Origin of the sequence: Neobacillus driksii (assembly GCF_013409995.1) — a bacterium.
In the GTDB taxonomy this organism is placed as follows: Bacteria; Bacillota; Bacilli; order Bacillales; family Cytobacillaceae; genus Neobacillus; species Neobacillus driksii.
This window is the reverse complement of record NZ_JACCBX010000001.1, coordinates 641151-698821: the sequence shown is the minus strand read 5'-3', so window position 1 is coordinate 698821 and position 57671 is coordinate 641151. Positions and strand designations below refer to the sequence as shown.

Annotated in this window: 52 protein-coding genes, 3 pseudogenes, 1 riboswitch and 1 other annotated feature (2 of these 57 cut by a window edge); of the genes and pseudogenes, 9 read left to right on the top strand and 46 right to left on the bottom strand. The window is 37.9% G+C overall.

Annotated elements, in window-relative coordinates; translation table 11 throughout:
- Nucleotides 1-868, bottom strand: partial view of a DEAD/DEAH box helicase gene (locus tag F4694_RS03190; protein WP_179595438.1) — the 5' portion only. The gene continues 488 nt to the left of window position 1, outside the view; 868 of the gene's 1356 nt are visible here — the first part of the coding sequence; the start codon lies at nt 866-868; its stop codon lies beyond the left edge, outside the window.
- 274 nt (nt 869-1142) lie between these two features.
- Nucleotides 1143-1382: a sulfurtransferase TusA family protein gene (locus F4694_RS03185; protein ID WP_179595437.1), complete on the bottom strand. Its 240-nt coding sequence runs from the start codon at nt 1380-1382 to the stop codon at nt 1143-1145.
- Between the two features lie 124 nt (nt 1383-1506).
- Between F4694_RS03185 and F4694_RS03180 the strand changes: the two genes are divergently transcribed.
- Complete coding sequence (locus tag F4694_RS03180; RefSeq protein WP_179595436.1) at nt 1507-2394, top strand: selenium metabolism-associated LysR family transcriptional regulator; 888 nt, start codon at nt 1507-1509, stop codon at nt 2392-2394.
- A 28-nt stretch (nt 2395-2422) separates the two neighbouring features.
- Here F4694_RS03180 and F4694_RS31695 read toward each other — a convergent pair.
- Nucleotides 2423-2542 (bottom strand): annotated as a pseudogene (locus F4694_RS31695) (glutathione-dependent formaldehyde dehydrogenase); the annotation flags it as partial.
- 50 nt (nt 2543-2592) lie between these two features.
- Between F4694_RS31695 and F4694_RS32895 the strand changes: the two are divergent.
- Nucleotides 2593-2676, top strand: a complete 84-nt coding sequence (locus F4694_RS32895; RefSeq protein ID WP_374757402.1) for a hypothetical protein — start codon at nt 2593-2595, stop codon at nt 2674-2676.
- 126 nt (nt 2677-2802) lie between these two features.
- On the opposite strand, the gene F4694_RS03170 is transcribed toward F4694_RS32895, so the two are convergent.
- The 15 genes from F4694_RS03170 to F4694_RS03100 all read right to left on the bottom strand — a co-directional run bounded on the left by F4694_RS03170 (nt 2803) and on the right by F4694_RS03100 (nt 19924).
- Nucleotides 2803-4302 carry an acyl-CoA synthetase gene (locus tag F4694_RS03170; protein WP_179595435.1) on the bottom strand — a complete coding sequence of 500 codons (1500 nt, stop codon included), beginning with the start codon at nt 4300-4302 and terminating at the stop codon, nt 2803-2805.
- 260 nt (nt 4303-4562) lie between these two features.
- Nucleotides 4563-5303: a 3-oxoacyl-ACP reductase FabG gene (gene fabG / locus F4694_RS03165; RefSeq protein WP_179595434.1), complete on the bottom strand. Its 741-nt coding sequence runs from the start codon at nt 5301-5303 to the stop codon at nt 4563-4565.
- The gene (gene phaZ / locus F4694_RS03160; protein WP_179595433.1) at nt 5300-6202 is read right to left on the bottom strand and encodes an intracellular short-chain-length polyhydroxyalkanoate depolymerase; all 903 of its coding nucleotides are present in this window, start codon (nt 6200-6202) and stop codon (nt 5300-5302) included. The genes fabG and phaZ overlap by 4 nt, the downstream gene beginning before the upstream one ends.
- Nucleotides 6203-7216, bottom strand: coding sequence for a 3-oxoacyl-ACP synthase (locus F4694_RS03155; RefSeq protein ID WP_179595432.1), 1014 nt, complete (start codon nt 7214-7216; stop codon nt 6203-6205).
- A 17-nt stretch (nt 7217-7233) separates the two neighbouring features.
- Nucleotides 7234-7413 (bottom strand): hypothetical protein, encoded by a 180-nt coding sequence (locus F4694_RS03150; protein WP_179595431.1) that lies wholly within the window; start codon nt 7411-7413, stop codon nt 7234-7236.
- Nucleotides 7414-7423: 10 nt separating this feature from the next.
- Nucleotides 7424-8422: a branched-chain amino acid ABC transporter permease gene (locus F4694_RS03145; protein WP_179595430.1), complete on the bottom strand. Its 999-nt coding sequence runs from the start codon at nt 8420-8422 to the stop codon at nt 7424-7426.
- Nucleotides 8423-8426: 4 nt separating this feature from the next.
- Nucleotides 8427-9287 (bottom strand): branched-chain amino acid ABC transporter permease, encoded by an 861-nt coding sequence (locus tag F4694_RS03140; RefSeq protein WP_179595429.1) that lies wholly within the window; start codon nt 9285-9287, stop codon nt 8427-8429.
- A 19-nt stretch (nt 9288-9306) separates the two neighbouring features.
- Complete coding sequence (locus F4694_RS03135; RefSeq protein WP_179595428.1) at nt 9307-10014, bottom strand: ABC transporter ATP-binding protein; 708 nt, start codon at nt 10012-10014, stop codon at nt 9307-9309.
- A complete protein-coding gene (locus F4694_RS03130; protein ID WP_179595427.1) occupies nt 10011-10766 on the bottom strand; it encodes an ABC transporter ATP-binding protein in 756 nt (251 codons plus the stop codon). The genes F4694_RS03135 and F4694_RS03130 overlap by 4 nt, the downstream gene beginning before the upstream one ends.
- Nucleotides 10767-10856: 90 nt before the next feature.
- Nucleotides 10857-12038, bottom strand: a complete 1182-nt coding sequence (locus tag F4694_RS03125; protein ID WP_179595475.1) for a substrate-binding domain-containing protein — start codon at nt 12036-12038, stop codon at nt 10857-10859.
- A 189-nt stretch (nt 12039-12227) separates the two neighbouring features.
- Nucleotides 12228-15476, bottom strand: coding sequence for a BTAD domain-containing putative transcriptional regulator (locus F4694_RS03120; protein ID WP_179595426.1), 3249 nt, complete (start codon nt 15474-15476; stop codon nt 12228-12230).
- Between the two features lie 95 nt (nt 15477-15571).
- Nucleotides 15572-16321, bottom strand: coding sequence for a glucose 1-dehydrogenase (locus F4694_RS03115; RefSeq protein WP_179595425.1), 750 nt, complete (start codon nt 16319-16321; stop codon nt 15572-15574).
- 329 nt (nt 16322-16650) lie between these two features.
- Entirely contained in the window at nt 16651-17574 is a 924-nt protein-coding gene (thrB, locus tag F4694_RS03110; protein ID WP_179595424.1) for a homoserine kinase, read from the bottom strand.
- Entirely contained in the window at nt 17571-18632 is a 1062-nt protein-coding gene (gene thrC, locus F4694_RS03105; RefSeq protein WP_179595423.1) for a threonine synthase, read from the bottom strand. Before thrC ends, thrB begins: the two co-directional genes overlap by 4 nt.
- A complete protein-coding gene (locus F4694_RS03100) occupies nt 18629-19924 on the bottom strand; it encodes a homoserine dehydrogenase (protein ID WP_179595422.1) in 1296 nt (431 codons plus the stop codon). The genes thrC and F4694_RS03100 overlap by 4 nt, the downstream gene beginning before the upstream one ends.
- Before the next feature lie 259 nt (nt 19925-20183).
- Nucleotides 20184-20389: a binding site (T-box leader), on the top strand.
- 324 nt (nt 20390-20713) lie between these two features.
- On the opposite strand from F4694_RS03100, the gene serA reads away from it, so the two are divergent.
- Nucleotides 20714-22348: a phosphoglycerate dehydrogenase gene (serA, locus tag F4694_RS03095; protein WP_179595421.1), complete on the top strand. Its 1635-nt coding sequence runs from the start codon at nt 20714-20716 to the stop codon at nt 22346-22348.
- A 305-nt stretch (nt 22349-22653) separates the two neighbouring features.
- Here serA and F4694_RS03090 read toward each other — a convergent pair whose 3' ends face one another.
- From F4694_RS03090 to F4694_RS03030, 13 genes and pseudogenes are all read right to left on the bottom strand, one after another.
- Nucleotides 22654-23793 (bottom strand): HAD family hydrolase, encoded by a 1140-nt coding sequence (locus tag F4694_RS03090; RefSeq protein ID WP_179595420.1) that lies wholly within the window; start codon nt 23791-23793, stop codon nt 22654-22656.
- A gap of 136 nt (nt 23794-23929) precedes the next feature.
- Nucleotides 23930-24238, bottom strand: a complete 309-nt coding sequence (locus tag F4694_RS03085; RefSeq protein WP_179595419.1) for a DUF3870 domain-containing protein — start codon at nt 24236-24238, stop codon at nt 23930-23932.
- Nucleotides 24226-25443, bottom strand: a pseudogene (locus tag F4694_RS03080) (acyl-CoA dehydrogenase family protein). Before F4694_RS03080 ends, F4694_RS03085 begins: the two are co-directional and overlap by 13 nt.
- Nucleotides 25444-25455: 12 nt before the next feature.
- Complete coding sequence (locus F4694_RS03075; protein WP_179595418.1) at nt 25456-26640, bottom strand: CaiB/BaiF CoA transferase family protein; 1185 nt, start codon at nt 26638-26640, stop codon at nt 25456-25458.
- A 161-nt stretch (nt 26641-26801) separates the two neighbouring features.
- Entirely contained in the window at nt 26802-28223 is a 1422-nt protein-coding gene (locus F4694_RS03070; RefSeq protein ID WP_179595474.1) for an NAD-dependent succinate-semialdehyde dehydrogenase, read from the bottom strand.
- A 40-nt stretch (nt 28224-28263) separates the two neighbouring features.
- Nucleotides 28264-29631, bottom strand: coding sequence for a 4-aminobutyrate--2-oxoglutarate transaminase (gabT, locus tag F4694_RS03065; protein WP_179595417.1), 1368 nt, complete (start codon nt 29629-29631; stop codon nt 28264-28266).
- 30 nt (nt 29632-29661) lie between these two features.
- Nucleotides 29662-31035, bottom strand: a complete 1374-nt coding sequence (locus tag F4694_RS03060) for a putrescine aminotransferase (RefSeq protein WP_179595416.1) — start codon at nt 31033-31035, stop codon at nt 29662-29664.
- 21 nt (nt 31036-31056) lie between these two features.
- Nucleotides 31057-32529, bottom strand: coding sequence for an aldehyde dehydrogenase family protein (locus F4694_RS03055; RefSeq protein ID WP_179595473.1), 1473 nt, complete (start codon nt 32527-32529; stop codon nt 31057-31059).
- A 205-nt stretch (nt 32530-32734) separates the two neighbouring features.
- Nucleotides 32735-34870 (bottom strand): sigma 54-interacting transcriptional regulator, encoded by a 2136-nt coding sequence (locus tag F4694_RS03050; RefSeq protein WP_179595415.1) that lies wholly within the window; start codon nt 34868-34870, stop codon nt 32735-32737.
- Between the two features lie 94 nt (nt 34871-34964).
- Entirely contained in the window at nt 34965-35213 is a 249-nt protein-coding gene (locus tag F4694_RS03045) for a biotin/lipoyl attachment domain-containing protein (protein WP_179595414.1), read from the bottom strand.
- Nucleotides 35214-35235: 22 nt separating this feature from the next.
- On the bottom strand, nt 35236-35526 hold the full coding sequence (locus tag F4694_RS03040) for an SAV0927 family protein (protein WP_179595413.1): 291 nt from the start codon (nt 35524-35526) through the stop codon (nt 35236-35238).
- A 26-nt stretch (nt 35527-35552) separates the two neighbouring features.
- Nucleotides 35553-36842 (bottom strand): Glu/Leu/Phe/Val family dehydrogenase, encoded by a 1290-nt coding sequence (locus tag F4694_RS03035; RefSeq protein WP_179595412.1) that lies wholly within the window; start codon nt 36840-36842, stop codon nt 35553-35555.
- Between the two features lie 188 nt (nt 36843-37030).
- Nucleotides 37031-38377, bottom strand: a complete 1347-nt coding sequence (locus tag F4694_RS03030; RefSeq protein WP_308806256.1) for an APC family permease — start codon at nt 38375-38377, stop codon at nt 37031-37033.
- Nucleotides 38378-38870: 493 nt separating this feature from the next.
- Here F4694_RS03030 and speB point away from each other — a divergent pair, with 493 nt between their 5' ends.
- Nucleotides 38871-39800: an agmatinase gene (gene speB, locus F4694_RS03025; protein WP_179595411.1), complete on the top strand. Its 930-nt coding sequence runs from the start codon at nt 38871-38873 to the stop codon at nt 39798-39800.
- Nucleotides 39801-39873: 73 nt separating this feature from the next.
- Here speB and F4694_RS03020 read toward each other — a convergent pair whose 3' ends face one another.
- Entirely contained in the window at nt 39874-40731 is an 858-nt protein-coding gene (locus tag F4694_RS03020) for an MBL fold metallo-hydrolase (protein ID WP_179595410.1), read from the bottom strand.
- A gap of 159 nt (nt 40732-40890) precedes the next feature.
- Nucleotides 40891-41484, bottom strand: a complete 594-nt coding sequence (locus F4694_RS03015) for a cell wall hydrolase (RefSeq protein ID WP_179595409.1) — start codon at nt 41482-41484, stop codon at nt 40891-40893.
- A 359-nt stretch (nt 41485-41843) separates the two neighbouring features.
- On the opposite strand from F4694_RS03015, the gene F4694_RS03010 reads away from it, so the two are divergent.
- A complete protein-coding gene (locus F4694_RS03010) occupies nt 41844-42290 on the top strand; it encodes a Dps family protein (RefSeq protein ID WP_179595408.1) in 447 nt (148 codons plus the stop codon).
- 39 nt (nt 42291-42329) lie between these two features.
- On the opposite strand, the gene F4694_RS03005 is transcribed toward F4694_RS03010, so the two are convergent.
- From F4694_RS03005 to F4694_RS02995, 3 genes are all read right to left on the bottom strand, one after another.
- The gene (locus F4694_RS03005) at nt 42330-42737 is read right to left on the bottom strand and encodes a disulfide oxidoreductase (protein WP_179595407.1); all 408 of its coding nucleotides are present in this window, start codon (nt 42735-42737) and stop codon (nt 42330-42332) included.
- A complete protein-coding gene (locus tag F4694_RS03000; protein ID WP_179595406.1) occupies nt 42730-43452 on the bottom strand; it encodes a DsbA family protein in 723 nt (240 codons plus the stop codon). Before F4694_RS03000 ends, F4694_RS03005 begins: the two co-directional genes overlap by 8 nt.
- Nucleotides 43453-43641: 189 nt before the next feature.
- Complete coding sequence (locus tag F4694_RS02995) at nt 43642-43770, bottom strand: anti-repressor SinI family protein (RefSeq protein WP_179595405.1); 129 nt, start codon at nt 43768-43770, stop codon at nt 43642-43644.
- A 29-nt stretch (nt 43771-43799) separates the two neighbouring features.
- Nucleotides 43800-43883, bottom strand: a riboswitch (cyclic di-GMP riboswitch).
- Nucleotides 43884-44369: 486 nt separating this feature from the next.
- Between F4694_RS02995 and F4694_RS02990 the strand changes: the two genes are divergently transcribed.
- Nucleotides 44370-45428: a lactonase family protein gene (locus F4694_RS02990; RefSeq protein ID WP_179595404.1), complete on the top strand. Its 1059-nt coding sequence runs from the start codon at nt 44370-44372 to the stop codon at nt 45426-45428.
- Between the two features lie 26 nt (nt 45429-45454).
- On the top strand, nt 45455-46159 hold the full coding sequence (locus F4694_RS02985; RefSeq protein ID WP_179595403.1) for a DUF421 domain-containing protein: 705 nt from the start codon (nt 45455-45457) through the stop codon (nt 46157-46159).
- 602 nt (nt 46160-46761) lie between these two features.
- Here the strand turns inward: F4694_RS02985 and F4694_RS02980 are convergent.
- The 6 genes from F4694_RS02980 to F4694_RS02955 all read right to left on the bottom strand — a co-directional run bounded on the left by F4694_RS02980 (nt 46762) and on the right by F4694_RS02955 (nt 51654).
- On the bottom strand, nt 46762-47217 hold the full coding sequence (locus F4694_RS02980) for a signal peptidase I (protein WP_179595402.1): 456 nt from the start codon (nt 47215-47217) through the stop codon (nt 46762-46764).
- A 187-nt stretch (nt 47218-47404) separates the two neighbouring features.
- Nucleotides 47405-48448 carry a nucleotidyltransferase family protein gene (locus F4694_RS02975; protein ID WP_179595401.1) on the bottom strand — a complete coding sequence of 348 codons (1044 nt, stop codon included), beginning with the start codon at nt 48446-48448 and terminating at the stop codon, nt 47405-47407.
- A gap of 32 nt (nt 48449-48480) precedes the next feature.
- A complete protein-coding gene (locus F4694_RS02970; protein WP_257029086.1) occupies nt 48481-50268 on the bottom strand; it encodes an ABC transporter ATP-binding protein in 1788 nt (595 codons plus the stop codon).
- 100 nt (nt 50269-50368) lie between these two features.
- A complete protein-coding gene (locus F4694_RS32890; RefSeq protein WP_179595399.1) occupies nt 50369-50635 on the bottom strand; it encodes a PqqD family protein in 267 nt (88 codons plus the stop codon).
- On the bottom strand, nt 50635-51417 hold the full coding sequence (locus tag F4694_RS02960; protein ID WP_179595398.1) for a hypothetical protein: 783 nt from the start codon (nt 51415-51417) through the stop codon (nt 50635-50637). The genes F4694_RS32890 and F4694_RS02960 overlap by 1 nt, the downstream gene beginning before the upstream one ends.
- 51 nt (nt 51418-51468) lie before the next feature.
- Nucleotides 51469-51654 carry a hypothetical protein gene (locus F4694_RS02955; protein ID WP_179595397.1) on the bottom strand — a complete coding sequence of 62 codons (186 nt, stop codon included), beginning with the start codon at nt 51652-51654 and terminating at the stop codon, nt 51469-51471.
- A 411-nt stretch (nt 51655-52065) separates the two neighbouring features.
- On the opposite strand from F4694_RS02955, the gene F4694_RS02950 reads away from it, so the two are divergent.
- On the top strand, nt 52066-52509 hold the full coding sequence (locus F4694_RS02950; protein ID WP_179595396.1) for a VanZ family protein: 444 nt from the start codon (nt 52066-52068) through the stop codon (nt 52507-52509).
- A 142-nt stretch (nt 52510-52651) separates the two neighbouring features.
- Here the strand turns inward: F4694_RS02950 and F4694_RS02945 are convergent, their stop codons facing one another.
- The 3 genes from F4694_RS02945 to F4694_RS02935 form a co-directional block, all read right to left on the bottom strand.
- On the bottom strand, nt 52652-52843 hold the full coding sequence (locus F4694_RS02945) for a hypothetical protein (protein ID WP_179595395.1): 192 nt from the start codon (nt 52841-52843) through the stop codon (nt 52652-52654).
- 1 nt (nt 52844) lies between these two features.
- Nucleotides 52845-53006, bottom strand: coding sequence for a phage holin family protein (locus F4694_RS02940; RefSeq protein WP_308806255.1), 162 nt, complete (start codon nt 53004-53006; stop codon nt 52845-52847).
- Nucleotides 53007-53279: 273 nt separating this feature from the next.
- Complete coding sequence (locus F4694_RS02935) at nt 53280-55274, bottom strand: right-handed parallel beta-helix repeat-containing protein (RefSeq protein ID WP_179595394.1); 1995 nt, start codon at nt 55272-55274, stop codon at nt 53280-53282.
- A gap of 1353 nt (nt 55275-56627) precedes the next feature.
- On the opposite strand from F4694_RS02935, the pseudogene F4694_RS31975 reads away from it, so the two are divergent.
- Nucleotides 56628-56896: pseudogene (locus F4694_RS31975) on the top strand (IS5/IS1182 family transposase); the annotation flags it as partial.
- Between the two features lie 441 nt (nt 56897-57337).
- Here the strand turns inward: F4694_RS31975 and F4694_RS02930 are convergent.
- Nucleotides 57338-57671, bottom strand: partial view of an acyltransferase family protein gene (locus F4694_RS02930; protein WP_179595393.1) — the final stretch only. The gene runs 779 nt beyond the window's last position; the window shows 334 of its 1113 coding nt (coding positions 780-1113); its start codon lies beyond the right edge, outside the window; its stop codon occupies nt 57338-57340.

Below are 57671 nucleotides of genomic sequence, written 5' to 3'. Positions count from 1 at the left end.
CGTCCCTGAAACGTTTCATCACTTGCTCTCTTTTGGCTTGTGATAAATCACCATGTAGTTCATCGCACAAAAATTTATGTGATCTTAACACTTCGTACAACTTTGAGACTCTGCGTTTTGTCCTGCAAAAGATAACAGCTAAATATGGCCGATGTGTTTCCACCAATTGAATAAGTGTCGCTTGTTTCGCTCTATCAACCGTGTGAATGGCTATAAGTTTAACATTTTCTGCCGGTCCCTGCGTTTTTTCTACTTGGATATATTGTGGTTTATGCATGTGCTTGTTAGCTAACGTTCTTATTTCTTCTGGCATAGTTGCAGAAAAAAGCATAGTCTGCCTTGTTTCTGGTGTTTCACTGATAATATCGACCACTTCATTTAAAAAACCAATGTGCAGCATTTGGTCTGCTTCATCAAGAACTAGAAAGGATACTTCCGATAAATCAACCGTTCCTCTGCCAATATGATCTAACAGCCTTCCAGGGGTACCAACTACAATCTGAACATTTTTCTTTAACTTCTTTAGCTGTTTATCAACATCCTGCCCTCCATAGACAGCAAGTACATCGACTCCTGGAATATCATCCGTCAATTTTTGAAATTCATCCGTAATTTGTAAAGCCAATTCTCTAGTCGGTGTAACAATAAGAGCTTGTACATATGATGCGTTCGAATTTATTTTTTCTAAAATTGGCAGTATGAACGCATACGTCTTTCCTGTTCCTGTTTGAGCTTGTGCGATGACATCTTTCCCATCCATCACGGTTGGTATGGTTTTTTCTTGGATTGGTGTGGGTTGAGCTACACCGTAGCTCCTTAATTTATTTACAGTTGATTCAGAAATACCTAATGATTTAAAATCTGGCAACAAAATCCCTACTTTCTCTATCCCTAACAATATTTTGCCTTATTAATATTGAGTGTTTATCAACGAAAAGGCAAATATTCTTTTTTTAAAAAATAAGGCTGTGTTAAACTAGGCTGTTGATTTGCGCTCCAGGCGCTACGCTTTCTGCGGGGTCTCACTCAGCTCGTTCATCCCGCAGGAGTCGAGCGCCTTACGCTCCAATCAACAGGTTCTAAAAGCATCAGTCTCTTTAACACAGCCAATTGAAAAAAGACCTTATCAAAAGAAAGGTCTGTCAGCGCTTTTCTATATAGTAATAACTACTTTCACCAAAATCTTTCCGATCAAGCAATAGATGCGTTTCTAGTCTACACCAGGAAGGCAGTTTATCTTTCAAACCTGGTTCAGTGGATATAATTTCGAGTATATGTCCCTTGTTCAACCTCTTCATAGTGGAGGATAGGTTAATTACGAGCTCTTCATATCCGGTTTTGCCTGCATCATAGATTAGGTCCGGCACATATTGAAGTGACATCTATTCAGCTCCCGATCACAGTATTACTTTCATTATAAAAAAATGATATGATGAGGTAAATTCAATTTATCTATTCTATCAATGATTATAAATCGTTTTTGCCAATAGTAAAGGAGTAGAACCAATGGATTTACATCAATTGTATGTATTTACAAAAGTAGTTGAACATAAGAGCTTTTCAAAAGCAGCTGAAGATATATTTTTAAGTCAATCAACGGTTAGTTCGCATATTCAGGCATTAGAAAGAACACTAAATGTAAATCTCTTTGACCGAGTTGGCAGAGAAATTATTCTTACACCATCAGGTGAACGTTTGTATCAGTGGGCTTTAAAGCTTTTATTAATGAAGGATCAGGCGATGCTGGACTTAAAAGAGGGAGCAACAGAGCTAAGAGGTATGATTCGAATCGGTGCCAGTTCCGTACCTGGGCAATTTATGATTCCAAAAATGGTTAAACAATTTAGACAGCAATATCCAAAAGCAACATTTCATATAAACCAATCATCCTCCAAAAACATAGCTGATAAGGTCCTAAATGGTTCAGTTGATTTCGGTATATTAGGTGAAAAATACGATAACGAAAAGTTATGCTATATTCCTTTATTGAAGGAACACCTAGTACTCATCACATCAAAGCACTCTAACATAGTTGGACCTGTCAATATTCAAGACCTTTTAAGTTACCCATTCATTATGAGAAACTCTGACTCTGGAACCAACTCTCTGATTGAAAAGTTTCTGAAAAAAAATCAGATATCAAAGGAGAAAATGAATATTGTAGCCTATACTGAAAACGGACAAAGTCTAATTGAGTTTGTACTCCAGGATATCGGTATTGCCATTATTTCTAAGATGGCAGCTAACGAATATCTTGAAAGAAATTTATTAACGATTCAAGAAATCAATGAATTTCATGATGAACGATATTTCTATCTTGTTTATAACAAAAACAAAACGCAGTCCATGTTATCCAAGCTATTTATTGAAGGGGCTAGGGAATGGATCAATTAGGAGGGCTGGATATATACCAGCCCATTTTTTACGGTTTCAGAATAACCTTAATACAATCTTCCGTCTTTGTATCAAACACTTCATAACCATGCTTGGCCTGATCAAGCGGCAATCCATGAGTAATGATGTCACTTATATCAATCTTTCGCTGGTTAATCATATCGTAGAGGCGTAAGAAATTATGCTGTCGCGATTACTGTGGCAGGTACACCAGAGTTAAAGGCTACTCTGAGAGAACAATTAAATACCGCCATTGCCACTCACGAAAAAATAACGAATTAAATGATTGCACGAGGTTTTTATCATCCACATGACTTGAGTCAACAGCTTGAAGTTGATTTGAATGTTTCTGATACAGCCCTAAAACTTGCCCAAAAATAACGATAAGGAGAACCACAGGGGTTCTCCTTATGTTTGCTTACTAAATTCTTTTAATTTCTTTTTATCAATTTTACCAACATGGGTTTTTGGAAGTTCTTCTAGTTGAATGAACTTCTTTGGAATTTTGTATCTTCCTAGTTTTTTTTCACAATAAACGATAAGTTCTTCTTTCTCAATCGCGTAAGAATGTTTAGGGACGATAAATGCTGTAACAAGTTCCCCCCATTTTTCATCTGGCAGTCCCATCACCGCCACTTCATCAACCCCAGGATGTGCAGCAATCCAATGTTCAATCTCTAGAGGGTACACGTTTTCACCTCCTGTAATAATCATATCTTTTTTCCTGCCGACAATATAATGGAATCCTTCCTCATCCTTCTTGGCTAAGTCTCCAGTATGAATCCAGCCTTCTTTTTTCGTTTCTAGCGTTGCCAATTCGTTATTCCAATAATGCGAAAAAGAATGTTTTCCTTTAATTAAGAGTTCTCCAACTTCATTACCCTTTGCTTCCTGACCATTGTCCTTAACAAGTCTTACGGCATTAAATAACATTGGCTTTCCTACTGAACCCCGCTTCACTTGTGCGTCAGTATGATCTATAAAGAAGTTATTCGGTCCTGCCTCGGTTAAACCATACCCCTCTTTAAAAGCCAATCCTTTTTTCTGAAAGGCTTCGTATACTTGTAATGGACAAGGTGCCGCTCCTGATAAGAATATTTTCATAGAGGGGAAATCACTTTTCCAAAACTCCTCTGTTTGAATGAGTAGGTGGTACATAGTCGGTACAAGGAGAATGATGGTGCAGTTATATTGTTGGATTGAGTGAACCACTTTTTGTCCCGTATATTGATCTCCCAAAACGACGGTCCCGCCAATCATTAATATTGGCAGCGATAATGCATTTAGTCCGCCTGTATGAAACATGGGCATGTAGTTGATTGTTATTTCCTCTTCAGTAAGGTTCCAGCTGAGAATCGTATTAATCGCATTCCATTGAATGGACTGGTGGCTTAATACAACACCCTTTGGTTTGCCCGTCGTTCCTCCTGTATAAATCATTGCTAATGGATCAAGTTCGGAAATATTATCAAAAAATAGGTGATCATAACTTTGGTTCACTATTCTCTCATACTCAACGCCCCCAATATAAAAAGAATGGGGTATAGCTGTTTCCAACGAAGTAAACATATTCTCAAACTTTTGATGAACTCCAAGCAAAACTGGGGTACAATCCAATAATATTTCATGTAATTCATGAACGGACAGACGCCAATTGAGCGGAACAAAAATGGCCCCAATTTTCCCACAGGCAAAGAGCAAATCAAAATAACTAATATCATTTGGCGACAATAGTGCTACTCGATCGCCTTTTTTCACACCTTGATTTTTCAACCAGCCAGCCACTGAGGTTGACCGATTATTTAATTCTCTATACGTCCATTTCATATTATTATCTTCAAGGATTACTGCATTCTTATTTGGGGATAATCTTGCTCTATTTTCCAGCCAATCGAGTTCCCACCTCACCGCACAATCGCTCCTTCACAACTAGATGACACCATTCTACTTAATTTCAGTTACAGGGTAGTTACAAAGCAACCTATTTTGGTACTTTATGGGCCGGAGAACATATATCTACACACTTTTAACGTATTTCTACACGATTTCAATTTATATCTACATATTCTCGGAATATATCTACACACTTTTGAAATATATCTACACAACTTCCATTGAATATCTACATATTCTTAAAAAGAGAAAAACGGCCCCAAAAGGCCGCTTCGCTACATCATGATTCCCCCATCTACATGAAGGACAGTTCCATTTACATAATTTGATTCATCAGAAGCTAAAAACAGGTAGGCGTTTGCAATATCTTCTGGCTTCCCAAGCCTTGCCAATGGTACCATCTGTTTCATTTGGTCTAATATTTTTTCGGGAACTTTCGCAGTCATTCCCGTTTCGATAAAACCAGGTGCAACGGCATTCACATTAATTCCTTTCCTCCCAAGCTCTTTTGCCCATGTTTTCGTCATACCAACCACGCCGGCTTTCGTTGCTGCATAATTCGTTTGACCGATATTCCCATACACTCCTGAAACAGAAGAAGTATTAATAATTCTTCCTTTTCCAATTTCAAGCATTGAAGGTAAAACCGCTTGCGTACAGTGAAATACTCCTGTTAGATTAACATCTAGAACTGCTTGAAAATCTTCGGCAGGTAATTTGGAAAGCATGCCATCTTTTGTGATCCCCGCATTATTGATAAGGATACTAATATTTCCATAACTCTCGCGGACTTTTGTAACCATTTCATCCACACTTGTACGCTGTGCAACATTTACTTGGAAAAAGGTCACTTCATAGCCTTTTTTTCTTAATTCCTCCGCCCTTTTTTCACCTTGTTCTACATTAAAGTCTGCCATGGCAACCTTTGCACCTTCTTTAGCAAAAGTTTCAGCTGCAGTGAATCCAATGCCGTTAGCTGCTCCCGTAATGATGGCCACTTTATCTTTTAATCTCATTTGAACACCTCAGTTTTTAGGAAATTAGTAACCTCATTTAATAATTGCGGTAAGTCGTCAATAAGTGGTGAATGACCACAATCCTTCAACTCAACGAATTTAGCTTTTGGTCCTAAATCCTCTACCAGTTCTCTTGTCATTTCTGCAGTAATCACAAAATCACGTTCTCCTCTTAATACAAGAACAGGGACATTGATTTTATCTACTAGTCCGTTTCCTTCTACAAGTCCATTATGATGATGACTGATATTAAATGTATTGTTTGAATGATGGACCTCTGCTAAATTTCGCTGTGTTCTCATATCCTGAACATACTCATCATAAAGCGCTGGAGTTGGCTGATTGTGTGTGTAAATGACAGCGTTCCAAATCAGTTTCAACAATTCAACATTATTTGTGTCATAGGCTGCTTGCACAGGTATGGTCCGAATTAAATCCCGTTTAATATCTTCATAGTTTGAAAATCTTCGAGGCGTCTCGTTCTCACTTAGCTTTCCATCAAATGGATAGCCCCTAGTAGATTCTGAGGCAAGTAAAATCAGTTTATTGCAATACCCTGGGTAATCGGCAGCAAATTGCATGGCAACAGCACCGCCAGTGGACCAGCCAATAATCGCAAAATCCTTCAAGCCAATTTCATCCACAAAAAGCTTAACATCATCGGAGAAATCTTTAATCGATGTGATAAGTTTATTGTAGCTAGATAAACCAAACCCGCGTAAATCCAGGGCATATAACTTATATTCCTCAGACATATTATCTAGAACAAGGTCCCAATGTTTGGATGAAGTCATATTTCCATGTATAAGTAATACCTTTTTTTCTCCGCCTTCCCGCTCACGATAGGCAATTGTTTCCCCATTTGGTAAATGAACTTCTCTTATCGTTACATTAGCCATTTAGCTCACCTTCCCCCATTTTATTGCTGCTGCTCCCCATGCATAGCCAATCCCAGCACTAACGAAAACAACTAGGTCACCCTCTTTTATCTTCCCTTCTTTAAGTGCAAGCTCTAATGATAAAATTTGATCAATTTGACCGATATGTCCGTATTCCTCTAAATAGATAGATTGATCATCGGATAAACCTAACTCTCTTAATACATATTCATGTGCAGACTTTTTCATGTGGAGCATGGCAAGATAAGAAATGTCTTCTTCTTTATAACCACTATTTCTAACAGCTTCCCTAATTACCTTAATAAAATTGACCATTGATTTTTGTTCCAATCGTTGTTTCATTCCCTCTGGGTCAAGAACGTCGAGTTTATTTAGACGCTGGTCAATAGCCTCTTTTGTTATTGGATGTTTTGTACCTCCAGAAACAACCACAACATCCTCAGAAAAAGAACCATCCGTGATTAGCTCCGTTTCTAACAAGACGTTCTCGTTATGGTCTTTTTTCAATAGAATTGCTCCACCGCCTGCACCTAAGTTAAACATAAAGCGCGTCCGCGGGTTCTGGTAGTCTATGAAATCGACGTTTCGGTATCCGCCTGCCAGCAGTACAGTATTAATCGTTGGATCTGCGATCATCAAGCTCTTTGCTACCTTAAGAGCCATCACGGTTGTTCCACATCTTAAAGCAACATCAAATGCCCATGCATTTATGGCCCCAACTTCTTCCTGTAATTTGATTCCGGCCGTCCAAAGTGGATATTCTTTATGCTCTTCGCCAATATAAATGACGACATCAATACCAAAAGGATCTATACCTGCTCTTTCAATCGCCTGCTTTGCCGCAAGAATCCCCATTTCACAAGTATGATCATTATTGCCCGGTACATGTTTCTTCTTGATCCCCATTTTTTCTTCAACAATATGTGTGGGGATACCCGCCTTTTCTGCTATCTGTTTACCAGTCATGTATTCATCTGGAAGGTAAACGCCCGTACTAACAATTCCTATACCCAAAACTCTCACCTCCTAAACTAAGAGTCTTCTACCATTGATTTCATAAAAGCAGTTGCTTCCTCAATTGTCTCAAATAATGTCTCTCGCTCTTCTTGTACATGAGTTACTTTAATTCTCCATTGTTTCTTACCTGTTTCTTTTTCAACGGCTGCTAGTTGAAAGCGAACGACGAAGGATGCAATTTGTAATGATTCCATTAGCCTCCCCCTATCCTGCTAGGTTTTCTTTTTTCTTAGCAGATTCCAGTTTTCTTCGTTTCCAGGTAAATTTCCTTAGTGTTCCCACAATACCTAATGGGAAGAAAATGACAACTAGAATATAAATAATGCCAAAGAAAATAATCCAACGCTCAAAAATCCAATGTTCTTTTGCCAGTTCTGTTAACCCATCATGAGCAAATTCAATTAATCCTGCTCCAATAATGGCACCAACTAAGGTACCAACACCACCTATGATTGTCATTAATAAAGCATCTAAGGTAATATCCATCGTAAATACGCTTGTATTCACATATCGAAGGGACATCGCGTAAAAGATACCCGCTATTCCCGCTAACACACCAGAAACGACACTTGCCGCAATTTTATAATGTAACACTTGATAACCTAAAGACTCTGTTCGTTGCTCATTTTCTCGAATCGCCTGTAAAACTCTCCCAAGCGGGGAATTCGTGAAGCGTTTTAGAATCATAAATACAGCGATCATGGTGACTAAACATATGATGTAAAAATTAGTCCGATCAATAAAAATTTCCGGTACCCGAAACGTAAATCCATCATTTCCGAACGTTAATGTCCGCCACTTTTCCGCTAATACTAAAAATAAACCCGCCAATGCCATGGTTAGCATCGCATAAAAATGACTTTTCAACCGAAGGGTAAGCAAACCAACAATAAAACTAACGATTGCAGTAATTAAAATGGTGGCCAGTACGGCATAAATAAAATGAAGCATAGTAGGTTCAAAACGCTTCATGAATATCCCAATCGAGTAGGCTCCGATACCAAAAAACATCGCATGACCAAAGGAAACAATTCCAGTGAAGCCCAATAATAAATCATAGCTCATTGCAAGAATGGCAAATACAAAAATTTGAGTTAAGAGAATTAGCATATTCCTTGATTCGTAGACGAAGGGAAGAAGAAGCAAAAAAGCAGCAATGATCAGATAAATAGCATTCATTCGATTATTTACAATCCACTTCATACCCTCACCCCTTTCCGCCAAAAAGTCCCTGTGGCTTAACGATTAACACAACGGCCATTAAAAGCATATTTACTGCTAAAGATAATTCCGGTACAAAATACGCCATGAACGAACCAGACAAACCCACCAAAATAGCGGCCATAACAGACCCAGTGAAATTTCCCATCCCGCCAATAACAACCACAATAAAAGCTAAAATTGCAAATTCCATCCCCATTCCGGCGTGAATGACTCCGGAATAAGGTCCAAAAAGTACTCCGCCTAATGCAGCCATTCCAGAACCAATCATAAAAACAAACATAAATACTTTCTTAATATTAATGCCCAACGCCTGAACCATTTCCTTATTCATAACTCCAGCCCGGACTACCAGACCAATTTTCGTATTTTTAAGCAAGAATTGTACGCCTGCAAAAACGAGCAGCCCAACAACGATGATAAATACTCGATATTTAATGATAATCATGTCGCCAATTTCCCAGCTGCCTCTCAAATATTCAGGAGGGTTGGCTGTTAATTGATTTGGTCCCCATATGACTTTTAACATTTCTGATAGAACCAGCATTAAGCCAAGTGTGATTAAAATTTGCTGAACGTGATTGCCGTAAACAGGCTTAATAATCCACTTTTCAGTGATAATCCCCAGTAAAAAACCGGTTAGAATGGCACCAATGATACCAAAAAGAAAGCTCCCTGTCGTAGTATAAATCCAGATCCCGCTATAAGCGCCCCAAGCAAACAATCCGCCATGAGCAAAGTTAAGCACATCCATTAGTCCAAAAATCAACGTCAATCCTGCTGCTAACAAGAAAATCAGCATGCCTGTTGCAAGTCCATTTAATGTCAAATTGAACAATAGCTCCATTCAACCCTTTCCTCCTTCCCTAAGCAATCCCCAAGTACTTTCGTTTCATTTCCTCATCTTCTTTTAACTGTTTCATGGGTCCGGTGCTTACCGTTCTTCCATCATCGATAATATAAAAACAATCGCCGATGGTACTGGCCATCATGAAATTTTGTTCCACTAAGACGATCGTGGTTTGGTCCTTCATTTGAAGGATCGATTCCATTACCTTCTCGACAACAATAGGGGCCAACCCCTTACTAGGCTCATCAATTAATAACAATTGGTTATCATTTACATAGGCTCTGGCGATAGAAAGCATTTGTTTTTGACCGCCGCTCAATAAGCCGCCTGGTTTTTTCCAAAACTTTTTTAAGTCAGGAAACAAATTTAAGATATAATCGAGCCGCTTATGTGTTTCTTCATTTTCTTTTTGAATGGCTACTTTCATATTCTCTTCGACTGTTAACCCAGCAAAAATACCTTGGTCTTCCGGAACATATCCTATTCCCTTTTGGGCTATGGTATAGGTCGGTAAGGACTGGATTTCTTCTCCTTTAAAAACAATACTTCCTTTCGAAGCTGGATTTAGACCCATAATGGTCCGTAATGTTGTCGTTTTTCCGGCGCCATTTCTTCCGAGCAGTACTGTTACCTCACCTTTTTTCACTTCAAGAGTAACACCTTGTAAAATATGATACTGTCCAATATACGTTTCGATATTATTAATCTTCAGTAGCTCGCTCACACGCTGACACCTCCTAAATAGGCAGATTGGACCGTTTCATTTTTCATAATTTCTTCAGGTGTTCCGTCCGCCAACAGCCTGCCATTAAATAACACCATGACAGAATCTGATAAGTCTAAAATCATATCCATCTTGTGCTCTATTAAAATAATGGTTCGATTCCCTTGTTCTTTTATTCTTTTGATCACTTCTAATATCGCAGGAACATCCTCTAAAGACATACCTGCCGTCGGTTCATCTAATAAAAGGACCTCGGTTTCAAGTGCAAGCAGCATAGCCATTTCGAGCTTTCTTTTTTCTCCATGTGCCAAATTGATGGCAAATGAGTCGACTTTATCGTCTAAAAGCACCAGCCTTAGCCACTCTAGGGCCTTTTCTTCAAATTCACGATATTTTTTATAGTGGAATAGCATTTGATAGCGAACTCCGGCATTAGATTGAACGGCAAGCCTTACATTTTCAAGGACAGTTAGATTAGGAAATACATTAGTAATTTGAAAAGAACGTCCGATTCCTTCTCTCGTTCGCTTCGTTGAAGAAAGTTTTGTGATATCCTTTCCCCGAAAATATATTTTTCCATTCGTAGGGTTCAATTGACCGCTTAAAAGATTAAAGAATGTTGTTTTTCCGGCGCCATTTGGTCCAATAATAGATTTAAAGTGTTTTTCCGGAACTGAAATGCTGACGGAATCCACTGCAGTATGTCCCCCAAAGGTTATCGATAAATTGTCTGTTTCGATTAAGGTTGTCATGCTTTCACCACCGATCTTGTAGATAGAAATAAGGAAGAGGGTGACCAAAAACAACAGGTCTAACCCTCATATTTTTAAAAACACACCTTTTTAATTACGTACTGGAGGTGCGGTTTCTTCTGGTGTTAGTTCTCGCATTAACACAGGGACTGGGTAAGGTACGCCGTCTTTCTTTTCGAGTTTGATGGCGTATAGTGCTTGAAGGGCCTGGTGATCGTCTGCGCGATAGGTCATTTTTCCTTTTGGTGTTTCGAAGCTCATGCCTTCCATTGTTTCAATAAGTTTATCTGCGTCGGCATCGCCTTCGGTTTTCTTCAATGCTTCAACAATTGAAATCGCTGCACTCATTCCGCCTGGCGTAAATAAGTCAGGGACATCTCCGTTGAATCGTTTCTTATGTTCAGTTACGAGCCAATCATTAATTTTATTTTTAGGAAGATCATGATAATAAACAGTAAAGCCTTCCATGCCAACTAGCGGTTCCATAGTAGCCAAAGCTGCAATATCCGGAGCACCTGTTGAAATTTTGATGCCCTTGTCTTGAACCTTCATATCAGAAATTTGCTTCCAAGGAGAGTTTGCACCCGCCCACACAACAAATAAATAATCAGGCTTTGCGTCAATAATTTTTTGAATGTTGGATGTAAAGTCAGTAGCAGCAGGGTCTGCATACTCTTCTAATACAATATCTGCACCAAGTTTTTCAGCTGCTTCTTTAAAGGCTGCAACTCCGTCACGACCGAACGAATAATCAGGAGCAAGGGTAGCAATTTTTACACCTTTATCAGCAATTGCAGCTGCTCCCGCAACGGCATCCTGTGAAGAATTTCGCGCTGAACGGAAAATGTACTTATTAAATTCTGAGCCTGTAATACTATCGGCAGCAGCAGGTTCAACTATCATTATCTTTTGATATTCTTCAGCAAGCGGCAGGACCGCTAATGTATCTGCAGAGCTGGATGATCCAACTAAGAAGTCCACTTCATCTTCTTCTAAAAGCTTGGTTGCTTTTTGGACAGCCACTTCTGGCTTTGTTTCTGTATCCTCAACCACAAACTCAATTTTTCTTCCGGCAACTTCCATTGTTCCTTCCGTTGCATAATCAAGTCCAAGCTCAAAACCTCTTAACGTTTGTTTACCATAGGATTCTAAGGCACCAGTTGTTGAGGCAAGGACACCAATTTTAATTGGCTCCTTTTTCTCGGCCTTTTCTCCCTTACCACTTGTATCTCCCTCAGTTTTGTCTGAGCTGCATGCTGTAGCAAAGATCATGATAAAAATAAGAAATCCTAACAAAACCCCTTTTCCACGAAAAGCCTTCACTTCTTTTCCCCCTTATAATTTAAAAATAAAAACATGCAAAGCTTTGAGTTAATAATAGAAAAGTAGAGTTACAGAGAAGTTACAAGGCAAGGAATGCACCCTCGGGAGGTCAGACTAAGACAAAAAAACAGCCCTGCATTAAGGCTGCTCGATTGGATCAATATATTTTTCTGATTCAAGTATCATGTCGTGCATTTGTGTTGTGGGCTCTAGAGGAGAAACTCCAAGCTCTTCTTCTAATATCACCTTGCATTTTTGATACCATTTCATTGCCTGTGGACGATTGTTTTTACGATAAAAACAATACATTAACAATCGATAGGCTTCTTCCCACGTGCGGTCTCGCTTTAGTATTTTTTCACACCAATAGATAGCATGATCATATTTCTCTTGACGGACCATAATTTGAGCGATTCTTTCAGCAGCTCGTAAGAAATAGACTAACATACTCTCTCGTTTACTAATACACCAATCATCATATCTTCGTTCTGGCAGGTATTCCCCTTGATAAAGTTTTAAGCCTTTTTCCAAAAGAGATATCACCTTCTCTTGGGATGTTTCATTTAGCCCATTCTGAATCAATATCTGAAATTGAGTTGTATCCAGTTCAATTTTTGCATGAGGATTTAATCCATAAAACAACCCTTCTCTGATAATAAAAAAAGGGGCTGCCCTGGCCTTCCGCATTGGCTCTAGAACATGATGAAGACTATTTAAGGCAACTTTAAAATCACGGTCTGCATTTTTAGTATCTTGATTTGGCCAAAGAATTTGGAATATCTCTTCTTTGGAAATCAGTTCGTTAACGGTAATAAAGAGCTGAAACAGCTCTTTGCCTTTTTCGCGCTGCCAATCTTTTTCAGCTACTTCCTTATCCCCAAGCCAAATTTTAAATTGTCCCAGTGTTTGAACTCTGATCGAATAGCCAGGATGTGAATCCAATCCAGTAATCCCCATATCCTGAAGGATTTTCACCGCATATGACCTTTGAATATTCCCTTTTGCACACTGTATTAAGAACGGAACAACCATTTGTAAATCCCTTGGGCTAAATAATGACACATTATGGAAAAAGAACTCAAATTCATGGGTTTGAATCATATATAAAAACTTATCGATTGACTGCCTAAACATATCTTCTTCTTTTTTTAGAAAGTAACTATAGGCGAGCCAGAAACTGGATAACATTTGTCCAAAAGAATCCTCGCACTGATAAAATAATTCCCTAGTTTTTTCTAAGTAATCTAGTCCATTTTCTAGTCTCTCGTTATAAATACAAGTAATCCCCATACACAGGCTGATAAGAGCGGAAAGCCAGATATCCTGTACCTTTTCCGTCTCTAGCAATGCTTTTTTTCCGGCGTCTAGGGCACGCTCGTATTCTCCCCTAGTTCCATACAGGATACAAAGCCCCATTAAAGGTTCGGCTTTTCCCCTTTCTACATTAAGCGTATCCATAATACCCAAAGCGGTATGGTAGCACTGCTCAGCCAAATCGGAGTCATATTTATTAAGAATTTGGACTGCATGCCCCATCCGAATCCAGCCGCATGCCTCCACAAAGGGTGCTTTTAAACTAATACCTTGTTGAATGCCTGCCTGCGCTAAGTCCTTTGCATTCAATCCTTCGCCCATAAAGGCTTCGATTAAGGACAATAGCAGATCTGTTTCTCTATGTGACTTCGGAAGAGCAGAACCATTTTTACCCGACAATTCTACCTTTTGGTTGTACAAAACCTTTTTTGCTTCCTCAAACCGGCCTGTTCTTAAATACAATCTTGCTTCAATATTTCCATCTAATATAGACGGGCTGGATTCTTTAGCCTTTTGCAGCCATTTTTCCGCGTTGGTTGATTTTCCAGCATTCAGAAGATTTTCAGAGAGCAAATAATATAGCTTCGCTTTTTCCGCTTCTGGACTATTACTTTTTTCTCTTGCTTCAATCGCTTCATACAATAATGTTTCGGCTTGATGAGGCTGGATGGTATCTAAATAAATCTTTGCTTTTCCCTCTAACGCCCTACTCATCCCGAGATAATCATTCCTCTTCCCGGCCTCAAAGTAAGTTTTATCATAACATTTCTCTGCCTCTTGATATTGGGAGCGATATCTCTGGACCTCTGCTTTAAGAAACCAGAGAAGATAGTAGGTATCCATCTCATGAACAGGAACCAACATTAAATGATCAGACAGGCTTTTTAGCTTCCCGCCCTCAAGCATGTTAACACCCTGGTCCTGTAAAATGGATGCGATTGCTTTATAATGATTGATTTTTTTATAGTGATAGAGAGCCTCTTCCCACAAGGACTTTTTTTCATAGAATCTTGCACATTTCTCATGCAGCGCCGAATAGGCAGAGGGGTTATTTTTCAGGAAAGCGTTTTCTAAAAACTCCTTAAAAAGCGCATGGTAGCGATAATGCTTTAATCCAATCTTTTGGATAAACAAATTTCTTTCCTTTAATTGCTCGAGCATGTTAGAAGCGCCATGAATTCCAATTACTTCATCGCAAAGTTCTTCTTCCATTACATCTAAAATGGATGTTTGCTCCAAAAATTGCTGAATGATTGGCGGCTGTTTTGAAAAGACTTCCATTACTAAGTAGTCGAATAAGTCCTGAAGTGAATAAGTAGAGTGTTCAAAGTGTGCGGAGATATCTCCAGTAAGTGGGATCTGCTGTGCAATCATACACAATGCGATAATCCAGCCTTCTGTTATTTGATAGATACTTTGTAAGTGTGTGGGTTCTATTTCCAGTCCATAAAGGTCGGTTAATAATAATTCCATTTCTTCTATAGTGAGAACTAAATCTTCTCGGGTTATTTCTAGTAACTTCCCGTTAATCCTCATTTTCGTTAAATGCTTCCAGTTAGGTCGACTTCTGCTTGAGATCACTAAATGTAAATTAGCCGGAATATGCTGTAGTAATTTTTCAATCCAGCTGTTGATCGTGTAGGAATGATCAATTTGATGATAGTCATCCAAAATTAACGTGATATCAGAATCAACTTCTAGTATTTCATTTATAAACAAGGTGCATAAATAACTCAAATCTTCTTCCCGTATGTACCGCTCCATAGTTTCGATATGTTTTGCAATTTCCTGGCCAAAATCAGGAACCAAACCTCTAATCGAATGAATGATATAGGAAAGGAATGGAAGGATGTCGTCATCCATGGATGAAATGGAGTACCAGCAGCCCGGGATTTTTTCATCCCTCATAAACAAAGCGAGTGCCGTACTTTTTCCAAAACCGGCACCCGAATGAATAATGGTCAAAGGGTACTCAGGTATTTTCTTCATTTTCCTAGTAAGAGTGGCACGTCTAATAAATTCATCTTTAATAACGGGGATTCGCAGTTTTGTTTGTATAATAGGCAGCTTCATTTATAATCCTCCTTTCTATTTTTTTAATTTTTAGTTTATTTTATCATATAATTAGCCCAAATGGCAGAAATAGGTTTTTCTAGAATTACCAAATCTCATTCTTCATAAATCATTTTTTTCGTCATACCGCCATCTACAACTAGATTAATTCCCGTTACAAAATTATTTTCTCTTGCTGTTAAATACAAACATGCCCTTGTAATGTCATCCGGCTTACCAACGCGTTTAGAAAAATGCTGATTATGATCAACGTCTGTTAATTGTGAGTAGTCACCAGTGTGAATCCAACCGGGCGATATCGCATTTACAGTAATCCTGTCATTGCTTAGAGAGGAGGCTAAAGCATGCGTGATTGCCACAATTCCTCCCTTTGTTGCTGCATATCCCTCAGAATTTGGTTCAGACATGAGCGCTCGAGTCGAAGCAATGTTAACAATGGATCCTCCTTCTTGATTCTCACGCATATACTTTGCACCCTCACGTGAGCAGAGAAAGACACTTCTCAAATTGGTTTGGATAATATCATCCCATTCCTCCACAGTTACTTCATACAGTGATTTAAATAACCCTTTGCCGGCATTATTGATTAACACATCTATCCTACCGTAAGTCTTTTTTGCAGTTTCCATAAGGTTAATAATATCTTCTTCTTTTTTAACATCTGTTTTCACAAAAAGTATATCTGACCCCATTTTTTTAAATTCAGATTCTGTCTGTTTACCTGCAGTTTCATCCACATCAGCAATCAAAACTTTTGCCCCATTTTCGGCATAAGCAGCTGCAATGCCACGCCCAATTCCTTTTGCTGCCCCGGTTACAACGACTACCTTATTAATAAAATCCATGCAAATCCACCTCTTCAATCTGGTTTACATGTAGTTTAACTTATAAAGTGAATTAATTGGAAATAAAGTGGCGATTTTTTCTATGTAACAAAAATCAATTTCAAGAAAAACTAAGGAAACATCTAAGAAAAGGAGAAAGGAATATGCCGGAAAAGTGCTTCTATTGTGTCAATGAAATCGAGGAAAAGCAACATCACTATGTTACTTTTTTAAGCTCAAATAACGAAAGAGATGAAATTCTTTGTGATGAGTGTTATGAGGAGTGGTTGCAAGGAGTAAAAGGGTAGTATTAATTTAACTAATAATTAAAGGGCCGATTCTTCTCGGCCCTAATTTGCTGTGCAATTATTAACTGTGAATATACTGCTTCCTGTATAGTCTATGCTAAGTAGTTTAGCTGTCATTTCAGGAAAAGTGGATTGAATGGATTGTTCAAGTGATAGACCTTTTCCTTTTTCACAAAAACATAAAACAGTTGGACCAGCACCACTTAAGGCAACACCGAATGCTCCTTCAGACTTAGCGAAGTTTTCTACATCACCGTAAAAAGGAATCAATGGTTTCCTATAGGGCTGATGGAAAAGGTCTTTTTCCATCATTTTACCTGCTAACTCCCAGTTTTGACTAAGAAGTGCTGCAACTAACACATTTGAAATAGACGAAGATTGAATCGCATTCGAATACGAAAATTCTGTCGGCAGGACACCACGGGAATCCTTCGTTAATAAGCTTTCTTTGGGGATTACAGCAACCATTTCAAAAGAAACGTCTGTAATAGGGATAATATCCACCTCACCTTGCTGATAACTGCCGATGACAAGACCCCCATATAAAGATGCACCGACGTTATCTGGATGACCCTCTATCTCTGTTGAGAGCAATAACTTATCTTGTTTTGTTAATCCTAACTCACCGATGTAATCAGCAAGCTCAATTCCAGCAATAATAGCTGAAGCACTTGAACCGAGACCGCGTGCCAATGGAATGTCACTCTCAAGCTTTATTTTACAAGGGTGCAATTCCTTGCAATACTTTGCTGCTGTTTGCAGAGCAATTTGGCAGATAAAATGCTGTTCATCTGATGGGAGATCCTTTAATTCCTCGGCTGTGGAATAGAATTCCCACTTCTCACTTTTCTCTACTTCTAACGTTAAATAAAGTGTTAGTGCGACACCGATTGAATCAAAGCCTGGGCCAAGATTAGCAGAACTCGCTGGAACTTTAATTACAAATTTCGAATCATTTAGTGTCATACGGTGACAACTCCCTTAATATGCTGTGTCACGGCAAGCTCGTCATTTGGCAATTTTTCCACATCTACCAAGCTGCTTTGAATAGCAGTATCCGGGTCTTTTAAGCCATTTCCGGTAAGAACAGCGACGATTTTTGAACCTTTTTCAACCTTGCCTTTTTGTAAGGACTTCATCACTCCAGCGATAGACGCACATGATGCTGGTTCAGCAAAGATTCCTTCAGAGGAGGCAATTTTTTTATAGGCGGCTATGATTTCATCATCACTGACTTCATCAAATAGACCATTGGATTCTTCGACTGCAGAAACAGCTAGATCCCAGCTGGCAGGATTTCCAATTCGTATCGCTGTTGCAATCGTTTCTGGATTTTCAAACACGGTATTATGAACAAGTGCTGATGCTCCTGCTGCTTCAAATCCGTACATTTTCGGCAGTCTCGTCCCCTTGTGGGCTGCGTATTCTTTAAACCCTTTCCAATAAGCACTAATGTTACCCGCGTTTCCAACAGGTATCGCTAGTATATCGGGTGCAACCCCTAGTTGATCGCATACTTCAAACGCCGCAGTTTTTTGTCCCTCTAAACGGAATGGATTAACAGAATTAACCAAAGTGATTGGTTCTTCCTCACTAATATTACGAACCATTTGTAAGGCTTGGTCAAAATTTCCTTCGATTGAGATAATTTCAGCTCCATACATCATCGCTTGTGCAAGCTTTCCTAAGGCAATTTTACCTTCAGGAATCACAATAATACAGCGTAAACCTGCACGTGCTGCATATGCAGCGGCTGCGGCAGAAGTATTTCCGGTAGAAGCACAGATAACGGTTTTACTGCCGAATTCAACTGCCTTTGCTACAGCCATAACCATTCCGCGGTCTTTAAAGGAACCGGTCGGATTTGCTCCTTCAAGTTTAACGTAAAGCTCAACATCCAATTCCTTTGAAAGACGCTCTAACTTTACTAACGGGGTATTCCCTTCATTTAATGTTAAACCAGGTGTTTCATGACTCACTGGTAAAAATTCTTTATAAGCCTCAATCAATCCTGGCCATCTCATATTGATTTTCTCACCACTCTGTATGCACTTTTAACTTCTTTAACGGCAGGTAAATCATTTAATTCATAAAGGATTGCATCATAATTTGTGAGTGATGCTTTATGTGTCACTAAGACAATTTCAGATGTTTCGTTTTTCTTCACTGGAAGCTGTAGTATTTTCTCAAAGCTGACACCATACTTCGCAAAAATAGAGGTAAGTTCAGCAAATACACCAACCTCATCCTGTACATGGATTCGTAAGAAGTATTTAGAGTACTTTTCATTATCATCCTTTAAGCGCTTAGGATACTGTGGTGTAACAGCACTGCGTCCATTTACTCCGAGTCTTAAATTTTTCATTACTCCGACTAAATCTGAAACAACAGCTGTCGCAGTTGGCAGGCTTCCTGCTCCCGGTCCATAGAACATGGTTTCACCAACAGCTTCGCCGTACACATAAACAGCGTTATACTCGTTTTGAACCGCTGCCAATGGATGATTGTCAGATAAAAATGTAGGCTGTACACTTACTTCTACTTTTTCCCCTTCACGGTGAGCATATCCTAATAGTTTCATTGTATAGCCTAACTGTTTACCATATCGTAAATCTTCTTCTGTGATGTTGGATATTCCTTTAACCTGTACATCATCAAGCTCTATATTCATCGAAAATCCTAATGTCGCTAAAATAGTCATTTTACGGGCCGCATCTAACCCCTCAACGTCTGATGTTGGGTCAGCTTCTGCAAATCCCAGCTCTTGTGCCTCTTTCAAAACATCTTCATAATTTAACCCATCTTGGCTCATTTTTGTTAAAATAAAATTAGTAGTTCCATTTACAATACCCATCATTTGCGTAATCCGATCAGAGGCGAGACCATCAACCAGCCCTCTTAATATTGGAATACCTCCAGCTACACTGGCTTCATAAAACAAATCACAGCCGTTTTCAGAAGCAACAGTTAACAATTCTGATCCGTGAAGGGCCATTAAATCTTTGTTTGCCGTTACAACATGCTTTCCTTGACGGAGGGCACTAAGCAAATATTCCTTTGTTTCCTTGACCCCGCCCATCACTTCAATCACAACATCTATTTCAGGATCATGCAGGATATCTGATGGAGTAGACGTTAACAACGCTGGATCCACTTCAGACGGTCTTGTTTTATGTATATTTTGGACCAGGATTTTCTTGATGACAACAGGACAACCGACCTGGTGCATTAATTTATCTTGGTGATTTTTGATAATTTTTACAACCCCTGAACCAACTGTTCCTAAACCGAGTAACCCAATTTGGATTGCTTTCATTATTGAACCCTCCCGCTTTGTCTCCTACATACGTACAATTGTCTATATATAGTAGACATTATATTATTCTCTCAATATATTTACAATAGACTAATTTTTTTAAAAATTCAATGTAATCGCTTACTGCTGTACCAGTATTGGCCTCGCTTTTTAATAAAAATTTTTAAATTTGAATAATCGAAAAATTATTTTTTTTAACCCTTTACAATATTAAAGGTCTCCATGTAGAATATTCTTTAAATTCAGGTAAATACTCAAATTAAAAGTGATGATGAAGACGGCATTAAGAGAATGCTTCAGAGAGCCGGTGGCTGCTGTGAACCGGTGCAATTTCTTAAACTTTCGCCCAGCCCTTCTGAACTGGCAGACTGAAATTCAGTAGGAATGCCCGGGATACCCGTTAACCGATTGAGGCTGCTGTTAAGCAGCAAACGAGGGTGGCACCACGTAGATCACGTCCCTCATAACAAGACAAATCTGTCCTGTTATGGGGGGCTTTTTATTTATTAAGGCTGTGTTAATACAAACTTTTGCTTTTAGAACCTGTTGATTGGAGCGGAAGGCGCTCGACTCCTGCGGGATGAACGAGCTGAGTGAGACCCCGCAGGTCGGAATGACCGAGGAGGCTCACGGGCGAGCCCGCGGAAAGCGTAGCGCCTCGTGACAGGCATAAACCGCCTGTCCCTGCGATGATTATTCGAAGAAGCTTTCCTTAGTGGAGCGCAAATCAACAGCCCAGTTTAACACAGCCATTCATTATTAAATTAGAAATGAGAGGATGAGTTAGAAATGTTTAAGGTACTTGTAACTGATGGCATTAGTGATACTGGTTTAAAAAGTTTGTTTGACCACCCTAATTTTATTGTAGAGCGTCAGCCTACATTAAAGTTCGAAGAGCTAAAGAATATTATTGGAGATTACGAGGCTTTAATTGTACGGAGCCAGACAAAAGTAAGTGCAGAACTGCTTCAATATGCTGACAAGCTTAAGGTAATTGCTAGAGCCGGTGTAGGGGTAGATAATATCGATGTGAATGCTGCAACAGGGAAAGGAATCATCGTCATAAATGCTCCTGGTGCCAACACGATTGCTGCAACAGAACATACCCTAGCGATGATGCTCTCTATGGCAAGGATGATTCCTCAAGCTCACAAAAAGACAGTTGGAGGAGAATGGGATCGAAATTCTTTCAAGGGAGTAGAATTATACAAAAAAACGCTTGGTGTCATTGGCATGGGTAAAATCGGAACGGAAGTAGCGAAGCGTGCGAAGAGCTTTGGCATGAATATCTTAGGTTACGATCCTTATTTAACAGAGGAAAGAGCCGAGAAACTTGGAATGAAAAAAGCTAGTCTTGATTTAATCGCTCGTGAGTCAGATTTCATTACCATTCACACACCACTTACAAATGATACAAAAGGTTTAGTGAACGATGAATACTTAAGCAAGACAAAAAAGGGAGTACGATTTATCAACGTCGCACGAGGCGGAATTATTGATGAAAAGGCGTTGGTACGGGCGATTCAAGCAGGCCACGTGGCAGGTGCAGCACTCGATGTTTTTGAAAAGGAACCAGTTGCCGACCCAGCATTGCTGGATAATCCAAATATTATTGTGACCCCGCATTTAGGGGCTTCTACTGTAGAAGCACAGGAAAAAGTTGCACAAGAGGTTAGTGAAGAAATTATTGAAATCCTTGAAACGCAGTCCATCCGCAATGCGGTGAATATGCCGCAAATGTCAGGTGAAACGCAGCAAAAAATGCAGCCATACTTATTGCTTGGAGAACATGTAGGGCAGCTGGTAGTTCAACTATTAAAACATGCTCCTTCTAAAATCGAAATTAATTATTATGGAGATTTAATTGAAGAAGATACAGAACTATTAACTCGAACCATGATTAAAGGAATTCTTTCCTATCATTTAAGTGACTCAGTTAATTTGATTAATGCTCTTCATCTTTTAAAGGAGCAAGGTGTTTCCTATAATGTGCAAAAAAATGCCTCTAATAAAGGTTTCGCCAATTATATGGAGCTATCTATTACAAAAGGCTCTGAAACAGCTAAAATAGGTGCGACAGTCTTAAACGGCTATGGTGCCAGAATCGTAAAAATCAACGATTATCGTATTGATGTAAGACCTGAAAGCCATCTCTTACTTGTCAAACATCAGGACGTGCCTGGTATGATTGGTAAAGTTGGATCTCTTCTTGGGGACTATCAGATCAATATCGGAACGATGCAAGTAGGCAGAACCACTGTTGGCGGAGAAGCGATCATGGTGTTGACACTTGATAAGCAGCTTACTCCAGAGGTGATCCGCGCCCTTACACTCATTAATGGTTTAAACGAAGCACAATCTTTAGAGTTAGATAATGTTGATTCATTTTATCCAGGAAGACTTGAGTTAGAGAAAATTAAATAACTAATTGATGATGACCAAATCTGTTATGGATTTGGTCTTTTATTTTTTGAGGGTTGAGGCTGAGGAGTGGTTCTAAAGGCTATTCTTGCCCGTTGCAAGTAGGCAGGGAGGTTAAACGGTAACGAATACGAGCTATTCGTGCCCGTACTAACTGAAAAGGGCGATTCAACTGTAACGAATAGACGCTCATCTCGCTCGTTCAAGCTGGAAGTAGGTTTCGATCACTAAAGTATCACTTCTGATGGAATCAGATCAACCAACAGAAGTCCGTTAAAGCAGAAAAAGAGGGGTTGCTCAGATCCCTCTTAGTTTCTCTCGATTAGTCCCCTCACATCAAGCACTGTATCGAGAATATAGTCTGCCTCGTACTTTTCAAAGTCACTTCTCGCATCTTTTCCTGATAGCCCTGTTAAAACCGCTGCAAACTGACAGCCCATTTTTCTCGCAGCTAGCAAGTCTGCCAACGAGTCACCCACCACTAGAACCTCTTCACCTTTTTCAATTGGCAGTGGTGTATTTAAACATGTCTCGACTGATGTTTTCCTTCCATTAAGACCCATAATGTATGTAAAAGGATGTGGTTTAGATAATGACTGTCTTTCAACAAGCTCATTTTCTGCTTTTAGGACATCATCCGCTGTGACAATATAATTTACATCAAAGAGTTTTAGCCAATCCAGATGGTGGAAGGGTTGAATCGTTTCAAGCTCAGGTCTCCCCGTTCCAATCCCGATCTTTACCCCAGATTCCTTAAGGAATGTAAAGAGAGCTTGTATCTCTGCTTTATCTGCCAATGTGGTTTCATTTGCTAAAAAACCTTTCTTTCCCAGCTGCACAGAAGGTCTGCCAGTGGACTTTTCCACATTCTCATCGCCAACATACCATTCCTGACTGGTATGCTCACATACTGACCAAAGCGTGCTGATTCCACTAAAGATGGTTGTTTGAACCCCAAGCTGCACTGAAGCTAATTGATTTAGATAATTGAACAATTCCTGCTTTGTTTCCGTTGACTGTGCAAAATCGGAAATAAATCTATCGAAATCTAAGTTAACCTCATATTTTTGTAATACCCTGCCCATTTCAAGAAGTACTTCTCTATCAATTGGTTCCTGCAGCCAACTATTGATTCTGTCATCCTCTTTTTCCTTTATTTGAGATAAAAGATGAATTAATTGATGACCAAAGGACAAATAAATCATATCCCAATTCGCATTAAGTCCTCTTGACTTCATTAGCTTAAGGACATCATCATTTTTTCCAAACACGTTCTCTCGAATAGTCTTAATTTCTGCTGCACTATAGTTTGTTTTGAAATTTTCAGGAGCCAATCCCAAATAATTATTGCTGATTAACAATTCCCAAACGGTTAAAGCTGATGCGTCAAAATAATGCTCCTCACTTAACAACACTCCATCCACGTCAAACAATACTGTTTTAATCATCTAACCGCCCCTTCTCCATTCCACTTTATTCCGTTATCGTAACACAGCGAAGACCTATATTTAAAGTAAATAATGATTGAAAAAACACTGTAACTCAAAAACAGCTTAACGATTTTTGTTAAGCTGTTCGTATATTTTATTGGCTGTATTGGCTGTATAAATCTTTTACCGATGCTATAAGCGCATTGACCGCTTTCCCCCGGTATCCCGCTCTTATCATTTCAACGATTTCATCAATCCCATCCTGTAAGCTATGTCCCTTTAATATTTGTTGAATATATTCTCTCCCATGGTCAGTGGCAAGGGTGCAGGAGGACTGGATAATGACACCATATTTTTTATCAATCTCAACTGTAATCGTTAAAGAATCAAATACACTTTGGGCTGCCATCCCCTGCGGCAGGCGGGCATGACCAGCGAGGAAATAGGTTTTTATTCCAGACATACTATCACATATCCTTTTATCAACATCTCTTCAAATGGCCAGGCAGGCAGCATTTTTCGTATTGGTTTATCCTCGCGGTAACCAATATTCCCCCTGCATAATCGTATGAATTTCTCTTGTCCCTTCATAAATAACGGGTGCTTTTGCATTCCGTAAATAACGCTCAACCGGAAATTCATTAGAGAAGCCGTATGCACCGTGTATTTGCACAGCATCGTTTGCTGCTTCATAGGCGGCATCGCAGGAAATCCATTTTGCCAATGAAGTTTCCTGGGTGTTGCGTTTACCGCGGTTTTTTAACCAGCCAGCTTTAAAGACTAACAGACGGGAAATCTCAAGGTTTGCATACATTTTTGCTATCATTTGCTGGACAAGCTGATTCCTTCCGATTTCTTTGCCAAATGTTTTTCGTTCTTCACAGTATTTTACACTTGCCTCAAGCGATGCCATGATGGTCCCACATGCCCCTGCAGCAACAGTAAACCGTCCGTTATCAAGCGCAGCCATGGCAATTTTAAAGCCCTCGCCTTCATATCCAAGCATATTCTCTGAGGGAACCCGAACATAAAACACTTCCCCCGTATTCCCTGCGCGGATGCCGAGCTTTCCTTTAATCGCTTTTGTCGACACCCCTGGGAAGGATCGTTCAACAATAAAGCAGGAGATCCCTTTATGCTTCGCTCCCAGATCCGTTTTGGCGAAAGTCAAGAAATGATCGGCAACGTCACATAAGGAAATCCATGTTTTCGAGCCATTTAATAGATAGTCATCTCCGTCTTTTACAGCCGTCGTTTCCATTGCCGCTACATCAGAGCCAGCGTTTGGTTCTGTGAGTCCAAATGCCCCTATTTTTTCACCCTTAGCCTGGGTAACAAGATACTTTTGTTTCTGTTCCTCTGTTCCCCATTGCAATAGCGTCATGCTGTTTAAGCCGGTATGAACAGAAACAGCGGTACGGAAGGCAGTGTCCCCCCGCTCTAATTCCTCGCAAATGATAGCTAGCGTATTATAATCCATACCAACACCGCCATATTTCTCAGGGATACATACACCCATAAGCTGCAAATCTGCTAAGCGCTTTAAAATATTGGTTTCAAAATGCCCCGCTCATCCCACTCCTTAATAAAAGGAATAATTTCACGATCAACAAATGTTCTAACAACCTTCCTTACGCTTTTCTGTTCTTCGGTATATGAAAAATTCATTTAGTTTTCCCCCTATATAATTTTGTTTTTTTTCATAGCATGAATTTCTGATATAGAATATCCCAGTTTTATTAAAACCTCTTCTGTATGTTCTCTGAGCAATGGCGGGTGTCGTTCAATATTTACCTCCGTTTTTGAAAATTTTAACGGTGAACCGACCAGCTTTAAATCAGGAATTTTCGTATGCTTTACATCTACAATCATATTTATTGAAATCGCCTGCTCTGACTCTAATGCTTCTTTGACATTATGAATCGGGCCATTTGGGATACCCGCCACATCAAGAAGCTGTTTCCATTGTGTTCTTGATTTCGTTTTTATTTTCTTGGCAATACGGCTTACTAATTCGTCCTTATATTGCAGTCTGCCGGCGTTGGTTTCGTACCTTTGTGAGAGTAGTGATGGGTCTTCAAGTAGAACAGCCAGCTTTCGATATTGCTGATCATTTCCAACCGCAATCACAAAATCACCATCGCTTGCTGTGAACACCTGATAGGGAACTATATTTGGATGGGCATTGCCAAGACCTTCTGGAATCTGACCGGAACATAAATAATTACTCGCAACATTCACCATTGCAGCCAACTGGGAATCAAATAAGGAGATATCCACTTCCTGTCCCTCTTCAGTCGTGTTTCGATGGTGTATCGCCCCTAAGACTCCAATACAGGTATACAACCCGGTTAGTACATCAGCAATTGCTACCCCGACTTTGACAGGCTCGGCGTCCTTATCTCCGGTAATACTCATTAATCCTGACATTGCTTGAATCATATAATCATAGCCTGGCAGATGGGAGTATGGTCCAGTAGAGCCAAAACCGCTGATCGATGCTAGGATAATTCCCTTATTCCAATTTTTCATTTCCTCATAACCGAAGCCCAGTCGCTTGAGAGTTCCAGGCTTAAAATTCTGGATTACTACATCAGCATCTAAAATAAGCTTTTGTAAAATTTCTATGCCTTGTTCCGACTTCAAGTTTAGAGTGATTCCTTGCTTATTTCGGTTGGCGCATAGATAGTAGGCACTTTCTCCTTCCACAAAAGGCGGTCCCCATCCCCTCGTTTCATCTCCTGTGTCAATACTTTCAATCTTTATTACTTCCGCCCCCATATCTCCTAAGATCATCGTGCAATATGGTCCGGCTAAAACTCTGGATAAATCGATTACTTTCATTCCATATAATGGTCCCGGCACTCCTGCCCACCTCATTTTTAATAGAAATTTGAAAAAAGCCAGTGAAATCTTTCAATGACAAATAAGTCACTGAAGGTTTCACTGGCATTTATTCGTGAATCTTCCTCTGGCATGAGGATGAAACGAATTTAGCAGTTCCCTTTTTCGTTACAAAATGAAAACTATATATCTAACCCAATTGAAATATATTTTACTTCTAAAAATTCCTCAATTCCGAAGTGACCGCCTTCACGGCCAAGGCCGCTCTCTTTATAGCCGCCAAATGGAACTTGAACAGCTGATGGCAGGGCATCATTAAGACCAATGATTCCATATTCAAGCTGTTCTGTAATTCTGAATGAACGGCTTAGATTTTCTGTATAAACATAAGCAGCTAAGCCAAACCGGGAATTATTTGCCCGCTCTATCACTTCTTCTTCGGTTTTAAAGGTCGAAATCGGTGCCAGAGGACCAAAGATTTCATCCTTCATACATTCCATATCGTCGTGAACTGCGGTTAAAATAGTTGGGGCATAGAAATAGCCGTTATCTTCAGCAGGTTTTAGCCCGCTGTAAGTAACTTTTCCTCCCTTACTAACTGCATCATTCACAAGAGCTTCTACTTTTTTATAAGCTGCATTATCAATTAATGGGCCGATGTCTGTCCCTTCTTCGAGTCCGTTTCCAACCTTAAGCTTTTCTAGTTCTTCCTGAAAAAGCCCAATAAATTTATCCGCTATTCCCTCTTGCACATATACACGATTTGTACATATACAGGTCTGACCCGCATTTCGGAATTTCGATTGTACCAATCCCTCTGCAGCCTTCTCTAAATTCGCATCATCCATGACAATAAACGGTGCGTTTCCTCCAAGCTCCAGCGACACCTTTTTAACATTATCAGCAGCACCGCGCATCAGCGTTTTCCCTACTTCAGTCGATCCTGTAAAGGTTATCTTGGTTACACGGGGATCCTTCAGCCACGTTTCGCCGATTTCTGCTGCCCTGCCCGTGATTACATTAATTACTCCATTTGGGATTCCTGCTTCATGAGCAAGCTCTACCATCTTTAACGCAGTTAGCGGGGTCTGATTGGCCGGTTTTACCACGCAGGTACACCCTGCTGCCAGGGCTGGTGCTACTTTTCTAGTAATCATCGCTGCAGGGAAGTTCCAAGGGGTAATCGCTGCGACCACCCCAACAGGTTCTTTTCTAACAAGAATTCGTTTATTTGATTGGGAAGCCGGAATCGTTTCTCCATAGATTCTTTTCCCTTCCTCCGCGTACCATGAGATAAAGCCATTGGCATATTGGACCTCACCCAATGCTTCTTTTAATGGTTTCCCCTGCTCCATCGTCATAATCCTGGCAATTTCATGTTTGTTCTCATCAATCAATTGATACCATTTCATCAGGAGCTGATAGCGCTCATCAGCTGTCTTTTTCGACCAAGTTTTAAAGGATTTATGGGCCGCATCAACGGCTTGCTCCGCTTCAAAAGCACCCCCAGTTGGCACTGCCCCTAAAACTTCCTGGGTTGCTGGGTTAATAATCTCGTTAAACACCTCATAATCATTCCCAACCCATTTTCCATCTAAATACATTGGATAGATTTGATATTTCTGCTCTACAATGTCCATTACATTACCTCCCAGCCGACACAGCAGGATTATTTAGGTATACTGCTTCAAAGGCTTCCTCCAGAATTTGCAATCCTTCCTCCAACTGGTCATCTGTGATGGTTAACGGCATAAGAAGGCGGATCACGTTTCCATACAACCCTGCGCTTAGCAGCATTAGCCCCCGCTCACCTGCGGCTTTAACTATTTTTCCAACTGCCTCTTTATCAGGAGTTTTATTGTGACGATCTTTAACGATTTCCATTGCACACATGGCCCCTAAACCACGGACATCTCCAATGCTATCGAAACGTTCTGCGAGCTCTTTCATTTTCTCCGTAGCTCTTTTACCTATTTTTTGAGCCCTTTCATTAAGGTTTTCACTCTCAATAATATCGAGGACCGTAAGTGCGGCCCTGCAGCCTAGTGGACTTCCGGAATAGGTTCCACCTATCTCGCCAACATCTGCTGCTTCCATAATTTCCGCTCGGCCAATGACCCCGCTAATCGGCACTCCTGCACCCATTGATTTTGAAATCGTGATTAAATCTGGCTCAACCCCAAAATGTTCGATCGCAAAATATTTACCGGTACGGGCGAATCCCGTTTGAATCTCATCTGCTACAAACAAGATTCCATACTGTCTACAAATTTCTCTAACTCTTTGAACAAACGCTTTATCTGGGACGATAAATCCTCCCTCTCCTTGAACGGGTTCCATGACAACCGCAGCAATCGTTTCAGGAGCCACTTCCGCTAATAAAAACGTTTCAAATTGATCAATAATCATTTCATTATATTGTTGTTCGCTCAACCCTTCAGGGCGGCGGTAAACATATGGATATGGCGCCTTGTAAACTTCTGGAGCAAACGGTCCAAAGCCAAACTTGTATGGCTTGACCTTGCTCGTCATCGTCATCGTCATTAACGTTCTGCCGTGGAACCCCCTTGTAAAGGAAATAATCCCCTGGCGTTTTGTATATTTTCTAGCGATTTTAACGGCATTTTCAACTGCTTCTGCACCGCTGTTAAAGAAAGCTGCCTGCTTATTAAAATCACCCGGTGCAAGCTGACACAGCCTCTCGGCAAGATTTATATAAGACTCATACATCATGACATTAAACCCTGTATGGATAAATTGACTTGCCTGCTCCTGCAGGGCCCTGACCACTCTCGGATGGGTGTGGCCAACGTTCAATGTTCCAATCGCTCCAGCAAAGTCTATCAAAATATTACCGTCCACATCCTCAACTAGAGAACCATGTGCCTTTTTCACAAAGGAATGACAATTATTGCTTATGCCCTTTGGCACATATTTCTTTCTCCGCTCCAACATTTCTTCTGATTTTGGTCCGGGTATCTGTGTTTGGATCTTAACAAATTTCTTTTCCAACTCCGTGCTCCCCCCTATAAAAATAAATCGTTATGCTTTTACCAGACTTAAAACTTCCTTAAAGGTGCTGATTACCATATCAACCTCTTCATAGCCAATCGTTAATGCCGGTTCAATTCGTATCGTCTTCGAGTTGATTAATGTTCCTGCCACAAGGATCCCACGGTCAAACATCCCTTTGGAAACCTCATATCCGATTTCATCCTTATGGAATTCAATGCCGATCATCAATCCCTGTCCGCGAATTTCAAGGACCTTGTCTTCATGTCCTTTCGCTGCTTCTTTTAGCTCTTTGAGGAAATACTCCCCAACTACTAATGCCCTTTCTGGTAAATTTTCCTCGATTAAAACACCAATAGTGGCAATAGCAGCTGCACATGCTAGTGGATTGCCCCCAAATGTCGTTGTATGCATAAATGGGTTCGGGAACCAGCTTTTGAATACTTCTTCTCTAGCAACAATCGCCCCTGCTGGCATTACACCGCCGCCAAACGCTTTAGCTAGACAGATAATATCCGGGACCACATCGTATAATTCAGCTGCAAACATTTTTCCAGTCCGCCCCATACCCGTTTGGACCTCGTCAAAAATTAACAGAGAACCATATTGGTCACATAGCTCGCGAACCTGTTTTAAGTAATTCTCTGGAGGCAGGATAATTCCGCCTTCCCCCTGAATTGGCTCTAAGATCACCGCAGCAACATCTTCTCCGACTGACGCACAGACTTCAAATGTTTTTCTGATCATGTCGATATCACCAAATGGTACATGGCGGAATCCAGGGATTAATGGCAGGAATGGTTTACGGAACATTCCTTTGGCCGTTCCAGATAAAGAGCCAAGACTTTTACCATGGAAAGCGCGTGTTGTTGAAATAAAGGTCGTTCGCTCACTATACATTTTCGCGAGCTTTAATGCTGCTTCAACACTTTCTGTTCCGCTATTGGTAAAAAACGCATATTTCAAATCACCAGGGGTAATATCTGCTAAAATTTTCGCCAGCATTGCACGCAATGGATCAAGCAGATCCTGGCTGTGGAGAGCTTGACGCTTCAGTTGATCTGTTACTGCCTTTACGACCTTGGGATTACGGTGGCCAACATTATAGATACCGAAGCCGCCGAGACAATCAATATATTCTTTGCCGTTTACATCCTTAAAGCAGGCACCATTGTCTGACCATTCTACAGCTGCAAATTGTCCATCCTTTGTTACCGATTTACGGTAGGTTAAAAATCCTGGGTTAACATGTTCGCGGAATCCATCGACCGTTTCCTTTGTAATCCAGGCTGCTTCTTCCTTATTAACCTCTTCCTTTTCTATTAAACTTAAAACCTTATTAATGTATTCGCTTACTTGTTGATTCTGCTCAGTCTTTGTCTCTCGTGATAAATCGATACTCATATGATCGCTCCTCATCATCTATTAGTTGGAAAACCAGCCAATTGGCTCTACTTGTAAATTAATATTGATTTGTTTAATTTCTTGAAATTCCTCAAGCCCGAATGTTCCAAGGCTCCGTCCAATTCCACTTTGCTTGTAACCGCCCCATGGTGCTTCATTATAGGTTGGGTGATAGGAATTCACCCAAGTAATACCGGCACGAAGCTTTTTAATTACTCTTAACGCTTTTGCCCCATCATTTGAAAAAACAGCGCCAGCAAGTCCATAAATCGTATTATTTGCAAGCTTTACAGCTTCACTTTCATCCTGAAACTTCTGGATAACAACAACAGGTCCAAATATTTCTTCTTGAACGATTTTCATTTCTGGTTTTACATTTATAAACACAGTTGGTTCAACAAAAAAGCCCTTTTCTAAGCCTTTACTTACAATTCGTTTCCCGCCGCAAGCAATGGTTGCACCCTCTTCTAGACCAACCTCGATGTAATGTAAAATCTTTTCCAAATGCTGCTCGCTTACAAGCGGCCCCATCTCAGTTATTGGATCATTTCCTGCTCCCACCTTAATCTTCTTCGCTCTTTCAACAAAGCGTTCAACAAATTTATCATAAATACTTTCTTCTACTAGAATTCTCGACCCTGCTGAGCACACTTGACCTGAACCAGAAAATATTCCAAATAGTGCATAATCAACTGCCGTTTCAAAATCAGCATCCGCAAAAATAATATTGGGTGATTTGCCTCCTAATTCTAAGGATACCTTCTTCATCGTGTCGGCTGCCGTTTTCATGATATGTTTACCTGTTTTCGTGCCGCCGGTAAACGAAATCATATCCACTTCAGGGTGGGAAGCAATTTCATGCCCAACAACAGGGCCGGCTCCCATTACCATATTGGCTACTCCTTTTGGCAGTCCCACTTCTTCAAAGATTTCAAAAAGCTTCTTCGGTGTAACCGGTGTTACTTCTGACGGTTTAAAAACGATTGTATTTCCAGCGGCTAAAGCCGGCGCAATTTTCCAAACACTCATTAACAGTGGATAATTCCATGGAACAATCAGACCGCATACTCCAACGGGCTCACGGACAACCATCGCCTGCATTGGATCAGCTACATGATAGGTATAGCCGTCTGGCTTAGTAATCAGCCCCGCATAATAACGGAAACACGCTGCCGCATCACCGATATCAAATCCAGCTTCCCTTAATGGTTTGCCATTATCCATCGTCTCAAGCTGTGTTAATTCATCTGCATATTCCTCAATTTTGTCTGCGATTTTAAATAAATAGGAGGCTCTCTCCTGAGCTGATATTCCTGACCATACACCTTCTTCGAAAGCCCTCCGAGCAGCAAAGATCGCTGCTCGTGCATCAACAGCTGTTCCTTCAGGGGAATATGAAATTACTTCTCCATTTGCTGGATTAATAACTGGACGTGTTTCCAGAGTTTCAGACTCTTTCCATTCACCATCAATAAACATCTTAAGGTTAGCAATGCGGTTTTTTATCTCGACCATTATCAAGTCCTCCTTTATTCTCTCTTACTATCTATAGTTGCAAGAACTGTGCCAAAAAAGAAAAGTGGCCATAATCGTGTGTTTACCCCAAAAAACATTTATAGTTATTCAAAATTGCATAACTGTATTTATTTTTGCATAGATAAAAAAGCTGCTTCAGAATGTAATCTGAAACAGCTTTAATTTATATGGAAGATAAGTTTTCAATTTTAATATTTTTCTCATTTAGTATTTTTTGATACTTCCTGCTAACTGAGGATTGGCTGATTCCTAATGCTTTTGCAGCCTTTGTGGTTGTTTTGTATTGGTTCATAGCCAGAACAATCAGCTGCTCCTCTACATGTTCAATCGCCTCTTGTAACGGTATAACTCTAGTAATCATAGGCTTTATCTTTTTATTATCAAAGCCCAGCGATAAAAACTGACTGACAAACTCAGCATCAATGGCAGGATGATCAGCTGTAACTACTAATCTTTCAATAATATTTTGTAATTCACGGACATTTCCCGGCCACGAATAAAATTCAAGCACATTAATGGCGTCTGGTGTTAAATGATAATTGCGATCATACCTTTCATTTAACTGCTGTAAAAAATGAAAGGCCAGTAAAGAGATATCCTCAGTCCGTTCCCTGAGCGGCGGAATCTGAATTGGAATAACATTTAACCGGTAGAATAAGTCTTCTCTAAAAGTTCCATTTTCCACCATTTTTTCAAGCCTTTTATTGGTGGCTGCAATGATCTGGACATTCACCTTAATAGGTACTGTACTGCCAACAGGAATAACCTCTTGCTCTTGAAGAACACGCAAAAGCTTTACTTGAAGATGCAGCGGCATTTCACCGATTTCATCAAGAAACAATATTCCTCCATCCGCTTGTTTAAAGTAACCATCTTTTCCATTTTTATCAGCACCTGTAAACGAACCCTTTGCGTACCCATACAATTCACTTTCTAAAAGATTTTCTGGGATTGCGCCACAATTCAGTTTAAGAAATGGTTTTGATGAGCGTTTTCCTAATTGGTGGATTGCTTGAGCAATCACCTCTTTACCCACACCAGATTCACCATTAAGGAGGACGGTCGATGAAAAGTCAGCAATTTTCTTTACCTGATTCATAATCTTTTCCATTTTAGGACTGCAATAAATGAGCTTTTTTAAAAAGCGATCTTTACTTTTAAAATCATCTAATTCTTTTTTATATTGTTCCGTTATTTTTCGTATTTCTTGGAGTTCACTTTTTAATCGCGTAGTTTCGGTAATATCCCTTGAGGCAATGATAATCCGGTCCAGCTCATTTTTTTCATTAAAGACAGGATTACCAACCGCAAGAATTTTTCTGCCTGATTTTGTTTCCTGGACGACCGAAACTTTTTTTCTTTTTTCGATTACTAATCTTGTAACCGATGGTGTAAAAAGTCCCTGATCCTCAAGTTCGAGGATGTTTTTTCCAATCAACTCTTTAAGATCTACCTTCCAGAAATCTTGAATAATGTTGTCACTGTATCTAATTAATTCCCCTATGGCATTTACCACAAGAATCTCATCATAAATACTTGACAATATCGCATTCAAATCTCGATTCAGATCCTTAACATATTCGATTTCGTTGGCCATATCCTCGACCATTGGCAGATCCTGAACAACTATGATCATCCCTTCAACTGCATCATCATCGGATAATATAGGACAATAATCGACGAGAACTCCCGTGTCATTGGTTATTTCTAGATGATTTAAAATCGTTTTTCCTGTAGCAAATACGTTGTTAATCTGTTGAGCGCTAAAAATAGTTCCACCCGGATAATTAAGCACCTGTTCAATAGTAGATTTAATCATTGTTAACCCTGATTCATTGCAATTAATGATTTGTTTCTCCTTATCTAATACAAAAATCCCCATAGGTATTGAGGTAAGAAGGATTTTCAATAAATCTACACTTTTATTTTCTTGTTTAAAAAGTTCAGCCAAAACATCTTCTCTTCGTATGTATCCTATTGGTTCACCATCGTCACCTATTATGATCGCGAAAGGTTCACCAATAATCTGGAACAAGGAGGGGAAAGAAATACTCTTGCTTAGGAAACAAATACTTTTAATAGACTTTCCCTGATCTAACAAAGCCTCTATGGAATAATTTTTGCTTTCAAGCAGCTCGATTAATGGATCATTGATTGTTGCATAGGCAAATAATTGACCTTGTTTTTTTAAGAATATAAAGGGTTCTTTGCATTGGCTTAAAGTCGATTTCAATACAACTTCTTCACCTATAGTGATAGATATTATTGGCTTAATCTTATCTTTTGCGACGGAAAACATCTTATTATCCCCCTTTCCACTCTTATATTATCACTATTTCGAATTTTTTAAATAGAAAAAAAGAAGATGCAGTATCCATCTTCTTTCTTTGTATTTAATCACTGCCCGTTACAAATAAATCCTCTTTTATGAAGGCAAGGACCATGCCGGGAATAACTTGGTCCCCTTCCTGAACCTCCAGTGATTCTACCTCACCGCTTAAACCGGTTTGAATCATTTGAATATTGCCTTCAGCCGTTTTTATTTGAAATAATGGTTCCCATTCATATATCCGTGTTTCACTTTGGATTGAAACTTTTTCAACAACCCCATGACATGGACTAAGTACCACTCCAAAATACATCGTATCACTCCCCTTTTTTTTGCTAGTATTGTTCCTGAAAGGGCCCTGATTGTAATACCAGGCCAAAAAAATCTTGAAATTCTGTAATATCCTCTTCTTCAATTCCTAGACGATCAGCCCAATAATGGGGAGTATAGGTATCCTCCTGGCAAAGTAAAACCATATTCCCTGTTTGCATCGAAGTGACCATTGCCTTGCCATAAAAATGGCTCGAATAACCAATGGCCAAATCATAGCGGTGGTTTTTTGATAAGAGACAAAAGTAATGTAGTAGCTGTTGATCTTTTTGTTCAGACAAAATATCAAGCTTCATTTCTCTTCTCCTTTACATTAGATATTTTAATATTTCAACCAGCCTCTTAGCCTCGAGGTTTCTGCCAGTTTTTTAATTCCCTCAATATAAGCAGCAATTTTCATATTCACTCCATACTTTTCAGCGGTGTTATACACATTCTTAAAGCTGTCTATTATTTTTTCCTTCAATCGAGTATCTACCGTTTCCTCTGTCCAGTAGTAACCTTGGTTGTTTTGGCACCACTCAAAATAGGAAACAATGACACCACCTGAATTTGCAAGAATATCAGGAACAACAAGAATTTCACGCTCATCCAAAATTTTTAGAGCTTCTTTGGTTGTAGGTCCATTAGCTGCTTCAATCACAATAGAGCAATTAAGCCTGCTCGCATTTTGCTTATTGATTACGCCTGAAATGGCTGCTGGAATCAGGACATCACATTCTTTTTCCAGCAGTTCTTGATTGGTGATACTATTAGCAGGGCGGTTGGTTATGATACCGAAAGAGTCTCTATTTTCTAGGAGATAAGGGATATCCAAGCCATTTTCGTCATATAAACCACCAAGTGCGTCACCAATCCCAATTACCTTTGCCCCGAGGTCATATAAATAATGAGCCAAATAACTGCCTACATTTCCAAAGCCTTGAATAATGACTCGCATATCCGTTAACGGAATGCTCTTCAATTCGCATACCATTTGAAGGGTATATAGTACACCTTTCGAAGTTGCTGTTTCCCTACCTTTGGATCCTCCTAAAGCGATCGGTTTCCCGGTAATAAAGCCCGGCGAATCGAATTCACGGATATGGTCATACTCGTCGAGCATCCATGCCATGATTTGCGAATTGGTATACATATCAGGTGCCGGAATATCTTTCGTCGGTCCGACTATTTGGCTGACTGCTCTTACATACCCCCTGCTTAAGCGTTCTAGCTCATCTAAACTCATTTCCCGCGGGTCACAGACAATTCCTCCTTTTGCCCCTCCATATGGAAGGTCCGTAATGCCGCATTTTAAACTCATCCAGCCAGCCAGCGCTTTCACCTCTTCTGGCGTAACATCTGGATGGAAGCGAATACCTCCCTTAGTCGGTCCTGCAGCATCATTATGCTGTGCCCGGTAGCCCTGGAAAATCTCTGTTTGCCCATTATCCATACGAATAGGAATACTCACTTCTAAAAATCTCATTGGCTTTTTTAAGAATTCGAAGACTTGAGGAGGATAGTTCAGTATGTCAACAGCTTCCTTGAGAATTTCCTGAAACTCAATAAGTGAATTATCCTTTTCCTTTACACCCTCATTCTTTTTCAAATCTAAAGATTCGATCGCCATTATAACACCTCATTTTTTATTGTTATTAATCTAATTAGCAAGTTCCGTGCCAAATGATTTATTAACGTTTTTCTAGCGTAAAAGAATGGATATTATGAAAAAATGACTGTATTATTCAAATTTGCATAAATTTTAAACATAAAAAAATACGCATTCCTGAGGCTGGAATGCGTATTTTTTTCATCTAATCATACTTCAGCTTCTTCTGCCTTATATTGAGGAGGTGCAACCTTGAAGGCTTTTGTTAAAAATACTAGATAGGCAAGTCCGATGAGGAACCAGCTGGCACCCATGATTAAAGAACTAAGCTCAAGATTGATCCAAAGGACTCCAACTAATCCGGCTCCAATTAACGGCATGATAACATAATCAAAAAATCCCTTTGGAGTACGGTGCATTTTTTCACGGACAGCAAAATGACTAATTACCGAAAGATTAACAAACGTAAAGGCCATTAATGCCCCGAAATTAATGAGTGAAGTGGCTGTTACTAAATCAAAGAACCACGCAGATAATGAAATCACTCCTACGATTAAAACATTTATCGCAGGTGTTCTCCATTTTGGATGTACGTATCCAAACCATTTTTCGGGGAATACTTTATCGCGCCCCATGACATACAAGAGACGGGAAACACTTGCGTGGGAGGCAAGTCCCGATGCAAGGGTATTCACAAAGGTTGTACATAAGAAGATCGACTGAAACAGCTTCCCGCCAACATAAAGGGCAATTTCAGGTAATGCTGCCTCTGATTCAATAAACCTCGAATTATCTGGAAAAAATGATTGGATAAAAAATGAGGTGGTGATAAAGATTACCCCTCCCCATAAAGCTGTAAGAAGAATTGCTTTTGGAATTGTTTTTTCTGGATTTGGCGTTTCTTCCGATAATGTTGTAACAGCATCAAAGCCAAGGAATGAAAAGCAGAGTATTGTTGCTCCTGTTATCAGGATTGGAATATTCATACCCTCAACAAAAAACGGCTGCATGCTAAAAACCGTTCCCGTTCCTTCTCCTGCATTAAGACCTTTAATAACTAGGATGATGAAGACAACCATGATTAGTATTTGTACAAGAACAAAAAGTGTATTGAAATTTGCCAGAGCATTAACACTTCGTAAATTAAGGAGGGTAACAATGCCAACAAATAATAATACCCAAATAAAATCTGGAACGGACGGAAACAAGGCATTTAAGTAAAGTTTTGTTAACAACGCATTTACCATTGGCAAAAATAAATAATCAAGTAAAGAAGACCAGCCAACAAGAAAACCGAGATGCCGGTTCATCGCTTTTTGGGTATAGGTATAGGCTGACCCCGCCTGTGGGAAAACCCGTACCAGCTTTCCGTAGCTAACAGCAGTGAAAAGCATGCCAATCAAGGCAATGACATAGGCAGCAGGTACATGCCCATTTGTTTCACCGGAAACAATTCCGAATGTATCAAATACTACCATAGGTGTCATATATGCTAAACCCATAATGATAACCTGCCATAGCTTTAACGATCTTTTCAACTTTACTCCATTTTCCACATATCATTCCCCCTCTTAAATTAAAGCGTTTTCATTCTGATGTTACCCCTTTGTCTACAATAAATTTTCTATTCCCCCTCCACTTATTTCTAATTTCACTATGTATTTATGCAATTTATATGCCAAATTTAATTTCATGAAAATACCATTGTGTTTATCCGTTTTTAAAAAAATAATGGGTTATAACGAACAAATAATAGAAGGTTTTAAATTTTATGAATTATTCAACTATGCATACATTATTCCATATTAAATAACGACTTGTCACTATGGAATGTTCATATATAATCGTTTCCGTCAACTAAAAAAAGTAACTTCATCGGCATGAAAAAGGGCTATTGGTTACCGTTTTCTATAAAACTGTCATTGCACTGGCACGAATAACTCCTATTCGTTACTGTTTTCTATAAAACTGTCGCCACACGGGCACGATTTGTTTATGGCACAAAAATTGCATTATTAAAAAGTAAAATAGGAAATGAGGGAAAAAGAGATGCAATATCCACTAACACCTGATGTTAAACCAGAGTTTTGTACAACAGGGACCTTTATGAGGTTACCATCAAACAGAGAAAATGCTAAATTAGCAATTGTCGGCCTGCCGTTTGATACAGCGGCTTCATTTCGAGTAGGGGCTCGCTTTGCACCTCAAGCAATACGTCAAGCTTCCATGACGTTATTCCCATACCATCCTATTCATAAGGTGTACCCATTTGATGCATGCAACGCCATCGATATTGGCGACGTATCGGTTATTCCTCATAATATCCATCGAAGTTATGAGGTAATGGAAAAAGCAGTAATGGAGTTAATGGAGAAAGGGATTATCCCAATAGGACTAGGTGGAGACCACTCCGTTACCTTAGCAAATCTTAGAGCAGCAGCCAAAATCCACGGCCCTGTAGCATTAATTCATTTCGATTCCCATACAGATACATGGGATACTTATTATGAAGAAAAATATTGGCATGGCTCACCATTCATTCGTGCATATGAAGAAAATTTATTAATTCCGGATAAGGTTTTTCAGGTTGGTATCCGCGGAACCCTTAATCATCCTGGAGATATCGATTCAAGTAATGATTTAGGGTATCATGTGATTACAACTCCTGAATTAAAGGAACGTGGCTATGAAAATGTTGTGAGGGAAATGAAAGAAAAAATTGGGGATACACCATGTTTTCTCAGTTTTGATATCGATTTTGTTGATCCCTCCTGCGCTCCTGGAACAGGGACGCTTGAGGTTGGCGGGTTAAACAGCTTTGAAACCTTACAAATCATTCGTTCCCTAACAGAATTTAATTTTATTGGTTTTGATCTGGTTGAGGTTTTACCTCCATACGACCCAACCCAGATTACCTCCTTACTCGCGGCAACTATCATCCATGATTTTGCCAGTCTTGTTGCACTAAAAATAAAATAAGATCCAAAAAGGCAATGAACTTTAACGAGTCCATTGCCTTTTTCGACTCAACCAAATTAGAGAAAATAGTTACTTAATGTCTATTTTTGTTTACATATTTACCGTAGTCTGGAATGGCAACTTGGTCAAACTCACTTACTAACTTTTTGAGACCATTTGCCAGCATTTCACCTGACAGCGGCATTCCATGACCAGTTACAGCAACATTGGGTTGTAAGGCCGCCAACTTTCTAACGGAATCCCAAGCAGCCTGCCAATCTGTTGTAAGGTACCTTGGCGGCCCATTTACTTCCATTTCTTGTGTCAGTACCTTATAGAGTGAATCCTGTTTAACGGTAACAAATGCATCTCCTGCTATTAGAGACCGATCTTCTTCTCTAAATAGTGCCACATGTCCAGGAGAATGCCCAGGTGTATGTATCCAGCGAAAACCTGATAAATGCGGAACACTTCCATCAGAAGGTAGCGTTCGTATATGACTTCCTAAATTAATTGGTTCATTTGGGAACATCGGGGACATTTTAGCAACCAAACCACCTTCTACAGTAGGATCTGGCTCTGGGTAACTCATTTTTCCAGTCAGGAAAGGTAACTCTAACTCATGTGCATATACAGGAACATCCCAATGTTTGACTAATTCAATAATAGCTCCCACGTGGTCAAAATGACCATGTGTTAATATAATCGCTTGGGGACGACTATTAGCACCGAAACGTTCTTCCGTTACAGATATTATTTCGTTAGCTGATTCAGGCATCCCTGCGTCAACTAAAACAAAATTTTTCGTTGCTGGATTTCCAACTACACAAATATTTACAATTTGAATGGTATGGCTGTATAAATCGGGCAGGACCTCTATACCAATACCGCTTCCTATTGAAGTTGCCGGTATAAATTTGTAATCACTGCCATAAGACAATTCTTGATCCATTCTTAAACCTCCTTCATCATTTTTGTTATTTGGCTGACAAAGCTATTTTGCTCTTATAGCCACTATCCTATGATGAAGGCTTATTTTAAAAAGAATCAATTGGTCAAATACCATTTACATAAGAAAAAACGCCTGGATATATATCCAAGCGTCCCAAAATTACCGAGCGAAACGATGATTTCCGATTGTTACGGTGACTTCACGTGAAAAAATCCAATCGCTTACTGCTGTTTTTGGATTATAGAAAAATAAAGAACCATTTCCTTTACCCATCAAAGCGATTGCTTCATTAACCGCTCTTTTGGACTCTGCGTCAGCTGGCTGATTGATTTGGCCATTTGCAACAGGTGTAAATGCATAGTGTCCATTGGCAATTTGATAAATGACTCCACGAACGGTGTTAGGGAAGTCTGGACTTTTCACTCGGTTAAGAATAACAGTTGCAACAGCTACCTTTCCGGCATATGGCTCACCCACTGCTTCTGCTCGAACTAATTTTGCCATTAATTCTTCATCCGCCGCTGAAATTGGTGAGTTTGGCAGAGTCATATATTGTCCTGCAATAAGTGGTTTACTATTGTTTGCGCTCATTAAGCTATTAACTGGAATACCAAATCCTTTTGCTATTTTCCAGTATGTTTCACCATATTGAATTTTGTGAGTTGTAGCCGCCTCCGACTTAGTAACACCTGTAAATGCTGACATTGAAAAAATTAATCCCGCTGCAATAACAAGTTTTTTTAGTTTATTCATGTTTTATAGCCTCCTAGTATTCTCGTTGTTTGCTCTACTACTAAGGCTATCAGTTGTAACATAGTTATTCATTAACCAAAAAAAACCAGTATAAAAATAGGATAAGTAGCTCCTGCTATGAAAGCATTTATCTACTAAATGGAATAATCAACCAACTTACAATCATTCCCACGTAAATTCCACTAATGGAATCTTAAGGAAATATTATTACAAACTATTTCAGGCCTATTTCATGAAATATCATTGTAACAAGGAAAATCTTCACTAAATTGACAAAATATCCCTCAATTTTACACAAGTTTCTCCCTCAATCTTTGGTAATAATATAATAGAAGACAAAACGTTGGAGGGTTATATAAATGGAAAGTCAGTTAGTGAACATACTTAACAAACAAATTGCAAACTGGTCTGTGTTGTATATCAAGTTACATAATTACCATTGGTATGTGAAGGGTGGTCAGTTTTTCACCCTGCACGCTAAATTTGAAGAATTCTATAACGAAGCAGGATTGCATGTCGATGAATTAGCAGAACGATTACTTGCAATCGGTGGAAATCCAGTTGCGACGATGAGAGAATGTCTTGAACTTTCATCGATTCAAGAAGCACAAGGCAGCGAGACTGCTGAAGAAATGGTTCAAACCATAATCAATGATTTTTCGATTATTATAGGGGAATTAAAAGAAGGTATGAGCATTGCTGAAGAAAAAGACGATGAAACAACAGGTGATATGCTCCTTGCTATTCATTCTGGTTTAGAAAAACATGTATGGATGTTAACAGCATTCCTTGGCAAATCAATCTAAAATACCGGAAATTAAACAAGACTCAGCAAAAGCTGAGTCTTATTTCTTTTGGTTTCGTGCAATGAAAACTAAGCAGATAGTAATAATCGTGAAAGCTGTAAACGCCAAGATTGGAATAGTGATAAAACCAAGCCAGTTAATATAATCTTTTGAGCAAGGCACACCACTTTTACACATTTCAAATTGCTGCAAATAAGGAATCTTTTGCAGAGCCGTATGATAGCCTGAAATGAGCATTCCAATAATCGACAATGGTAATGTGTATTTCACAATATCGTTATCATTTCGGTAAAATGCTATCCCTAGAATGATCGCTAATGGATACATAAAAATTCGCTGATACCAACAAAGCGTACAGGGAATATAGTGGAGAACTTCACTGAAATACAAACTCCCAATGGTTGCAATAAGTGCAGCAACCCATGCAAGCAGTAAAGGTTTATTCATTCCCTTTCTCCTTTGCCGCTTCCTCTACTAATTCATTTAAATCATCCATCGTCTGTCCATCAAATCGCTTACCATTAACAAAAATGGTTGGGGTTCCAGTAACTCCTAATTTTCCCCCAAGATCCTCATCACTTTTCCAAGCCTCTTCTGGAGCTTTTGTATCAAAATAAGCAACTACCTTCTTAACCTCTTCCTCACTAGCCATTTCTCCTAATGTTTCGGTTAAAAATTCTTCGGTAAAAACATCAATCGTTTCATATCGTGTATCTTCCGGCTGCTTATCGAAAATAAGTTCATGAAACTCCCAAAATTTTTCGTTGCCTAACTCATGATAAACCGCCTCTGAAAATTTGGCTGTACGATCTGAATCAACATTAATAAATGGATAATGGAAATAATAAAATTTAGCTTTGCCTGTATCAACAAATTCTTTTACTACTTGCGGTACAACATTTTCCGCAAAGTTTTTACAATTCGGGCACTTATAATCGCCAAATTCTACAATGGAAACAGGTGCTGATTCTTCGCCTAAAAAAGGCTGATTGGAATAATCAATCTCTTCTTTTGCGCTATCATCAGATTTCTCGTTGTTGGCGAGAAAAATGAATCCAATAATAGCGATTGCAATCAATCCTATAATCCAAAAAACAAATTTAGATGATGAAGAAGGCGGTTTTGTCGTGCCTTTTTTCGTACCTTTTTTTCCTTGAGCCATAATCAAACTCCTTATTTATGTGATAGTTTTAACTTCCAAACAGTAATGTTAGATTAAATTTTACTAAACTTATCCTATAATGAAAATAAAAATGCCTATTGAACATAACGCATATTATTAGATTATCCTGTTAACGAAAAAAAGCCCATTTTTAATGGACATTTTTTTAGAAGCATATCTTTTTTAATGTTATGTATTCGATGGGTCTTTTAGGAAATCCTTAATTTCATCAACAGTAATCCCTAAATTTCGAGCTTCTAAGATGAGTTCTAGCCATTCCTTATCTACTTCTTTTTCATCTAATAGAGTGGGTAACATTGTACTGGTGTCCTCCTACAATATTTATTTTAGGCAGCTTAGCTATCATCGTTTAGAACTTTAGACCTGAAGCTTTGCGCCCAACTTTTTGGAAAGGGTTGTCTTTATCTAATTAAAGTTATAAAGTTCATAAGAAAATAGTACCACATCTATTCTTTATATCGAACATAAATAATTCTAAAAATTACGACAAAAAATTACAATTTTTCCCTATAACTTATATATATTTTTAAACAAAAGAAAAATAATAAAGTCAATTTAGGATTGAGAACAAGCAAATGTTAAATTATACAAAAATATAGTTATTTTCACTTATGTTAAGGTTCCTATTAATAAGAATATTATATTAAAATTTAGTTCTTTATAAAGAATTTTTTTGAATAAGTAGGAAACAGAGATAACAAATAGTAGGGAGAAGGTCGGAGATAGATAAGATGATTAAAGTCGAAATAGACTAGCGATACTTATTACTTGTATATTTTTGTCTTTTAATGTATTCATAAAACATATACTCTCAAGAGCATGTTTTATTTGGTTAATAATTCTGTGGGTAGTTTGATAAAATAAAATGATGATATTTCATTAAAGGAGTTTAAATGATGACCGAAAATAAACATTACACAGGCTATATTGGAACATACACCAAAGGTGATAGCGAAGGTATTTATTCTTTCACACTAGACACGGATAATAGGACCATAGTAGACGTTAAAGTTGCAGCTAAGCTAGAAAACCCTACATATCTAACAATTAGCTCAGATAATCGCTACCTATATTCCGTTGTAAAAGAAGGCGACACTGGAGGATTAGCAGCTTTTTCAATTAACGATAACGGTGAGTTAACAGTAATAAACAGTCAATTCTCTGAAGGTGCATCACCTTGTCATGTAAGTGTTGACTCTAAAAACAACTATGTTTTTAGTGCTAATTACCATAAAGGAACAGTAGAATCCGCTTTCCTAAATCAAGAGGACGGCTCCGTACAGCCTGCTGTTTCGATTTTTAAACATGAGGGATCAGGTCCTGACCCAAGACAGGAAAAAGCGCATACCCATTATGCAGGAGTAACACCGGATGAAAAATATTTAGCCGTTGTTGAACTAGGAACTGATGCCCTAATTACCTATAAAGTTAATGACAATGGCACACTTGAAAAAGTAAGTCTTCTGCCAATAAAGGCTGGCAGCGGTCCTAGACACCTTGCGTTCCATCCTAATGGAAAATTTGCTTATATCATGACCGAGTTTAGCTCTGAGGTAATCGCCTTACACTATCACCCAGAAAACGGCCATTTTACGGAAATACAATTTATTTCTACTCTGCCGGAAGATTTTACAGAAAATAACCAAGGTAGTGCTATACATATTTCTGCGGACGGTCGTTTTGTTTATGCTGGTAACCGTGGTCATAACAGTATTGCCCTGTTCCAAATCAATCAAGAGTCCGGTGAATTAAGCTTTGTGGAACACACCTCAACAGAGGGGGATTGGCCAAGGGATTTTGAGATTGACCCTTCTGAACGGTTCATTGTTGCTTCTAATCAAGAATCAAGTAATATCGTTTTATATTCAAGAGATGAAGACACCGGAAGATTGACCCTCTTACAATCTGATATTACGGTACCACACCCTGTTTGTGTTAAGTTTTTAAGTAATTAGAACTTACTATCTAAGGATGAATTACGATGGATTTCTTTCATAGCCAGGAAACATTGACTACAATACAGTGGATTCTAAGAGCTGTAGTTGGATTTTTATTTTTGCTGATTGTTGCCAAACTTATGGGACAGCGTGCAATTTCACAACTTCGATTGATTGATTTCGTCATGGCATTGGTTCTAGGAAATATTATCGCCCATCCGTTATCAGATGAAAAACTTGGAATGAAGGGTTCGATGATTACTACCATTGTATTGGTTGTTTTATACACTGGAGGTTTATGGATTACTTTAAAGTTTACCTTTATTGAGAAGCTCCTAGACCCACCGCCATTTCCTCTTATAAAAAATGGTGAAATCATGTATAAAGGCTTAAAAAAGGCAAAAATTACGATTCACCATTTATTAGCTGAGTTAAGAGTAGAAAAAATTGAGGATATTAGTAAAGTAGCGTTAGCTTTATGGGAATCAAACGGAAAAATCTCTATTTTCTTAGAGCCAAAGTACGAGCCAATCACACCTGCAATCTACAACCTAAAAGTAGAACCATTTGACCTACCGAGAACGATTATAAAAGAAGGCAGGATTAATGTTCAGGAATTAAATCAGATCGATAAGAATGAGGATTGGCTAATTACTAACATAAAAAGCCAACATCATACGGATGTTAACAATGTCTTACTTGCTACGATTGATCTTAAAATGAATCTAAAAGTTTTCCTATATAAATAAATTAGCCCACGTAAGGGAACTAATTCCTTACGTGGGCTATTATTTTAATTAAGAATCATTCTAAAAAATCACCTTTACTAGTCCTGAAATCCTTTTCTTGTATAACGATATGTATATTTCAATGTTGAATATCGTCTAGTTCAAATAAGAGACAAGTATTACTCTCTCCTCAGCCACCTCTTAAATTTACCCATTTTACCACCCTTAGAAAATTTTTTAGCTTTTGACCCATCTCAGGACTCCTATACGTTCCTTTTATTTTTTTCACAGATCACCAAACAAATGAACATTAGTATAGTTTCTTACTGTCTACTAAAAGGAATCATATCCTATTTAATAGGGGGGTTGATTAAGTTTCACTCCCTTTCTCGCAGGCGCATCCATTGAGTTACTACCCATTTTTCTCCCTGTTCAACAGGAGTTCCAGCATGGAGGGTAAGCGGGTCTACTTGTCCTAAACTGTTATAATACTCGAAATAAACTCTGATCCCCTCTTAGGATAAATGGAAGGATCGATTTTAGGAAACGTTTCAAGATATGGGGAATAAATGGGGAGTGTATCACCTAATATTAAAAAGTAGTAATCACCGTGAAAGAAAGAATTAAAAGTGAAACAGCCTTCGCCAAATCAAATATCTTCTAAGGATTCCTGAAATCAATGGCATTACAAGCATAAGTTTCCCCCATCTTTTGAAAAAGGGATTCTCAATACTAAATCCCTTATTCAGTCTCTGAATACTTGTTAGTTTACCTATAATATGGTAATCCATTACAGGTTGATCAAAACCTAAATTGGTATCCCCTTTGAAGAAATAATATCTCCTGTTTTCCAATATATTTGAATGAGAAAAACGATGTGCAATCAGCTGCCCTGATTCCGAGTGGAATAGAACAACATCACCCTTCTTTAATGTTTGAGGATCACATGGTACAAACCGACAAATATCACCCTTTCGAATGAAAGGAAACATACTGTATCCTACGGAGGGAAGTTCAATGAACCCATCCTTACGGACAATATTTTTGAACAAATCAATAATACTTTTATCGAATATCATGAATTAACCCACATTTCTTAAATCTCAACTGTTTTAACCAACATTTTCTTTACTAATAATTTCAATTTATTGTGACCTAATTACATCATGGGTTCTTCTCTTACCCCAATTAAGTCTAGATTGTTAGTGAATCTAGAATTCAAACTGAGCATTTTCAATCTATTTTTATGTCCTTAACTATTTTAAATCAACTTCCAAAAGGTCGGGTACGTCTTAACCAACTAACTTTATTTTTTATTTTATGGTGGATTGCAACTGAACATTCATTTTTAAACCAGACCAAGAATTCTCTATAACCATGTTTAACAGAATCGTAACTTAAGAATTGGTAATCAATAACATCAACGTATTTACGAATACCCTTCAAATCACTTTTCTTAACAATGAATTTCCTTTTCAATTCAAATTTCTTTATCCTATCCAAATGTTGAAACTCTTCGTAAACGAGAGATATCGTTCTAATAATTCTTTTTGATGTTTTATGTTGGACTCCATCATTAATTAATCTGAAGTAGTCAATTTCCTCACAAAGTGAATGGATCAACTGAACAATGTCTAAATAATACCTCATTGAATTGAAATTATGCCTCCAACTATGAAGACACATAAAATAAAAAGTATGGTACTTGGAAAGCTCCTTGATATATTTTGAGTTATTAATTGAGTTAGAATTATTCCAAACCTCTCTAATGTCAAAATTAGCTGTGTTTTCTTTTAATAGATTCCAATGCAATTCCACAACTAAAGGAACTGGAGAACTAGGAATATCTTTACTGAAACTACAATGAAAATGATTACGAATCATTTTTTCCTCAACGATAAACCCCAAGGATTTAACTACTTCTCTCACTTTTTGAATATCATCGAAATGGATTAGTAAATCTATGTCCGTGGTTGCCCTAGCCCCTAAATGACCAAAATACTTTTCCGAAAAAAATACCCCCTTCAAAGGAATAACATTAATTTCTAACTCCTCAAATTTCTCCAGAATCATTTTAGTCTGATTTTTAATGAAGAGGTTCTGATAGAAAGCCTTGTTAAACCTTTCCTTTAATTGATTTTGGAAAAATAAAGGCGTTCGATCCAACTTTCCCTGCTGATTTAATAAATGATAAACTTGTGGAGCAACAGAAATAAAATCATGTTCGGCAAGTACTTCTTTGTAGAAATTTTCCTCTGTTGGTAATGATGTAAAAGGATCATAAATTGCACTAATTAATCTACTGCTCAAGAGAATAACTCCTTATATATATATATTTACCCCTATACAAGAGATTGTGCGTTAGATTTTTCTTCTTGGACCCATGTCCCATGAAGTTTTTGGTACAAACCATTTTGTATAATTAGGGTCTCATGTTTCCCTATCTGTTCAATTTTTCCATCATTCATTACAATTATCATGTCTGCATTTTGAATAGTTGATAGTCTATGTGCAATTACTAGTGTTGTTCTACCAATTATCAATTTTTCCAAAGCTTCCTTAACTCTGAACTCAGTTTGAGAGTCAAGCGCTGATGTTGCCTCATCAAGTAGCAGAATAGGAGCATTTTTTAAAATAGCTCGAGCAATTGCTATTCGCTGCTTTTGCCCCCCTGACAATTTTATTCCTCTTTCACCTATTTCAGTGTCATAACCATTCGGTAAAGATTTTATAAATTCATGAATATTTGCATTTTTTGCTGCATTAAACATTTCTGTTTCTGTAATACCTGGTCGAGCAATTAATAAATTTTCCTTAATTGAACCAACAAATAGAAACGTTTCTTGTGGTACATGCGCAATACTACTTCTTAACTCAGACAGAGTAAGTTCATCAGTTGGAATTCCGTTAATTAATACCCTACCGAATTGTGGTTTATAAAATTGTTGTAGAAGATTGAAGAGTGTTGTTTTACCAGCACCACTTGGGCCAACGATCGCAACAATTTTTCCAGTAGGAATATCAAGGTCAAAATTCTCAAATATTTTTTTGTGTTCATCATAACTGAAAGTAATATCTTGAAATTGAATAGAATTAACATTTGATAAAGAAGGAGTATAAGAAGCTAAATCATTGGAAGCTGTAGGTTTTTGAAGAAGATCAATTAATCTTTCAATTGCGGTAACAGATCTCTGAAAACCTGCCCACTGTCCAGCAAGCCCCATCATAGGGTACACCAGATGACCAGCAAGGTTAGTAAATATCAAAAGGGCCCCCACTGTAAGGCTACCTTTAGTTACAAAGTAAGCACCTAAACAAAGATTAAATAAAAATGCTACTGAATTTACTATGTATCCTCCAGAATAATACCAGCCCTGGAGCTTAGCATTTTCAAGTTCGAGTTTATAATATTTCTGATTTTTAATTTTGAATTCTCTAAAAATATTCTTTTCTAACGTAAATGAGCGAATAACCTGAAAACCATGAAATGCCTCACTTAATGTACTATTAATCTCAACATAAAGCTGATTTAGATTTCTACCATTTTTTTTAAGAAGGAAACCAAAAAAGGTGCCTCCCCCAATTGCTAAGGGAGCAATTATGACACTTATGATACAAAGCAACCAATTAATTTGAAGTAAATATATTAAGACTGAAATGTAAATAAGCGGAAGTTTTATCAAGCTAATAAGACTACTACCTACCACTCCATTTATGTGATGAATATCACTATTAAAATAAGAAATTAAGTCCCCTGATCTAATATTAGAAGTCTCACCTGCAGGCATCCGAAGAATATGTTCAAACAAATATTCTTTCAAATGATTTTTCAAACCGTTGCAAGCAATCGTTTCAAAGTAAATTTCACAATAATTAGATATAATACTCAATAAAGTAAGGAAAATACCAATTGGTATCAATTCTTTTAGCCGGCTGAAACTCCCATGAATCGCTGCGTCCGTAAGATTCCCGAAGAACCAAGCGTAAGTAATGGTAAAAAATATATCAAAACCTAATAAAGTTAAAAGGATGACATATGCCTTCCATTGTTTTAAAATGAACGGTTTTAAGAACTTAAAGGTCTTTTTAATATCGTTAATATTAAAATATTGCTTTTTTAACCAGTTCATTTTTTGCTTTAGTTGTACCAACATAGGAGACACTCCAAATATAAAAAATTTAAATGTAGCTTTCTCTACTTATAATGATTTTTTTAAAAGAATTTCTAGGTCAATCTATAACTTTAATCAAATCACACTCCAATAAACCCTCAAGAAAGACTTCTATATCTCCTTGTACATTATTATTTTCTGTCTCAAAGTGTCGAAAGATTGATTCACGTAAAGACTCTACTGACTGTGATTCATTAAGTAAAGACCAGCAAAATCCACCTGTTTCATTTAACTTTGTTAAAGTGTAATTGTCAGTATTAAGAATTATTACTTCCCCATCGAAGTGGACAGTTTCAAAAGTACTCTTTCGTATATATTCAACCATTATGAAATCAACTCCCAGAATGTCTCATCTTTTTTAAAATAAAGGTTGTAAGTTGGAACTCTTTCAACTAATAGCCTCATCAAACCTATTATATTTTTTGTCTCCTCAGGTGTATGAGCCCAGTAAAATACTTTATCAATTAAGTCAACCAAAGCATCTGCTTTTTTCAATGTATCTCGTTTATTTATAATTGACTGATGTAAAATTTGGATGCTTTTCAGAGGTGCAATTTCTGATGAGCCAATTTCAGTTAATTCACTCCTAAATGGAGAATTAATAATGGTTATTTTATCAGGGGTAATTTTAACGAGTGTAGCTTCATCAGAAAGAAGCTCTCGAGGCTGAGATAGCCTTGCCACAGTAGATTTACCTGCACCCGACTCACCGGCAAAAATATGTGCTTCACCATCCTGAATAGCACAAGAAGAATGAATTAGTAACCCCCAATTATGGTAAACAATGTATGCACTATAAAGATTCATAAGTGCATGTTTCAATGCCAGTTCATTATTCACAAAAATGTTCACTGAACTGTAACTGTGTTCTGCTTGAATTAAGTAATCGGAGCGTTTAAAGATTACTTTACCATTTTCTTCTGAGATATTTACTTTGTAATCTACAAATGGTGTACCATAACCAAGTGCGATTTTTATATTTAAATCGGTTTTGCTCTTCTTATCATGTAAATCAAAGAAACTATTTTCAATAAATTCAACAATTTGATGTTGGTCAATATTAAATTCAATACTATGGGTGCCAATTTTCTTGTATAGTGTAACCATGGTTAACTCCCTCGTTTTACGGTAGTTATTTTAATATTTTTTATTTATAATTTATTTTCCTTTTTTAGGTGGCTGCGGTTTTTTTGGTTCAAACGGATCATGTGGATATTTATCTCCATCACTCTTACCTGGATCTCCAGAAATTGGCCCTCTCCCTTTATTCCAGCTTTGAGAAGTTTCAAATCGTATTGGACTATGGCTCAAAATCTTCGGACTAACATAACTTATTTTTTTCATAACAATAATCTCCAACCTTTACTATAATTTGAGTCGATATACAGAGTAATAATTCAAAAATCATTAGTGAACATCGACCAATAAGTTAATTATAAATAACAATACGTTCTTTTTAAAGAACAAATTTTCGACAATAAATGACTAATAATTAAATATCCATAATTATTAAGTGAAACTTAAAACATTAATTTTATTAATACGGTTAACTAGACTCATTATGAAGATTTACACTTGAATCAGAAAGACTATATTGAAACTGAGCACGTTTTTCTTAAGAAACTGCAAAACTTTATTGATTAAACATTTTAAATAAAGAAGGAATTTAATTTCCCATTAGAGAACGTTTTATTATAAATTATTTTTAAGGGGTTTTGAAATGGATAAAATTTTTGAACTACTGGGTATAAAAAAGTGAATGATAATTCTATCACATTTACATTAATCTGGTGTACGATTATTTTTGGATTTACTTCATTAAGTTTTTTTAGTGGTGAAAACACCTTATCCCTTCTGCAAAACATTCTTCGACTAGAATATAATCAAGCTGAATTGCTTAATACAATTATTCGTAAAGGTGCTCACATATGTATTTTTGGATTGTTAGCAATTTTAATTTTTCTAGTTCTTAAAAGGAAACACATTGCGCTGTCATGGGTAATAACAACAACTTATGCACTTGGGGATGAATACCATCAATCTTTAGTTCCAGAAAGGTCAGGGTCTTTTAATGATGTACTCTTAGACTCATTCGCAGCATTTTCACTTTTAGTTCTTTATAACTACTATCAAAAAACAGCAAAAAAAATTATAATTGGGCTTTGGCAAATAGAATTGTACGAGCCTTTGTCAACATAGCAAGAGGTAGAGAAGCGGCATCGGATCTAAAAGGAATTCATGGTACAATTCGAAGAAGCCTCTTTGGATATGATATGCATGTTATAACCAACTACGGATCAAATGACATCGGAGAAGATGGTTTCTATCCTCCTTAATCTATTCATCCAGGATTGCCTTTACAGGTCCTAATACCGGAGCTACCCTTGTTTGCTTTTTCTTTGGCTTTTGGTTGAAATCCTCCATTTCTGCATACTTCTTTATCGTTCTTGGATCTCTTCCAGTCCTTTTTACTACATCTGATTATGTTAACTTCATGTCTGATATATTTAATCTCGGCTACTGCTAACATCACCTTAATACCTCCTGCACTGCTTTGTCCCAACTGGAAGTGTATGTGTATTTTGGAATGTTGACAAGTGTTTTTTTAATTTGTGCAGTCCTTTAATTCCGACTTTGCTGCTTAACTTGCCTTCTACCCCACTAGCAAGCAATCCGCTGACGTAATCGATAATCACAAGGCAAGTAATGTCTGTAGCAAGACACTCCCCTCAAGATGCCCAACATACAAAAGCACCAGTAACTGTTGCACCCGTTTTATAAAACACTTCCCATCCGTTCATCTAGCTTCCAAATAAAAAGAGAGCTAAAATCAGCTCCCTATAAGTTATAATTTTTAGTTTTTACATCAAAATTGGGATCAATTGTGACATTAAAAGCGGATTGATGCACAGCCCTCTCTTACTAAATTCCTAATCAATTTTTTAAGGAATCAAACGTAACATTCTGAGTCAGAATACTATATTATTTCGTACATCGTCTGTTGTCTTGTTGTTGATAGTACAACCTATAAGATAATTGTTCCAAATTTTACTCAACGCACTCGAATTGGCAGTAACAATCCCCTTCCCTGTAGTACCGGCCTTTTTAATTAATTTATTCCCAATTAACAATCCACTTGATGCCGCGTCTAGTCTAATTATATCACTTGTATGGTTTTCAGGTATTTCAATAATGTTATCCATTACATCCATCTTAGCATTTGAACCCCATAGATAAATTACATTTATTGACGTGATGATTTTCACATTGGTATATCTCACATTCGTTGTTGAGCCAATTGCCTTCCAGGTTTTTGTTAAGTTCTTTATTACACCACCATTAAATAGAACTCTACCGACCAGTGACGCTTCATCTGTATTAGTGTTAATAACAAATTCTTTATCAACGAAAAGATTATTAAATATAGTTTCATTCCCAGAGGTTTTTATTGCTTGCCTGTGTGATTTTATCGATAAATTATCAAATACCACGGTACTAGTTGAATTTCCGGTGCTATATACGGAAGCATTTGTAAACTCACCTATTATATTGTCTCCAACAGAATGAACCACAGCATTATTAAAAATTTTAAACCCGTAATCAATACTTGCTGTATCTGCCACTATATCATTGTTGGCTGAATACCCTTGCCTTGTACCGGAAAACGATATTTGACCTCTAATTATTTTATTCCCTATTAAGGAAGGTCTAGTGATATTAGGTATTGATATATTGCCATCGATTACAACATTACCTTGAATAATCAAGTCAATTGGGTCTCCACCATCTGTTAACCATATTGGTACAATGCTTGAAGATATTAATGTATTATTTTGTATTTTGCAATAATCGGTATAACCTACAGATAAATTATTATTTTCCACTCTGTTATTGAAACATGTTGTGTGGTTTCCACTATAAAAATGAATTCCACCTCCGACATTATCATGCACATAGCATTCTGCTATGGTGACATTTTCATTTTTAGCTGATTCAACATCAATTCCGTATTGAGGTGACACTCCATTAGTTCCATATATTTCGCATTTTTTAATAATACTATTAATAACACCAACAGCTGAGATCCCTTGCCTTCTGCAATTGTAAATTTTACAATTATTCACAACAACATTATCCGATGGAGGATTACCGTTTGTAACTCCATCTACTCCTACATACAAACCGTCACCAGTTAAATCATATAACTCCACATTGTCAATTCTCACATTTTTACTGTATTTTATGTCAATACCATAACCGAAATCATCTTCCATCCAAAGTCCATTTTTAATTTTTATGGATGCATGAGTTGGATCAGGTTGATTAACAACGATTTTTATTTTCTTGGTACCTGCTGGATAACCTGATAATATACCAGTATTAAAGGCAAGGGATGTTTGTTTGCCTAAATAAACATTATTAATATCATAATAAAATGCATCAAAGGTTGTTGTAGTAATGCCTGACTTTTCAGCGTAGTATCTTGGAACGGGAAATTTATCTGACTGACTAGCTTGATCAAAGTACCCAACCGTTCTTATTTTTGTACTATCTGCAATGGGTTTACCGTTATTGTCGATGCCTCCACTCTCCATGTTTTGAGTAAGGTAATAAACATGGTTGTTCCTATCTCCTGCGATTTTGCCTCCACTAATTTTAACATTTTCTTTATTTCCCACAGAGATAACAGAATAAGTAAAACCTCCGTTAGGTTCTATCTTTAAAACTGTGTTTCCACTTAATTTTAAATGCATATTACTTGGAACATGAATACCATTTTTGCATATAACATTTGGATTGGTACCTATTCCATAAATGAGGTATGTCCCATTCGGAATAACAACCGTATTAAATCCTTCATTAGCAGCCCAAATTAATGCGTTATTTATTCCATTAGTTGTTTCTTTTGGGTGTGTCCCATCGTTATGAATACCCCAATTTGCTAATTGTATCACGTAAGTCATATAGTCCCCTCCTATTAGTCCTAGTAAGGGTATATGCTGTTAAGCCAATAACGGAAACTGTTAAACGTTTAGTGTATTCAAAAATGGGTTAGATTTAATATTGGCATCTTCTAAAAAAAATCCATACCATTAGGTAGAAGCTTCATTTATTTCATAAATTACTAGAGCCATTCTCTATCTTTATAGCCGGCATCTGGATTGCTTACTTTTATAGCGATTTCAAATTTATTCAGATAAATAGTAATCAATGACCGCGAAACACCACACTCATTTGTAATCTCTTTTGTAGACTGGTAATTGTTTTTATTCCTGAGGTCTGTCCACCAATCCTCTTTTTATGTTAGAAAGGCGTGTTGGGCAAAAAGAAAGATCCTTGATATAGAACACCAACGGTGATTTAATGAAATAAAAAGATAGGAGGTCCCTATGGAAATTATAGTCCTGCATGGGGATAAAGTTGAAATTCAGGCTATATTTTTTGTGTTTTAATTTTCAAATTAATATAGTCGGAGGAAATTTATGATTAATACACTAACATCGTTTCGTTTTTTTGCTGCTTTTCTGGTATTCTTGTGGCATTTGGGTTTAGTTATTATCCATTAGGATACATAGGAGTTTCTTTTTTCTTTACTCTTTCTGGTTTCATCATAACTTACAATTATTAGGATCGATTTCATAGTCTTAACAAGTGGAATTTTAGTTCCTTTTATATTGCAAGATTAGCTAAAATATATCCTGTCCACGTATTAGCTTTTTTTAATACCTTATTATTTATTTATCTGGTAGTAAAAGGACGGCTAACCATTTAACATACTTATAACGTGAATGAGCGAGGACAAGGTTATTAAATATAATTTAACTTCTTTGTTCATTGAGTTTTTTACGGTGATTTCGCCCCAATCTACTTGTGCCCTGTTGGACCCCATGGTAATTCCTCTACAGTCTCGTGAGGACTAGTATGAGTCACATTTGGTATTTGAAAGATGTCTATTATTTCACTTACATAAGCTCGAACAGTACTTCCTCCTATTTCAATGGTTGGATATCGTTCTCTTATCTAATCTGGCAGAAACTGTTGATAATAGTCTAGCAGTTATCCCATTTTTTATCCACTTCATTAGAGATTGTTATTGTTTATAACGAATTAGGAAGACTCAAAGAGGCCATGGAGAATCCTTTCCATGATGGTGCAATCCTCATTCAGATCAAGGGCACCATTATACTCATCCCCTCTTTCAAGATAAAGTTAAGAACCTGGATATAATGCAACCTATATCCCGTAAGTGATATTGTTGGGATAATGCTCCTATGGAATCATTCTTTGGTCATTTTAAGGGTTAAGTTGATTATGAGCAAAGTAAAACTTATTCTGTTTCGATTAAATCCACCGAACATAAGGAACAGGAAGCATTCCAAAACAGTGAAGAGTTTAAAGAACTCGGACGTTCACGATATAAAAAATTGAAGCAAAAAATAGCGAATTAAAACATGGCCACGGGTATGATACAGCATCAACTTCGGGTCCGTTTGGAAGGGAAATACAAGGTGCAAAAACCATATTTCTGTTCAATTTGAAGCGAATCATTACGCTTTTAAAAGAAAAAAAGAAGGTAGGAAAATAGAAATAGGCAACTCCTTGCCAAAAATCATACAAGAAGTTGCCTATTCTTTTTGAGATAACACATAAATCATAGTAAAAGGGAAAGTTTTTCAGTGCCCTCGTACAATACCGAGGTCATCTTTTAGCAGTATAGTTACTTTTATTATATATACTGTCCATATTGTGGGTTAAAGGAAAAGGGACACTAGTACCATTTTTATACCATTTCTGGTTTAATCCATACTATTGGCTATCTTCTTTAAATTCACGGTACAGAAAGCACAAAAATAGAGACTTTCGGATTTTATTTTGTCTACAAATCAGAAGCAATTATTTGCCACTTCTAATTTATATTTTTTAATCTAATTATAATAGAGTAAAAATACTTATATTATAAACATCCGTGGAATAGATGTTATAAGCCATTCATCTTTATTAACATCCTTATATTATAAAAATTTCCCTATCGAGCAACTTTTCGATGCTCTATAATTCTTTTTTTCGGAAATATTACATAATACCAATTCTTAATTTTATTCCTTAAAGGCACCTCATATAATGAATAAATTATCACACTCCCAAATAAGGAAATGATAAAAGAGAAAATAGCTAATATAATTGGTGATGACTTAATCCCTGGTATGTAAGAAGAATACCTAATTACCAATTGATGCAACATATAGAATGAAAAACTTATTTCTCCTAAGTAAATGAATAATCTATTAGAAATTAATTTTGATATTCTTCCCATTTGATAAGCAAAAATATATATAATTAAGCTCATAAAAGGTATATAG

What these genes read in the sequence shown, in the direction of transcription:
- F4694_RS03185 (WP_179595437.1), bottom strand. Translation starts at nt 1,382, where the DNA reads ATGTCACTTCAATATGTGCCGGACCTAATCTATGATGCAGGCAAAACC.
- F4694_RS03180 (WP_179595436.1), top strand. Translation starts at nt 1,507, where the DNA reads ATGGATTTACATCAATTGTATGTATTTACAAAAGTAGTTGAACATAAG.
- fabG (WP_179595434.1), bottom strand. Translation starts at nt 5,303, where the DNA reads ATGAGATTAAAAGATAAAGTGGCCATCATTACGGGAGCAGCTAACGGC.
- phaZ (WP_179595433.1), bottom strand. Translation starts at nt 6,202, where the DNA reads ATGGCTAATGTAACGATAAGAGAAGTTCATTTACCAAATGGGGAAACA.
- F4694_RS03150 (WP_179595431.1), bottom strand. Translation starts at nt 7,413, where the DNA reads ATGGAATCATTACAAATTGCATCCTTCGTCGTTCGCTTTCAACTAGCA.
- F4694_RS03145 (WP_179595430.1), bottom strand. Translation starts at nt 8,422, where the DNA reads ATGAAGTGGATTGTAAATAATCGAATGAATGCTATTTATCTGATCATT.
- F4694_RS03140 (WP_179595429.1), bottom strand. Translation starts at nt 9,287, where the DNA reads ATGGAGCTATTGTTCAATTTGACATTAAATGGACTTGCAACAGGCATG.
- F4694_RS03130 (WP_179595427.1), bottom strand. Translation starts at nt 10,766, where the DNA reads ATGACAACCTTAATCGAAACAGACAATTTATCGATAACCTTTGGGGGA.
- F4694_RS03125 (WP_179595475.1), bottom strand. Translation starts at nt 12,038, where the DNA reads ATGATCTTTGCTACAGCATGCAGCTCAGACAAAACTGAGGGAGATACA.
- F4694_RS03120 (WP_179595426.1), bottom strand. Translation starts at nt 15,476, where the DNA reads ATGAAGCTGCCTATTATACAAACAAAACTGCGAATCCCCGTTATTAAA.
- F4694_RS03115 (WP_179595425.1), bottom strand. Translation starts at nt 16,321, where the DNA reads ATGGATTTTATTAATAAGGTAGTCGTTGTAACCGGGGCAGCAAAAGGA.
- thrB (WP_179595424.1), bottom strand. Translation starts at nt 17,574, where the DNA reads ATGACACTAAATGATTCGAAATTTGTAATTAAAGTTCCAGCGAGTTCT.
- thrC (WP_179595423.1), bottom strand. Translation starts at nt 18,632, where the DNA reads ATGAGATGGCCAGGATTGATTGAGGCTTATAAAGAATTTTTACCAGTG.
- F4694_RS03100 (WP_179595422.1), bottom strand. Translation starts at nt 19,924, where the DNA reads ATGAAAGCAATCCAAATTGGGTTACTCGGTTTAGGAACAGTTGGTTCA.
- serA (WP_179595421.1), top strand. Translation starts at nt 20,714, where the DNA reads ATGTTTAAGGTACTTGTAACTGATGGCATTAGTGATACTGGTTTAAAA.
- F4694_RS03090 (WP_179595420.1), bottom strand. Translation starts at nt 23,793, where the DNA reads ATGATTAAAACAGTATTGTTTGACGTGGATGGAGTGTTGTTAAGTGAG.
- F4694_RS03085 (WP_179595419.1), bottom strand. Translation starts at nt 24,238, where the DNA reads ATGTCTGGAATAAAAACCTATTTCCTCGCTGGTCATGCCCGCCTGCCG.
- F4694_RS03070 (WP_179595474.1), bottom strand. Translation starts at nt 28,223, where the DNA reads ATGTATTTAGATGGAAAATGGGTTGGGAATGATTATGAGGTGTTTAAC.
- F4694_RS03060 (WP_179595416.1), bottom strand. Translation starts at nt 31,035, where the DNA reads ATGAGTATCGATTTATCACGAGAGACAAAGACTGAGCAGAATCAACAA.
- F4694_RS03050 (WP_179595415.1), bottom strand. Translation starts at nt 34,870, where the DNA reads ATGTTTTCCGTCGCAAAAGATAAGATTAAGCCAATAATATCTATCACT.
- F4694_RS03045 (WP_179595414.1), bottom strand. Translation starts at nt 35,213, where the DNA reads ATGTATTTTGGAGTGGTACTTAGTCCATGTCATGGGGTTGTTGAAAAA.
- F4694_RS03040 (WP_179595413.1), bottom strand. Translation starts at nt 35,526, where the DNA reads ATGAAGCTTGATATTTTGTCTGAACAAAAAGATCAACAGCTACTACAT.
- F4694_RS03035 (WP_179595412.1), bottom strand. Translation starts at nt 36,842, where the DNA reads ATGGCGATCGAATCTTTAGATTTGAAAAAGAATGAGGGTGTAAAGGAA.
- speB (WP_179595411.1), top strand. Translation starts at nt 38,871, where the DNA reads ATGCAATATCCACTAACACCTGATGTTAAACCAGAGTTTTGTACAACA.
- F4694_RS03020 (WP_179595410.1), bottom strand. Translation starts at nt 40,731, where the DNA reads ATGGATCAAGAATTGTCTTATGGCAGTGATTACAAATTTATACCGGCA.
- F4694_RS03015 (WP_179595409.1), bottom strand. Translation starts at nt 41,484, where the DNA reads ATGAATAAACTAAAAAAACTTGTTATTGCAGCGGGATTAATTTTTTCA.
- F4694_RS03010 (WP_179595408.1), top strand. Translation starts at nt 41,844, where the DNA reads ATGGAAAGTCAGTTAGTGAACATACTTAACAAACAAATTGCAAACTGG.
- F4694_RS03005 (WP_179595407.1), bottom strand. Translation starts at nt 42,737, where the DNA reads ATGAATAAACCTTTACTGCTTGCATGGGTTGCTGCACTTATTGCAACC.
- F4694_RS03000 (WP_179595406.1), bottom strand. Translation starts at nt 43,452, where the DNA reads ATGGCTCAAGGAAAAAAAGGTACGAAAAAAGGCACGACAAAACCGCCT.
- F4694_RS02995 (WP_179595405.1), bottom strand. Translation starts at nt 43,770, where the DNA reads ATGTTACCCACTCTATTAGATGAAAAAGAAGTAGATAAGGAATGGCTA.
- F4694_RS02990 (WP_179595404.1), top strand. Translation starts at nt 44,370, where the DNA reads ATGACCGAAAATAAACATTACACAGGCTATATTGGAACATACACCAAA.
- F4694_RS02985 (WP_179595403.1), top strand. Translation starts at nt 45,455, where the DNA reads ATGGATTTCTTTCATAGCCAGGAAACATTGACTACAATACAGTGGATT.
- F4694_RS02980 (WP_179595402.1), bottom strand. Translation starts at nt 47,217, where the DNA reads ATGATATTCGATAAAAGTATTATTGATTTGTTCAAAAATATTGTCCGT.
- F4694_RS02970 (WP_257029086.1), bottom strand. Translation starts at nt 50,268, where the DNA reads ATGAACTGGTTAAAAAAGCAATATTTTAATATTAACGATATTAAAAAG.
- F4694_RS32890 (WP_179595399.1), bottom strand. Translation starts at nt 50,635, where the DNA reads ATGGTTGAATATATACGAAAGAGTACTTTTGAAACTGTCCACTTCGAT.
- F4694_RS02960 (WP_179595398.1), bottom strand. Translation starts at nt 51,417, where the DNA reads ATGGTTACACTATACAAGAAAATTGGCACCCATAGTATTGAATTTAAT.
- F4694_RS02955 (WP_179595397.1), bottom strand. Translation starts at nt 51,654, where the DNA reads ATGAAAAAAATAAGTTATGTTAGTCCGAAGATTTTGAGCCATAGTCCA.
- F4694_RS02935 (WP_179595394.1), bottom strand. Translation starts at nt 55,274, where the DNA reads ATGACTTACGTGATACAATTAGCAAATTGGGGTATTCATAACGATGGG.